The sequence below is a fragment of the Chromobacterium sp. LK1 genome (genome assembly GCF_001043555.1).
GTDB classification, from domain to species: Bacteria; Pseudomonadota; Gammaproteobacteria; order Burkholderiales; family Chromobacteriaceae; genus Chromobacterium; species Chromobacterium aquaticum.
The window spans coordinates 1-57,671 of record NZ_LDUI01000035.1; the positions used below are offsets into that span (position 1 = coordinate 1).

Sequence of the window (57,671 nt, forward strand, 5' to 3'; positions counted from 1 at the left end):
AAGAGCCTGTTCAAAGTCTGCCGCGCTTGGTGAGCCGTTGCACGGTGAGTACGAACTCAAAATGCTCATTGACCCTATGTAAACTCCGCTTCTTCAGCGGTTTTCGCCGGCTCACACCGGGTCCCAGCTGAACACATCGGCCGAACGATCCAGCGCGACGAAGGAAGCCTGCAAGGCCGGCATCGCGTGCTCGGCTATCGTCTGCGGCGTCCAGCCCTGCCCGCGCTGCACCGAGCGCATCGGCCGCGGCTGGCTCATCAGGAAGATTTCGTTATTGCGCACGCAGAACACCTGGCCGTTGACGCCGCGCGCCGCGTCGCTGAGCAGGAAGACCGCCAGCGGCGCGATCTTGGCCGGCGTCATCTGGCGGATCTTTTCCACCCGCGCCTGCTCCGCCTCGGTCTGCGACGGAATGGAGCCCGTCATCCGGCTCCAGGCGAAGGGCGCGATGCAGTTGGAGCGCACCTGGAAACGCTGCATGTCCAGCGCGATGGACTTGGACAGCGCCACCACGCCCAGCTTGGCGGCGGCGTAATTGGCCTGGCCCAGATTGCCGATCAGCCCGGAGGTGGAAGTCATGTGCAGCAGGCTGCCGCTCATCCGCTCCTTGAAATGCGGCGCGATGGCGCGGCTCATGTAATAAGCGCCGTACAAATGGACTTTGAGCACCGCGTCCCACTCGTCTTCGCTCATCTTGTGGAAGATGCGGTCGCGCAGGATGCCGGCGTTATTGACCACGCCGTCCACCTGGCCGAAAGCCTGGAGCGCGCCGGCGATGATGGCCGCCGCGCCCTCCGCGCTGGCCACGCTGTCGGTATTGACCAGCGCCTGCCCGCCGCGCTGGCGGATTTCCGCCGCCACCCGCTGCGCCGGCCCGGCATCGCGGCCTTCGCCGCCCAGCGCGGCGCCGATGTCGTTGACCACCACCCGCGCGCCCTCGGTCGCCAGCGCCAGCGCGATGTCGCGGCCTATGCCGCCGCCGGCCCCGGTCACCACCATCACTTTGTCCTGCAGCATCGCTTGCTTTTCCATCTTGCCCTCCTTGAGCCGTCATAGGGTTGCGGCCGCGCCCAGCACCGCGGTGGCTTGCGACGACAGCGTGCCGCCATTGCCGTGCACCAGCGCGGTGGCGGCGCCGGCCACCTGGCGCGCGCCGCACTCGCCGCGCAATTGCCGCACCGCCTCTATCACCAGGAACACGCCGTACATGCCCGGATGCACGCAGGACAGGCCTCCGCCATTGGTGTTGACCGCCAGGCGGCCGCCAGGCGCGATCGCGCCGTCGGCGACGAAGGGCCCGCCCTCGCCCTTGGCGCAGAAACCCAGGTCTTCCAGGAACAACAGGGTGTTGATGGTGAAGGCGTCGTAAAGCTGGACCGCGTCGATGTCGGCCGCTCGCAAGCCGGCCATCGCCAGCGCGCGCGCGCCGGACTCCTGCGCCGCGGTCACGGTCAGGTCCGGCATCGACGAGATCTGGCGGTGCCAGGTGGCGGCGGCGACGCCGAGCAGATACACCGGCGGCCGCGGCAGATCGCGCGCGCGCTCGGCGCGCACCAGCACATAGGCGCCGGCGCCGTCGGTGACCAGGCAGCAATCGCGCACCGACAAGGGATCGGCCACCATGCGCGCCGCCAATGCCTGCTCCAGGCTCAGCGCTTCGCGCGCATAGGCTTCCGGGTTCAGCTGCGCCCAGCGCCGGGCCGCCACCGCCACCTCGGCCAGGTGTTCGCGGCGGGTGCCGTACTGGTGCATGTGCCGGGCGGCGGCCAGCGCGTAGGCGGTCACCGGCAGTTCCGGCTGGTAGGGATGTTCATAAGGCATGGGATCGAGCACGCGCCGCGCCAGATTGCTGGCCTTGCGGCCGAATGTCGCCGTGCGCTGGGTGCTGCCGTAGCAGACCAGCACCGCGTCGCACAGGCCAGCCTGCAAGGCCAGCGCCGCCGGCTGCAGATGAGCGACGAAGCTGGAGCCGCCCAGCATGGTGCTGTCCAGGAAGCGCGGGCGCAGGCCCAGGTATTCCGCCACCGGCAGGCCCCACATGGTGGCGTTGACGCTGGCGGTGGCCAGGCCGTCGATATCGGCCAGTTTCAGGCCGGCGTCGGCGATCGCGCCGGCGGCGGCCTCGGCCAGGATTTCCATTTCGCTGCGGCCCTTGGCCTCGCCCAGGCCGGCCACGCCGACGCCGGCGATGGCCACCGCGCCGCGCAGACTCCGCGCCGCGCTCATGCCGCGGCTCCCACCGGCACGAAGACCAGCAAGGGCTGGCCTTGCTCGTCGACGATGCGCGCGCACACCGCCATGCCGATGCGCACCCGCTCCGGCGCCAGCCCGTCCACCCGGCTCATCAGCCGCACCCCCTCGTCCAGGTCGATCAGCGCGATGTTCAGATCGCCGCCCTGCTCCGGCTTGCGGCGCACCACCGAACTGGAATACACGGTGCCGGCGCCGCTGGGCCGCACCCAGCCCAGTTCCTGGCCGCCGCAATGCGGGCAGCTCACGCGCGGATAGAACACATGCCGATCGCAGGCGGCGCAATGCTGAATCTGAAACACCCCGGCGCCCAGCGCCTGTTGATAGGCCTGCTCCGGCCCCATGCTTTGCCATGCTGTTTCCATGTCCATGCTCCTCAAGTTCAAGGTTTGGAAAAACGACAGGTCCGCGCTTGCTCCGCGCCGGCAGCCGCCAGCACCCGCTCGGCGCGGCGCAGCACCGGCAGGTCCACCATGACGCCGTCCAGCGTCGTGGCGCCGCCGCCGGCGCGTTCCGCCGCCGCGCAAACCCGCCGCGCCCAGGCCAGCTGCGCCTCGGACGGCAGGAAGGCGGCATTGACCGCGGCGACCTGGGCGGGGTGGATGCACAGCTTGCCGCCAAAGCCCAGCCGCCGCGCCCGCCGCGCATCACGGCTCAGCGCTTCCGGCCGCAGCGTGGCGGTGACGCCGTCCAGCGGCGGCGGCAGGCCGGCCAGCCGCGAGGCCAGCACCAGCTGCGAGCGGAACAACAGCAGGCCCTCGTCCTCGTCTTCGATGTCCAGGTCCAGTTGCAGGTCCAGCGCGCCGAACAACAGCCGCGCCGTCCGCGGATGCGCGGCGATGGCGGCGACGGCGGCGAGACCGCGCGCGGTTTCGATCAGCGGCAGCAAGGGGGCGCCGGCCGCCAGCGCGTCCAGTTGCTCGACGCTCTCGGCCTTGGCCAGCACCACACCGTCCACCGCCGCCGCCCGGCATAATTCGGCATCGGCGGCGAAGTCGGCGCTATCGGCGGCATTGACGCGCAGCAGCCGCGCGACAGCGCCGCCGCCTTCCCGCAGCCAGCCCGCCGCCGCGTCGCGCGCGCCCGCCTTGTCCGCCGCCGGCACCGAGTCCTCCAGGTCCACGATCACCGCGTGGCAGCCGGAGGCGGCGGCCTTGGCATAGCGCTCCGGCCGGTTACCGGGCACGAACAAGCAGGAATGCCACGCCCCGGCCGGCCTCATTCCCGCTCTCCCGGCAGCAGGCGTCCCACGACCGCCGCGCCGCGCATGTCCCAAAGCCGGACCAGGGCCAGCCGCATTTCCTCCGGGCCGGCCGCGCCGCCGAAAGCCGCCAGCCGCATCGCCTTGGCTTCCAGCTCGGCGCGGCTCAGGGTGTTGCCGGGGTCGCCCTTGGGCTGTTCCACCCGGCACTCCAGCCGGCGGCCGTCGCGGGTCAGCACCTCCACCTTGCCGATCCAGCGCCGCGGATAGGCCGCTTCCACTTCGGCGTCCGCCTCCATCGCCACCCTGGCGGCGAAGTCGGCCACCGCCGTATCGTCCAGCGCACGCTCGAACTCGGCGATGCCGGCGGCGCCGTGACAGGCGATCAGCCCCAGCACCGTGCCCATGGAAAACTTGGCCTGGTGCACCGTCGTCGGCCGCGCCACCGCGCCCAGCACTTCCAAGGCCGCGACATGCACCTTGGCGTTGACGCGGACGATCTCGCGCGCGCTCAGGCCGTGCTGCCCCATCAGCTGCAGCAACGCGTCCGCAGCCGGATGGGTGTGCCGGCAGGAGGCGTGGTATTTGAACGAGGTTTCCAGCAAGGCCCAGCGCTGCCCCAGCCGGTCGGTCAGCCGGCTGAGGTCGGCATCGCGGGACATGCCGGCGGCCATGCCCTGGGTACCTTCCAATATCCGCTCGGCGCCGCGGAAGCCGTCGCGCGCCAGGTAGGCCGCGGCCAGGCCGCTGGCGGAGGCATGGGCGGCGTGCAGCGGTTTGGAATCCGCGGCGGTGCGCAGGAATTCCCACAGGCCGGCGGCCTGGGTTCCGGCGGTGCCGATGGCGTGGTTCATTTGCCGCGCGTCCAGCCGCAGCAGCCGGCCCGTCGCCACCGCCGCCGCGATGCCGCCGACGGTGCCGGTGGTGTGGAACACCCGGTAATGGGAGCGGCCCAGGCATTCCCCGGCGCGGATGCCGGCCTCGTAGCCGGCGATCGCCGCCAGCAGCAGCTCGGCGCCGGAACGGCGCAAGGCTTGCGCCGCGGCCAGCGCGGCCGGAAACACCACGGCACCGGGATGGAACACCGCTCCATTGTGCACATCGTCCTGTTCCGCCACGTGGGAGGCGGCGGCGTTGATCATGGCGGCGAACAAGGGCGAGCTGCGCCGCCGCGAAATCAGCAGTTCCGCCGCGCCGTCGGCCGGCCCCATCGCGGCGGCGAAGTCGGCGACGCTGGCCACCGGCCGCGCGCCCTTGCCCGCCAGCGCGCTGCCGAACCAGTCCAGCAGCAGTTCCTCGGCCCGGCGCCAGACCGGCTCGGGCACCTGTTCCGGCCTCAGTTCGGCGGCGAAGGCCGCCAGGCCGGCGCTACCGCTCTCGTGTATCGCGCTCATCGCCGCTCCTGTTCAAATGACGCCTTGCTCGCGCAGGCCTTGAATGTCGCCGGCGGCATAGCCCAGCTCCAGCAGAATCGCCTCGCTGTGCTGGCCCGGCGCCGGGATCGCGTCCATCCGGTAGTCGAAGCCGTCGCTGACGCCCGGCGGCAGCAGCGCCGGTATCGGCCCGGCCGGCGAATCCACCTGCCGCCAGCGCCGCCGCGCCGCCAATTGCGGGTGACGCCAGACATCGGCCATCGCGTTGACGCGGCCGCAGCCGATGCCGGCCCGCTCCAGCCGGCTCAGCAGTTGCTCGGAATCCAGGCCGGAAAACACCTGGTCGATAATGGCTTGCAGCTGCGCCCGCCGCTGGTGGCGCCGCGGATTGGCGGCGAAGCGCGGGTCGTCCGCCAGCTCCGGCCGTTGCAGCACCTGCTCGCAAAAGCGCCGCCATTCACGCGGGTTCTGCAGGCCGAACAGCAGCCACTGGCCGTCACCGGCCTGGAACGGCCCATAGGGATAGATGCTGGGATGGCTGGCGCCGCTGCGTTCCGGCTGCGGCTGGCCGCGGTAGGCGAAGTACAGCGGGTTGCCCATCCACTCGGTCAGCGCTTCCAGCATCGACACCTCGATATGACTGCCGGCGCCGCCGCGCTCGCGCAGGAGCAGCGCCGCCAGGATATGGCTGTAGCCGTACATGCCGGCGGCGATGTCGGCCACCGAGATGCCGGCTCGGGCCGGCCCGTCGGCGCCGCCGGTCACCGACAGCAGGCCGGCCTCGGCCTGGATCAGCAGGTCGTACGCCTTCCTGCCGGCATAGGGGCCGTTGTCGCCATAGCCGGAGATGTCGCAGACGATCAGCCGCGGCCAGCGCTCGCGCAAGCCGGCCGCCGCCAGGCCCAGCCGCGCCGCCGCACCCGGCGCCAGGTTTTGCACCAGCACATCGCTCCGCTCCAGCAGCGCGCTGAGCACCGCCGCCGCCTCCGGGCGCTTCAGGTCCAGCGTCAGGCTTTCCTTGGAGCGGTTGAGCCAGGCGAAGTAGGAGGACATGCCGGCCACGCGCTCATCGTAAGCGCGCGCGAAATCGCCGCCGCCGGGACGCTCCACCTTGATCACGCGCGCGCCCAGATCGGCCAACTGCCGGGTGGCGAACGGCGCGGCGACCGCATGTTCCAGCGCCAGCACGGTCATGCCTTGCAAAGGCCTCATCGCGGACTCCTTCAAGCCGTCTGCGCCGCCGCGCTCAGAACGAGCGCGGCAGGCCCAGCACGTGTTCGGCCACATAGGCCAGGATCAGATTGGTGGAAATGGGCGCGACTTGGTAAAGCCGGGTTTCGCGGAATTTGCGCTCGATGTCGTATTCGCAGGCAAAGCCGAAACCGCCGTGGAATTGCAGGCAGACATTGGCCGCTTCCCAGGAGGCTTCCGAGGCCAGCAGCTTGGCCATATTGGCCTCGGCGCCGCAGCTTTGCCGCGCGTCGAAACGGGCGCAGGCCTCGAAGCGCATCAGGCTGGCCGCTTCCAGTTGGACGTGGGCGCGGGCGATGGGGAATTGCACGCCCTGGTTCCGGGCGATGGGCTGGCCGAACACTTGGCGTTCGCAGCCGTAGCCGACGACGCGGTCGATGAACCAGCGGCCGTCGCCCACGCATTCGGCGGCGATCAGCGCCCGCTCGGCGTTGAGTCCGTCCAGCAGGTAGCGGAAACCCAGGCCTTCCTCGCCGATCAGGTTTTCCGCCGGCACCTCCAGCTCATCGAAGAACAGTTCATTGGTCTCGTGATTGACCATATTGGCGATGGGCCGCACATTCAGTCCGTGCCCCACCGCCGCGCGCAGATCGATCAGGAACAGCGACATGCCTTCCGAGCGCCGGCTCACCCGCTCCAGCGGCGTGGTGCGCGCCAGCAAGATCATCAGGTCGGAATGCTGGACCCGGGAGATCCACACTTTCTGGCCGCTGACGCGGTAATGGTCGCCGTGGCGGACGGCCCGGGTCTGGATGCGGGTGGTGTCGCTGCCGGCGCCGGGCTCGGTCACCGCCATCGACTGCAACCGCAGCTCGCCGCTGGCGATGCGCGGCAGGTAGTCGCGCTTTTGCCGCTCGGAGCCGTGACGCAGCAGCGTGCCCATATTGTACATCTGGCCATGGCAGACGCCGGAGTTGCCGCCGCAGCGGTTGATTTCCTCCAGGATCACCGAGGCCTCGGTCAGGCCCAGGCCGGAACCGCCGTATTGTTCCGGGATCAGCGCCGCCAGCCAGCCGGCCTCGGTCAGCGCCGCGACAAAGGCTTCGGGATAGCCGCGCTGCTGGTCGATCATGCGGAAATAGGCATCGGGAAATTGCGCGCACAGCGCGCGCACCGCCGCGCGCAACTCCTGGTAAGTATCCTGGCTGGTTTGCATCGTCTCGTCCTTTCCGCGTCACGCGCCGCTGGCTACGCCATCCGACGCGCTGAGCCTCGTGGCCGCCTGGCTCAGGCCCGCCTCCATCGCCGGCTGCCCGGCCGCGTTCCACGCCCACAGGGAAACGCGACCGTCTGTTTCCGGCCTGCCGCCCAGGCTGATGTCGCTGTCGGCGAACAAGGGCCGCAGCGCGCGGAAATGGAAGCCGCGCGGCCGGTAGGCCGGCGCATGTCGGCGACACAGCTCCAGCAATAGCGTGGCGAGCAGCGGCCCCTGCACCACCAGACCGGGATAGCCTTCGCTTTCCACCGCGTAATCGCGGCTGTAATGGATGCGGTGGGTGTTCAGTGTCAGGGCCGAATAGCAGAACAGCAGCACATCGTCGGCGCGCAGCGCGCGCCGCCATGGCGCGGCCGGCATCGCCTCCGCCACCGCTGGCGCGGCGCCCTCCGGCGCGCGGCAATACACCAGATCCTGTTCCTCCACCAGCGCCAGGCCGTTCTCGCCGCTGATTTCATGGCGCAGCGTCAGGAATTGCAGCGGACCGCTGCGGCCCAGCTTGTCCTGGATGGCGACGATGCAGGAGTAGCGACTGGCCGCTTCCCCCAGCCGCAGCGGCTGCAGCCATTCCACGCGGCCGCCGGCCCACATCCGCCGCGGCAGCGCCGACGGCGGCAGGAAGCCGCCGCGCCGCGCATGGCCGTCCGCGCCCAGTGCCTCCAGCCGCGGCGGGGTCTGGAAATACAGCCAGTGCCATAAGGGCGGCAATGCGTCGCCCGCCGCTGGCGGCGTCCCTTCTCGTCCCAGCAGCGCCGCCAGCGCGATGGCCGGAGCCGGCGCCAGCGTGTCATGACGCCGCTCGCTCTTTCCCAACCATTGATTCACATGTTTAATGTCAGGCATGGATCGTCCCTTGCCGGCAACGGGCCGCCGGCCACGATGGATGAAAAGGAATGCGGTCCAGCATGAACAGACCCGCGCCGGCTGACAATTCGCATTTGCCGAAGCCGGATTTAGGCACGGCTTAAGCGCGGCGACTGAAAACCTGTTCTACGCCGGCCGCGCCGGACACGGCAACAGGAGGATGAATCGAGCCATGGGCATGCATTTTGATTTGGTCGATCTGAGATTATTCGTCTTCATCGCGGAAGAAAGCAGCCTGACCCGCGCCGCCGCGCGCGCGCACCTGTCGCTGCCGGCCGCCAGCATGCGCGTCAAGCATCTGGAACAGGCCCTAGGCGTGCAGTTGCTGAACCGGGAAAGCCAGGGCGTGTCGCTGCGGCCGCCGGGACGCACGCTGCTGCACCATGCGCGCAAGGTGCTGAATCAACTGGAAAGCCTGCGTGGGGATTTGCAGGAATACGCGACCGGCATCAAGGGCCATGTGCGGGTGCTGGCCAACACCACGGCGATCACCGAGTTCATTCCGCCGGTGTTGAGCGCCTTCTTGCTGAGCCACCCCGATGTGAACACCGATCTGCGCGAACGGCTGAGCCGCGACATCGTGCGCGCGGTGCGCGACGGCACCGCCGACATCGGCATCGTCGCCGACAGCGCGGACACCTCCGGCCTGCAGGTGATGCCCTACCGCCAGGACCGGCTGGTGCTGGCCGCCGCCGCGCGTCACCCGCTGGCGCGGCGGCGCTCGCTGGATTTCGCCGCCACGCTGGATTATGACTACATCGCGCTGCACGAGGGCAGCGCCATCCATTCCTTCCTGACCCAGGCCGCCACCCAGCTGCGGCGGCCGCTGAAGATACGCACTCAGGTCAGCAGCTTCGAGGCGGTGTGCCGGATGATAGCCGCCGATGTCGGCATCGGCATCCTGCCGGAGTCGGCGGCGCGCCGCCACGCCTGCAGCCTGGACTTACAACTGGTGCGCTTGAGCAATGTCTGGGCCGTGCGCAATCTGCTGATCTGCGTGCGCGAACTGGACAAGCTGCCGCTATTCGCCCGTCAGCTGATCGCGATGCTGGAGGCCGACGGCCGCGGCGAAGCGCTGCCGCCGCGCCCCCGCTAGTAACGGAACCACTCGCGCTTGGCCAGCGCCGCTTCCACCTGCTCGCGCTTGAGCAAGGCGTCGCGCATTTCGTTCCGCGCCGCCAGCGCCATCTGGTCGCCATAGTAAGGCGATTGCGGCTGACTGCTGTTGCCGTAGGTGTTGATCACCTTGGCGCGCAGCGGCCGGCCGAATTCCACCAGCGCGGTGAAGGTATCGCCGAAGATGGCGCGCTGGCGGCCGTCGCTGTCGCCGATATAGCTGAAGGTGCGGAAGGCGCCCAGGCCCTCGGCGCCGCCGCTGGCCGGCTGGTCCAGCCGCGCCGCGCCGCCGGCGGGGCCGCGCCGCAGCCGGTAGACTTCGCCGAAGGCGATGTCCAGCGGCACGCCTGCCTGTTGCAGCCCCTGGGCCGCCGCGCCCAGCTTGCTGAGCGCGAAGCCGGCGTCGCGCAGGCCGGCCGGCGTGCTGTAGGGCTGCGCCGGGTCCGCTTCCTGGCGGTAGCGCAAGCCGTCTTCGCCGCCGGAGGCCGCCACCCAGGCGGCGAACAGCACCGCGCCCTTGCTGGTGGCGTCGCTGCGCCGATCCCATTGGGCCAGCACTTGCGCCGCGGCGATCAGGCCGGCGTCGCCGGAGGCGCGCGCATAGCCGATCAAATCATCCAGCACCCGGTCCGCCAGCAGCAGCCTGGTGTCGTGCTTGGCGCTGAGCAGCGTGTCCAGGGTGAAGGCCAGTGTTTGCTCGATCAACTCGATGCCGCGCTGTTCGCGCAGCAGCGGCGACGCCCGCGGCGACAGATAGGCGGCGTAGGCGGCCGGATCCAGCGCCGGCTTGCTCATATACCAGGGCACGCTATTGGAGTTCTGCACCCAGCCGCTGGCCGGGTTGAGCACCTGCGGCAATTCGTCCAGGCGCAGCGCCTGGCGCCAGATCAGATCGCCGCGGCTGCCGTCCACCGGCTGCGCCCAGAAGGCGGCGTCGCCGCCGGCGCGGCGCGGGCTCAGGCCGCCAAAGGCCGCCCAGATATTGCGCTGAGCGTCGGCGTAGATGATGTTGTGGTAGGGGTTGCGCAGCCGCGCCACAACCTTGCGGAAGGCCTTGAAATCAGGCGCCTGCGCCATGTCCCACCATTGCTCCAGCACGCCGGGAGTCTGCAGCTGATCGACGCCGACGATGCGCAGTGCGTAGCTCTGGCCGTCCTTGTCGAACACCGGGCCCTGCTCGGCGCGGCGCAGCGTCAGCTGCTCGGCTTGCAGGCTGCCGTCCGGCTGGCGGATATACATGGTTTCGCGCTTGGTGTCGAAGTCGCGCGCCACGCCGTCCAGCAGGTATTGCTGGCCGCTGAGCTTGAGCTGGTATAGGTCGCAGCCGTCCTGGGTATTGACGGTGTGCACCCAGCCCAGCCGCTGGTTGAAGCCGATGCGCATCACCGGCAGACCCACCAGGGTGGCGCCGTAGATATCGTATTCCGGGCTCTTGAATTGGGCTTCGAACCAGGTATGGCTGCCGCCCCATAGCAAATGCGGATTGGCCAGCAGCATGGCGTTGCCGGAACGGCTCTTGGCCGGACCCAGCGCCCAGCCGTTGGAGCCGCCGATCAGATTGATGGGGGTGGCCACCGCGTCCGGGTAGATCAGTGAGCAATTGGCCGCGCCGGTGGCGGTGGAGCCGCTCAGATAGCCGAAGAAGATGCGCAGGGTGTGGCCCAGCACATCCTCGCTGCGCACCGGCAGCACCGCGCGCGCCGCCGGGCTCAGACCGCCGCTGGCGGCGGCCTGGTCGTTGATGCCGGCGACGAAGGCATCCAGGTAGGCGCGCATGCGCGGGCTTTGCTGTTGCAGCCATTGTTTGGAACGCTCGGGGAAACCCATCGCGCGCACCAGGCGGTCCACTTCCGCCATATTGCTGGGAAAGGGCTCGCCGGCCTCGAACACCGCGCCGTAGTATTCGGCGCCGCGGCCGCGCCCCTGGGCGTACAAGCGCAGCAGCAGTTCCGGGTGCGCCTGCATCTGGGCGCGGCCGAAGGCGTAGGCCAGGCTGTCGGCGCGCGCGGCGTAGATGTGCGGCACGCCGCTGCGGTCCCACAGCACCTGGCTACCGCGCGGCTTGCCGTCTTCGTCCAGTTCGCAGGCCGTCAGCAAGGACAGCATGGCGATGCCCAATAGGGCGAGGATCAAGCGTTTCACTACCTTTCCTCCTTTTTGACAACTTAACAATGAGCTGTCGGCCAGCATGCTCAACAGCGATGCTCGGTTCTTCACACTCTTGAAACAACGGAACTGGCCAGCAAGAAAGGAAGCACGTATCCAACGCGCCCAAAGTCCCTTCAAGTCTGCCGCCGGGTGGCAGGCCCGAGGTTTTAGCTACGCAGAAACTTCGCTTCGCTCGTTTTAAGCGGCTGCCTGTTCGAGCAGCGCGAGGTTAGCGCGCCATCACTGAGCGAATCCTTGATTCGCTCAGTGATGGGGGAATTTGGCCGAGTTGTTCCCCTTCCTGCCTTATTCCCTCGCGACGCTACGCTTGCCTCGCTCGGTCAGGACCGCCCCGGCAATCAAAACCATCATCCGCGCAGCGGATGCCTCATGCCCCTAATACCAGCGGAACACCCGCGCGCCGCTGACAAAGCCGGCAATGCCGATCAGCGTGAGCACCACCGCCGAACGCGCGATCTCCAGCACCCCGGCGCCCTCGACGAAGATCATGCGCATGCCGTCGGCCAGCATGGTCAGCGGCAGCACCTCGATCACCGCCACCATCCAGTCCGGGAAGTGCTTGTAGCTGAAAAAGATGCCGGAGAAGATCACCAGGAACAGGATGGTCATTTCCAGCAGACCGTTGGCGGTCTGCGCCTTGGTGGCGCGCGAGGCGGCCAGGATGGCGATGCCGGCGAAGCAGACATTGCCGGCCAGCAGCAGCACGATGAAGGGCAAGGCCCCGCCCTGGGCATGCACGTCGAAATAACTGCTGGCGAACAAATACAGCACCAGGGTTTCCAGCAGGCTGAACACCAGGCAGGCCAGCACGTGGGCCAGCAGGAAATCGGTCTTGCGCATCGGGGTGATGCGCATCTGCCGGGTGACGCGGGTGGCGCGTTTTTCGATCAGCGACCAGCCGACGGCGATCAGGCAGGTTTCCATCACCGCCATCGCCACCAGGCCGGGCACCAGGAAGTCGATGTAGCGCAGGCCGGGGCTGTCCAGCACCGACATATTCTTGTCCACCGCCTGGCTCAGCGCGTCCGGGTCGTCGCCGAGGAAGAAGTAAGTCAGCAGCGCCTCGTTGTTCTGCGGATCCAGGTAGTAGATGCGCTTGCCGCTGTCGGCGCTGGGCTCCATGAACACCTGCACATCGCCGCGCTTGAGGCCGCGCAACACCGATTCGCGGTCCGGGTAGTACTGGAAGCGGTATTTCATCCGTATCAGGTGGTCGCGCTTGATTTCGTCCGCGTTGATGACGCTGGACAGCGGCTGGTTGCGGGCTTCCACCTTGCTGATCCACGCGCGCACCGCGGCCTGCTCCTGCACATTGGCCGGCAGCACCACGCCTATGGTGCGCTCCTTGATTTCGCCGCCGGAGAAGGACACGCCCAGCAGCCACACCAGCAGCAGCGGGAAGCCGAAGGACCAGAACAGGATTTGCGGCTCGCGCAGGTATTGGCGGAATTGGGTGATGATCAGATTGAGCAAGGCGTTATTCATGGAAACCTCGGCCGGCCAGTGACAGGAATAAATCGTCCAATGTTTTTTTGCGCACGATGATTTCGTCGATGTCGATTTGTTGTTCGCGGATGAACTCGGACAGGCGGAACAGGAAGGCCGAGCCGTTGCGCACCAGCAGCCGCGCCTTGGCGGACGCCTGGTCGTAGCTGTAGCTGATGATATTGTCCTTGTGCTTGGGCTCGGCGCCGCCGGCGCCGCTCTTGACCCGGTATTCGACCACTTCGCCCGGCTCGTGAGCGGCCAGCAGTTCGTCCAGCGTGCCCTGGGTCAGGATGCGGCCCTGGTGCATGATGCAGATGCGGTCGCACAGGTATTCCGCTTCTTCCATGTAGTGGGTGGTCAGCAACATGGTGGAGCCCAGCTCCTTGTTGAGCTTGCGCAGGATGTCCCAGGTGCCGCGCCGCACTTGCGGGTCCAGGCCGGTGGTGGGTTCGTCCAGGATCAGTATCTCCGGTTGATTGAGGATGGAGATGGCCAGCGCCAGCCGCTGACGCTGGCCGCCGGACAGTCCTTCCACCATCACCTTGCGCTTGGGAATCAGCTCCACCAGTTCCAGCACCTCGTCGGCGCGGCTGCGCGGCCGGCGGTAGAAGCTGGCGAACAGGTTGACGGTTTCGTCCACCCGCAGCTTGTTGATGAACAGCGATTCCTGCAGCACCCCGGCCAGGCGGTGGCGCAGATAGCTTTCGTCCTTCTGCCAACTGCGTCCGAGGATGCGGATGGAACCGGCCTCCGGCTGTTTCAGCCCCTCCAGCATTTCCACCAGCGTGGTCTTGCCGGCGCCGTTGGGCCCCAGCAGGGCGACGAATTCGCCGCGATAGATGTCCAGCGACACGTCGTTGACCGCGGTGTAGTCGTTGAAGCGCTTGGTCACCGACTGGAATTCGATGACTTTTTCTCTTGTTGTGGCTTGGTGCATTTCACTTTCCGTAGGAGCCGAAGGAGAACCGAAACAGCGGAAAACTCCGCGCAGCCGCGGGAGTCATCCGCCTCTTTTCATTGCCGCCGCGCGGTCAAACGAGTTGATAACGGTCCGCATCCTTCAGGAAAGGGAACTGGGCGCGCACATCGTCCAGCTGCGCGCGCGACAGCCTGGCCTGATGCACGCTTTCCAGCTGGCGGCCGTGGTACAGGGTGTCGCCCAGCGGGTCTATCAGCATGGAATCGCCGCTGTAGCGGATGTCGTTGCCGTCCACGCCCACCCGGTTGACGCCGATGACGAAGGCCTGGTTTTCTATCGCCCGCGCCGGCAGCAACGTCTGCCAGTGCTTGGAACGACGCTCCGGCCAGCTGGCGATGTAGAGCGCCAGGTCGTACTGGCTCTTGTTGTTGCGCGACCAGACCGGAAAGCGCAGGTCGTAGCAGACAAAGGCCGCCACCGACCAGCCATCCACCTTGACGATCAGCGGCGCGTCGCCGGCGGTGTAGTGCTCGTGCTCGCCGGCGAAGCTGAACAGATGCTTCTTGTCGTAGCTGAACAGGCTGCCGTCGGCCTTGGCCCACAGCAGGCGGTTGTAGTAGCGACCCTGATCTTCTATCGCCACGCTGCCCACCAGGTCGGCGCGCTTGGCGCGCGCGGTGTCGCGCAGCCATTGCACCGCCTTGCCGTCCATGGTTTCGGCGATCTTCTCCGGCCGCATGCTGAAGCCGGTGGTGAACATTTCCGGCAGCACGATCAGCTGGCTGTCGTTCACCGCGCTCAGGTGGCGCTCCATCCGCTGCAGGTTCTGATCCACCGATTCCCAGGCGATGTCGCTCTGCACCAGGGTGACGGCTAAGTCTTGATTTGGCATGGTTTGCTTTCCCAATCGGTCAATATCACTTCGTTGTGGTCGCCGCGTTCGCGGCTGCTCTGGCGCACCAGCACTTCGCCGCCGTCGTCGGACAGATACCAGCCGGTGCCGCTGATCTTGCGCCGCTTTGATTGATAGGCCACCACCCTCGCCTGCCGCGGCTGGCCCAGCAGGTCCAGCGTTTCGTCCGGCAGCCGCTGGTAGCGGACTTCGTCGATGTCGAAGTGCTCCAGATCCAGCACCCGCAGCGTGGCCTCGGCCTGGCCGCCGGCGAGGAAGCGCTCGGCGGCGTCTTCGCTGCTGGCGTCGAAATCGCCCTGCTTGAAGCGGCGCACCTCCAGCTGGCCGTCGTGCAAACGCAGGGTCAGCACGCCCTGGCGTAGCCGGCCCTTGATCACGGTCTTGTCGCCGTCCTCGTCGGAGACGCCGGCGTAACGGCACAGGCCGTCGGCGCCGAAGTCCATGCTCTCGTCCGATTGCAGCGAGTAATCGAACCACAGGCCGCTGCAGCGCAGGTCCATGCGGTTGCTGACTTGCAGCACCGGCAGATCATCCAGCCAGCCGCGGCGGCGCTCGGTGCGCAGCCGGCCTATCGGCTCGCCGTTGCTCAGCACCCGGTAGTCCAGCAGCAGTTCCGCGACAGGTGGGGAGCTCGAAAAACCTGCTGCGCGGTCCGATAGCTGCGTTGCTCCGTGCTCGCTCCCTCGCTGTACTCCTTGTACTATCTCGGTCGCTGCGCGCGGTGCGTCTTGCTCTCGAACCGCTCGCGACGGTTTTTCGAGCTCCCCCGGCGCTTCGATCAGCGCTTCCTCGTCGGCCAGCATCTCAGCGCACCGCCGCCGCGTCGCTCAGGTCGGCGTCGTACAGGCTCTCCATATAGCCGCCGGCCATGCTGGTGTGACGCTTGATTTCCGCCAGCGGCGCCTGCTCCGCCGGGGCGTTCAGGAAGCCGACCTTGCACGCATAGTCCAGATAGCGGCCGAACAGCGCCTGATCGGAGTCCGGGCAGCGGATCTCGGTGTTGGCCAGCAGTTCCTGGATTTCGCTGGTGTCGTACTTGGCGTGCTCCTTGCAATCGCTGCCGTCGTAGAAGATGGCCATCAGATCGGTGAAGGTGGAGCGGTAGCCGGTGCCGCCGCGGTGCATGCGGCCCTCTTGAAGCGCTTCGAAGTAGTCCTTGGACGACACGTCGCGCAGGGTGTAGCCGTAGCCGCGCAGGCGGGCGACGATGCCGTCGTAGTTGATCGGACGCGGATTGGTCAGGTTGTAGGTGCGGCGATTGCTGGATTGCAGATTCATCGCCGCGAACAGCGTGGCCTGGGCCACGTAGTCCACGGGGGAGATGTCGAAGGCTTCGTCCGAGGCGAAGGTCAGCCCCGTTTCCACCAGCGATTTGAGCATTTCATAGTAGATGCCCTTGACCTTGGTCTGCTTCAGCGGGTAGCAGCCGGTCCGGCTGTCGCCCCAGATATTGCCCGGACGCACGATGACCCAGTCCAGGCCGCGCTCGCCGGCCTCGTGCACCATGCGCTCGGCGGTGAACTTGGAGCGCTCGTAATCCATGTTGACGAAGCCCTGGCCCACGTCCAGATCGCTTTCATGCAGCACGAAGTCCGGTTGGTACAGTTTGTCGCCCACCATGCTGAAGCTGGAGGTGAACACCAGCGGCGCCTTGCCGGCCAGGCACAGTTCGATCAGGTTGGCGGTGCCGCCCACGTTGACCGGGGCGATCTTGTTGTAGGATGCCACCAGGCTGACGTTGGCGGCGCAGTGCAGCACCAAGTCCGCCAGGTGGGCCAGGTCGCGGTAGGCGCTGGCGTCCAGGCCCAGCATAGGCTGGCTGATGTCGCCCAGCACCGGGATGATGCGCCAGGCCTCGGTGGACAGCTTGCGGCCCTCGTCGTAGCAATACAGCACGTCTTCGATGCGGGCGCGCGCGGCGTCCTTGTTCTCGGCCCGCACCACGCAATAGACGTTGGCGTCGGTGGTGGCCAGTATTTCCTGCAGCAAACGGCCGCCCAGCACGCCGGTGGGGCCGGTCAGCACGATGTTCTTGACGCTGGTCTTGGCTCGGTAATCCATGACTTCACCTCTGAATTTGGTTTGGTTCCAGTCGGGGGCCGGCACGGCCGGCCCCCTGTCACGCGATGCGGCAGAACCTGTTTACGATCTCGCGAGCCAAGGCGAGACGAGGCGAAAACGAGCGAAAAAGCGGAATGTACTCGTGGTACATGAGCATTTTGAGCTTGGTTTCAACGCCCATTTCCATCCATCCCGCCGACGCGCGGCAGATCGCAAACACGTTCTTACAAGGTTCCTACCCGCATGCCTCCATCCAGCGGAATGACGGTGGCGTTCAGATAGTTGGTCTTGCAGGTGGCCAGGAAAGTGACCACCTCGGCGATGTCCTCCGGCAGCCCCCAGCGCCCCACCGGCACGATGGACTTGACGATGGCGTCGTCGGACTGCTCCACCATCTGGCGGTCGACGAACTGGTTGAGCATCTTGGTCTTGCAGATGCCCGGCGCGATCGCGGTGACGCTGATGTTCAGCGGCCCCAGCTCTCGCGCCCAGGACTCCGACGCCTTGATCAGCCCGGCCTTGGACGCGGCGTATGCCGATCCGCCGGCCGCGCCCCAGATGCCGGCCACCGAGGCGATGTTGATGATGCGGCCGTACTTCAGCCGCGCCATGTGGCGGGAGAACACCGCGGTGGCGTTGAAGGCGCCGTTGAGGTTGACGTCGAACACCCGCCGCGCCAGTTCGCCGCTCTTCTCCGCCGTGCAGTAGCCGCGGCCGATGACGCCGGCGTTGTTGACCAACACAGTGATGTTGACCCCCATGCGCTCGACGATGGCGGCGCTGGCGGCGTCCACGCTGGCGGAATCGGTCACATCCATCACGAAGCTGCGCAGGCTGTCCGGGCAGCCGAGCTCCCGACCCAGCTGCTCCAGCGCGGCCGCGTCCACATCGGTGGCCGCCACTGCGTAGCCCACGTCCAGCAGCGACTTGACGATGGCGCTGCCGAAGCCGCCCGCGGCGCCGGTGACGACCGCGACTTGCCGGGTCACGCCACCTCTCCTTCCTTGAAGGCGATGTCGATCACTTTGCGGGCGTTGGCCATGGCGTCGAAGATGCGTTCTTCGAAGAAGCGCACATCGTCCTGGTTCATCAGCAGGTTGGAGTAGATCCGCGACAGCGGCGAGAACTGGATGCCGTAGCGCTTGGAGATCTCGCGGATGATGATGTCGCAGAACTTGACCTTGTCGCTGTAGCCCTCGGAGCGGTCCACCATGGTGTCCTGCGAGTGGTAGACCAGCGCGGTGGGCATGCCCTGCACCACCAGCGGCAGATCGTTGGCGTGAGCGGCCTTGACGAAGATGTCGGAGATCTGCTCGGTGAAGCGGCCCATGCGCTCGTAGCAACCCGGATCCTGTTCGATCAGCTCGAAGGTGCTCTTGATCGCGGCCAGGCCCAGCGGATAGCCGTTGAAGGTGCCGGCGTGGATCACCTTGCCGCGGGTGTAGAGGTCCATGATGTCGCGACGGCCGGCGATGGCGGAGATCGGCATCGAGCCGCCACCCAGTGCCTTGCCGAAGGTGGACAGGTGCGGGGTCACGCCGAGGATGCCCTGGGCGCCGGACAGACCCAGGCGCACGCCGGTGATGATCTCGTCGAAGATCAGCACGATGTTGTACTTCTCGCAGATTTCCTTGGCGCGCTCCAGATAGCCTTCGCGCGGGAAGATGCCGCCGCCGTTGACGCAGATCGGCTCCATCAGCACCGCGGCGATTTCATTGTGGTAGCGCTCGATGGTGGCTTCCAGCACCTGGATGTCGTTCCACGGCAGCATGAAGGACTGGTCTTCCAGCGCGCCGTCGGCGCGGCCCAGGGTGTCCAGCAGGTCGCCCTTGAAGGTTTCCGGCACCGGGAAGCTGAGGTCCTGGCGCTTGCGGCCGCCCATGATGTTGTCGGCGTTGCCGTGGTAGTGGCCGTGGAAGCGGATGAAGCGCTGCTTGCCGGTGAAGCCGCGCGCCAGGCGCAGCGCGTTCTGCACCGCCTCGGTGCCACTCAGGCAGAAGCGGATCATCTCGGCGCAAGGAATGTGCTTGACCATCAGTTCGCAGACTTCGACTTCCAGGTCGCAAGTGTCCACCGAGGTCACTTTCTGCATGTAGCGGATCAGCGCTTCGTTATAGGCCTCGTTGTGGTGGCCGACGAAGAGCGCGCCGAATTTGCAGAACAGGTCCAGGTGTTCATTGCCGTCCAGGTCCCAGACCCTGGAGTTGCGGCCGCGATTGAACGGCACCACCAGCGGCCGTTCCGGGTCGCCGAAGTTGTAATGAGTGCCGCCCGGCAGCAGCTCCCAGCATTGCTTGTAAAAGTCCTTGGATTTGATCAGCGACAGCTTGGTATTGCCTTCCATATTCCTGCTCTCCTCTTGCTTGCCCTGTGATGCTACGGTTGGTGCTACGGTTGATGACGGGATGTCATTCAATTCGGGTTCGGGACCGCTGTCGTCCTCGTCCAGCGCCGCCATGCGGGCGCTGAGCGGGCGGTAGCGGTCCAGCCGCTGCGGCGTCAACACGCCCAGCTGGCGCAAGGCGGCGACGCGGCTCAGATAGGCGGCGCCGGCCATCAGCTCCACCGCGATGTCGGCCACCTTGCGCTTGGCCACCGGCGCCAGCTCGCTGCCTTGCAGCCACTCGTTGGCCGCGCCCATCGCCGCGCCGCACCAGATCTGGTAATCGACCGCGCGCTCGGCCACGCCGGAAATCGCCCAGCGCGAGGACTGGCCCAGATACCACTGGAACAGCAGCGCCATCTTTTTCTTGGGATTGGCGTTGGCGGCGTCTATCAGCGCCTGGTTGCCGCGGCCGGCGAAGAAGGCCTCGGTGTCGGCCCACACCTGGGCCAGCGGCTGGCGGAACACCTGCTGTTCCAGGCTGGCTACCTCGGCGGCCGGGATTTGCTCCAGGCCGGGGTACTGCTTGTACAGGCCGTGCAGCTTCTGCGCGCGCACCGCGTACATGCTGCCGCCCTTGAGCACCTGCACCTTGGCGCCCAGTTCGAACATATCGGCCGACGGCGCCATCGCCATGTCGGCGATCTTGGCCTTGCCCAGCAATTGCTTGACCGGGTCCGAGGTGCCGGCTTCGACGCAGGCCTGGTTGATGGAGCCGGTGACCACGTAGGCGGCGCCCAGCGAGAACGCCGCCAGCGTGGCGTGCGGGCTGCCGATGCCGCCGGCGGCGCCGACGCGCACGGTGAAGGGGTAGCCCTGGCCGGCGCAGATTTCGTCGCGCAGCTCCGCGATGGAGCGGAAGATGCAGCTGAGCAGGCCGTTGTCGGTGTGGCCGCCGGAATCCGCTTCCACGGTGATGTCGTCGGCCATCGGCACTTTCTTGGCCAATTCCGCCTGGCGCTCGCTGATCAGGCCGTCGGCCAGCAGCTTGCGCACGATCTTCTCCGGCGCCGGGCTGAGGAAGTGCTGCGCCACTTCGCGGCGCGACACCTTGGCGATCACGCGGTTGCGGCGGATCACCGCGCCCTTGTCGCCGGCTTCCAGGCCCTTGACCCGGTAGTAAACGATGGCGGCGGACAGATTGACGTAGGCCGAGGCCTCCACCACCTTGACGTCCTGCTCGATGAACAGCTTGACGCAGTTCATCTCCCAGTCCGGCTGGCTGGGGTTGTGCAGCAGGTTGATCGCGTACGGGCCATTGGGCAGCGCCTGCTTGATGCGGCGGATGGCGCTGCCGATGCGCTCCAGCGTCAGGCCGCCGGCGCCGAAGGCGCTGAGGATGCGGCGCGAACCCAGCGCGATCACCATGTCCTCGGAGTTGATGCCGCCGGCCATCGCGCCGGCGTAATAGGCGAAACGCACTCCATAGTCACGCAGGAAGGACGGATCGCCGAAGTACTCCGGCAGCATCGCCGGCACGATGCCCAGGCAATCCACCTGACCGTTGCCGGCCAGCCCCCCGGCCGGCTCCAGCAGCACCGCCTCCTGCTGGCGCAGCACGTGCAGCGGCCGCGCCAGCTCCAGCAACTGGGCCTGGGCCTGTTCCGGCGTCTGCTGGAATTTGCCGGCATGGCCCTGCCATTTGTACACCGTGGCCGCGAAGCGCGGCGCCACGCAAAGCTTGTCTTGGTTCATTCATGCCTCTATCGCTGTCAGCGCCGGCGCCGAAGCGTCCGCCGCTGCCGGCGCGCGGCTGAAGCCGGCGCCTAGGTTGTCGCACATACCGATGACGTTGCCGCGGTAGATGATTTCCGCGAGGAAGACCAGCGCCATCCGCTCCAATTGGCCGTCGGCCTGGTAATCGCAGTGGATGGACTTGCAGGTGAGCCGGTAGCGCAGGGTGTCGGCCTCGCACTTCACTTCACCGCGGAACTTGGCGCTGTAGCTGTGCGGGCTGAGCGCGTGCGGCACCATGCCCGGCAGCGAGTACAGCCCCAGGTAGCACAGGTAGAACTTGACCAGCTGCTCGCAGCCTTCCACCAGGAAGGTGCCGGGCATCACCGGGTCGTTCTTGAAGTGGGCGCGGAACACCCAGTGGCTGGGGTCGATGTCGCGCTCGGCCACCACCTCGCCCAGGCCGAAGGCGCCGCCGGAGGCGGAGATGGACACCACCCGGTCCAGCATCTTGGCCGCCGGCGCGTACAAGCGCGGAGCGCGCGGCGTGGCGTAGGCGGCGTCGCCGAAGCAAGCGACGAAGTCGCCGCGCTGCAGGGCCTCGATATGGCTGTTGTCGAAGGACTCGCGCAGGCAGCGCAGCGGCGGCTGGAACGGCTCGGCCGGCTGCTTGGCCTTCAGATAGGGCGCGGTATTGACCCCCTTGGATTTCTCGATTTCCTTGGGCAGGAAGAAGCCGGAATTGGCCTCCAGCTTGAAGCTCAGCCTATCGCCGACGTAGCACAGATACTCGTAGGCGATCAGCACGCTCTTGCCCACCTTGAGGAAGGACTTGATGTTGACCCGTCCGCGCAGCACTTCGCCGGCCTTGGGCAGCGGGCCGTAGACCGTGGTCTGGCTGTCCACCGCCCGGTAGCGCAGCTCGCCCTTGAACAACTGGTCGCAGCCGATATAGGTGAAGGCGACGATCATCGCGTGCGAGGCTTCCAGCGACACGAAGGCCGGCACCAGGCCGTCGGACACGTACCAGGCGTCGGGGTGCAGATCGTATTCCCACTCGATGAAGCACGGCTCCAGCTTGCCCGGCTGCGCCGACAGCGCGGTGATGCGCGAGGCGAACATATACGGCGGCGACGGCATGCGGGTGCGGATCGGATAGTTGTCGGCCTCGGCGTAATCCGGGCCCAGCACCTTGGCGATGGAGCCGTCGGTCAGCTCCACCAACTGCGCCTCGTCGAACAAGGGGCGCGGACGCGGCGGCGCGGCCTTGGGCTTGACCGCGCGGCGCTGGCCGGCCGGCGCGCCAGCGCCCAGCAGCTGCGCGATGCGCTGGTAGAAGCGCTGCTCCGCCTGCAGATAGCTGAGCTGGGTCTGCGCCTGGCGGCTGTGCTGCCTTTGCAAGACCGGCGCCTCGCCGTCGGCCGGCTGCGGCGGCGCGGCTTCCGCCGCCGGCTGCGCGCGCAGCCAGGGCCGGGTCGTGCCGAACAGCGCGCGGTTGGCGTCGTTGACTATCATCTCGGCGATGGTGTGCTCGCGGCCGGTGTGCACGGTGGCGACCAGGCCCGGCCCCGCCGCCGCCGGCAGCGCCGGCGTCTTCGCTTCCTGGCGATTGGCCTCGCTGGGTTCTTGCAGAATCATGTGGGCATAGCCGCGGTCCAGGCCCAGGCTGTTGACCGCCGCCAGCCGCAGGCCGTCGGCCGGCGCCGGCCAAGCGGCGTCGGTCTTGGCCGCGCCGAAGGCGGCGCGCAAGGCGTCTGCCGGATAGGCGGCCAGCGCCGCCGCCGCCGGCAGTTGCCGGCGATGCAGGCACAACGCGGCCTTGATCACGCTGACGATGCCCTGGGCCGAGGCCAGCTGGCCGTAGTTGGCGGCCACCGAGCCGGCGGCGACGCGGCTGTCGCGGTAAACCCGGGTCAGGCCATCCAGCTCCACCAGATTGTCGCTGGCCAGCGCGCCGCCGCTCAGTTCCAGATAGCCCACCGCAGCCGGATCGGCGCCCGCCTGGCGCAAGGCCGCCGCCGCCGAGCGCGCCACCGCGTCGGCCAGCGGCTGGAACTCGGTGCTGTCGCCGCAGGCATGGCCGATGGCCAGGCCGCGCATCACCGCGTAGATACGGTCCTTGGCTTCCAGCGCCGCCTGCTCGCGCTTGAGCACCACCACGCCGCCGCCCTCGCCCACCGGCACTTCGGCATGACCGGCGCCGCGACGCGGCGCCCACAACACGTTTTCCAGACCGCCGGCGAAACTGCCGCCGGCGACGATCACCGCGTCCACCAATTGCTCGGACAACATGAATTGCGCCAGCTCTATCGCCTTGAAGGCGGCGTTTTCATGCGCGCACAGCGAGAAGGCCGGGCCGTCCAGCTTCAGGTGGGCGGCGATGCGGCTGGCCACCACATTGCCGATGCCGCCGGTGATGCCTTCCGGATACGGTTCCGGGAACAGGCTGTCCTTGACGATGGTTTCCAGCGCCGCGGTCTGCGCCTCGCTCAGCGAGATGCCGCTGTGCGCCAGGCTGTCGCGCACCTGCCAGGCCATCTCGTTGCGCGCCTGATAGCGCGAGCAGCTGTAGTCGACATCGCCGGCGACGATGACGGCGATATTGCGCTTGTGGCCATCCAGCTGGTAGCCGGCGTCGTGGAAGGCGCGTTCGGCGATGGGCATCAGGAACAGATGCGACAGCAGATGGCTGCCCACCACCTTGGGCGGCAGCTTGAAGCGCTTGCAGTCGAAGTCGAACTGCTCGATATAGGCGCCGGCCGGCGCCTGGCGGTAGCCGCGCGCGCCCAGTACATCGACGCGCTGCTCCAGGCCCAGCCAGCGGGTGCGCGGCAGCGGGCGGAAGTGGCTGCGGCCCTCGGCCACCGTCCGCAACAGGGCGTCCGGGGTTTCGGTGTCGGCCAGCGCCACGCCCACGCCGATGATGGCCAGGCTCTGCTGCTCGGCCGGCAGTTGCGGCCAGGCGGTCACCGGCGTGTCGGCGCGGTGTTCGCGCAGCACCATGTGGCCGTTGACGCCGCCGAAGCCGAAGGCGTTGATGCCGGCGCGCTTGGCCTGGCCGCGCTGCGGCCACGGCGTGGTGTCGCGCACCACGTGGCTGATGTCCAACTGGCCATTGGGGGTGCTGACCATGTCTTCCACGTTCAGCGTCGGCGGAATCACGCCGCTGCGCATCGCCAGCAGCACCTTGAGGATGCTGGCCATGCCGGAGGCGGTCAGCATGTGGCCGATATTGCCCTTGTTGGCGCCGATCAGCGGCCGCTGCGCCTGGTCGGCGAAGAAGGTCTCCACCGAGCCCAGCTCCACCTGGTCGCCCACCGGAGTGCCGGTGGCGTGGCATTCCAAGTAATCGATGTTCTTGTCCACGCCATCGTAGGCGCGCTTCAGCGACAGCAGCTGGCCGTTGAGGTCGGGCACCAGGATGTGCTTGGCGCCGCCGTCGTTGGACAGGCCTATGGATTCGATCACGCCGTAGATGCGGTCCTTGTCGCGCACCGCGTCGGCGTAGCGCTTGAGCGCGATCACGCTGGCGCCCTCGCCGGCCTTCAGGCCCTGGGAATTGCGGTCGAACGGCACCGACTGGCCGTCGGCCGGGAAGGCCTGCAGCACGTTGAAGCCGTGATCGATGTAGATATGGTCGGCGTGGCAGACCGCGCCGGCCAGCATCAGGTCGGCCTTGCCGCTTTGCAAGTAGTAGCTGGCCACGCGGATGGCGTACAGCGCGGAAGCGCAGGCCGCGTCCAGCGCGAAGCTGGGACCGGACAGGCCCAGCGCCTGGGCCGCCAGCGTGGCGTTGTGGCTGCCGGTCATCAGATTGAGATCGGACAAGCCTTCCGCCTGCCAGGGCTGACGGAAATGGAAATCCTCGCGTTGCAGCAGTTCCTGGACATAGGGCTCCAGAATGCCTTGGTAGAAGCCGTTGAGCAGCTTCTTGCCGGCATGGGTGGGCATGCCGATATTGCCGATGATCAGGCCGCAGCGCGCCAGCGCCTCGGCGCTGTGGTCCACGCCCTGACCGGCGTCGATCAGCGCCTGTTCCGCCGCGTACAGCGTCCACTGAAACAAGGGATCCAGCGCCTCCAGCTGAGCGGCCGGCAGGCGGTAGCGGCCAGCGTCCAGCTTGAAGCCGCGCACATGGCCGTTCTTGTTGTAGGCGATCTTGTCGGCGGTGCCCGGCACCGGATGGCGATACAGCGCCGGGTCCACGCCCAGCTCTTCCCGGCTCAATTCCGAGGTGCAATCCTGCCGCTCCAGCAGCTTGCGCCAGTACTGTTCTGGCGTTTCGGCGCCTGGAAACAGGCAGCCTAATCCGATAATGGCGATTTCTTCCATAGTGCATCCATGTCTTGGATCTGTTGACGTTTGCCTTCCCCCGCGAAAAACAAACGTCAACAGATCCTGAAAGTAGAGCCAACATTCCCAAACCTTGGGCGCAACCGTCCCCCTCCGCCGCCGGCCGCTATTGAGGCGGCGGGCGGCGGCGCGGGATCAGGATTGAACCGGCGCGGGCCGATTTCGAGCGCGGCGGCGGCAAGGCGAACCCTCCGCCACCACGACTCGGCTGTATTGCCGGAACGCGTCGCCGCGCTCCGGACCGGCGGCGCCCACGGGCGCCGCCGTGCTCGCGTCACACCGCCACGCTGGCTTCCGGGTCGCACATCAACTGCCGCAGCTTCTTCGACACGGTGAACTGCAAGCCGGACAGCTTGCTGTACACCTTGCCGTCGGCGCCGTGGACGGTGACGTCGGCCAGCAGAGTGGTCGCGGTTTGCGCCGTGACCGCCATGCTCAGATAGAAGGCCTGGTCGAAAGCCAGCGGCGCGTACTGCCGCCACTCGGCGATCTGCAGCGGCAGCCCGGCCTTGTCCGACTGCGACATCAGCCAGATCAGCGGCGTTTGCAAGGCCACGTCCGCCAGGTAGGGGTTGAAGGAGTTCACCGGGAACTGCCCCTGCCCGGCCATGGCGCTCAGCCGCCCGCCGGCTTGCAGACCCTGACCGTCGAGACGGAACAAGGACTGCACGCCACGGAAGGCCGGGCCATGGAACAGCCAGGCGCCGTCGCGCATGTCGCCGTACAGCGGCGCATGCTCCAGCGGCGCGCCCGCCGGCGCCTGCGGACCGTCCAGCGGCGCTTCCGCCGCCAGCCGGCTCATGGTCACCCGCGCCTGGTAACGGTTCAGCGCGGCCCCGTCCACCTGGTTGAAGATGCTCACTTCCAGCGTGTGGCGGTCGCCGTTGCCGCCGGCTTCGGCCACCGGCCGCAGTTCGGCGATGAAGCGCCGCTGCTCGCCGGCGTCGAACACCACGCCCTTGAGCACGCGGAAGTCCGCCAGCGTCTCCAGCCAGTAGCCGGGTAGCAGGTCTTCGCACAGCTGCACCATCCAGCCGGCCGCGGCGGTGGCCGGCAGCACCGGCTGCCCGCCCACCACGTGGTCGGCCAGGAAGCCGTTGACGGCCGGGTCCAGCTCGCGCTCCACCCGGGTCAGCGCCGGCAGGGTCTTCTGCTTGCGCCCCACCTTGTAGCTGCCGCCGCCGACGATCACCTGCGGCACCAGGCCGGCGGCGAACTCATCGACGAAGAACTGCGCGCCGATGGCGGTGGGGATGATGGCCAGGCCGCGGTCGGCATAGGCCTTCTTCAGCACATCGTTGACCATGCCGCTGTCCCACGGACCCCAGTTGATGCTGCGTACCTGCTGTTTCGGGTACAGGGTCTGGTACAGATAGGCGAACTTGTTCAGCGCGTCGTTGGCCATCGCGTAATCGGTCTGGCCGGCGTTGCCGAAGAAGCCCGACACCGAGGAGAACAGCACCAGGTGACGCAAACCGTCCGGCTTGACCGCCGCCAGCAGGTTCTCCAGCCCTTTCACCTTGGTGTGGAACACCGAGCGGAAATCGGCCGGGGTCTTTTTCTCGATGCGCTTGTCCGCCAGGTTGCCGGCGCCGTGGATGATGCCGCGGATGGTCCCCAGCTGACGCTGCGCCTCCGCCGCCGCCCGCGCCACGTCCTTGGCGTCGCCGATGTCGCAAGCCAGATAGATGGCCTGGCCGCCGGCCTGCTCGATGCTGGCGATGGTGGCGCGCACCTCGGCCAGTTGCAGCAGCTCCTTGAGCAAGGCATCCACCTTGACCGGGGTCACCGTCTCGCCCAGCTGTTGCAGGTGGCGGATGGCGCGCGCCTTGAGCTCGGCCACTTCGCCGCCGCCCTCCGCCCATTCCGGCAGCGGCGCGTCGATGCGGGTGCGGCCCAGCAGCGCGAAGCGGGCCGGATAACGCTTGGCCAGCGCGATCACGCACTCGGCGGTGATGCCGCGCGCGCCGCCGGTGACCAGGAACACGGTCTTGGCGTCGATGCCGGCCACGGCCTGCGGGTCGGTCGGCGCCGCCTCGAAGCCCAGCGTCATCCGCTCGCCCTTGGCGCCGCGGCCCACTTCGGCCACGTCGGACTGCACGTCGCGCAGCTCTTCCAGCAGCATCGCGGCGATGGCGTTCCTGCCGCACTTGGGATCGAAATCCACGCTGCGGCAGAACACGTCTTCCCACTCGATGTTCAAGGCCTTGCACAGGCCGCTGACGCTGGCAGCGGCCACCGGGAAGGCGGCGCGCCGGGCGGTGCCCAGCTCGCCGTCCAACTGGCTGGCCACGAAGAAGCACGCGCGGCCGGGGCCGGGCTGCGCCAGCGAGGGCTGCAGCAGCTTGGCCAGCAGGAACAAGGCCTGCGCGGTGTCGTACTCGGCCGCGGCGAAGGCGTTGGCCAGCGATTTGACGTTGCCGGCCGGCGCTTGCAGGTGGATGAAACCGCCCACCTGGCCTTCGGCCACCGCGATGCGCGACAGCACGTCTTCCAGCGCCAGCTCGTCGGCGCGTTCCAGCACGTAGTCGTTGACGTGCTTGATCGCCTTGCGCTGGCCCTTGGCCTGCTGCCACTTGAACACCAGCCGCGCCACCTGCTGGCCGTGGGCCAGCAGCTGTTTGGCCACTTCTTCGCTTAAACCCTTGCCGTCGTCGGTCAGCAGCCAGAGCCGGCCGGCGGCCAGCTCCAGCAGGTCCGGCTTGGGCAAAGCTTGTTTCCGCGCCTGAAAACGATGGATGGACGCGGTTACCGTATGGGCATCACTTACAGGGGATTGCTGAGCGAGGGCAGATGCCGTCTCCCGGGGCTCAGCTAGGGATTTTTTTGCTGCGGAGTCCTCCACGGCAACGTCGGACACCAGCTTCTTGGTGGACGACACCACGCCCAACTGACGCAAGGGCTTGGCCTCCGCCGCCGGGGTTTCGTGCAAGGCGGGTTCGCTGGAGACCGGGGCCGGCGCGGCCTCCGGAGCCGGAGCGGCTTCCGCGGCCGGAGCGGCGCCACCACCCTGCTTCAGCTCGGTCAGCAGTTCGGAGATGGTCTGCTTGAAGAAGCCGCCCATCTTGCGGATGTTGCTGAAGGCGTCGATGTCGAAGGTTTCCATGTCCTTCTGTTTTTCCATGTCCTGGAAGTGCGGCACTTCGGCGGACAGTTGGTCGAACATGGCGCCGAAGATTTCCAGACGCTTGATCGAGTCGATGCCCAGATCGGCTTCCAGATCCATTTCTTCATTGATCATGTCGGCCGGGTAGCCAGTGCGGTCGCTGACGATGGCGATCAGTTGCTTGATCAGGTCGGCCTCGGTCAGGGCTTCGAATCGCTGGATCAGCGCTTGGTCTGCTGCGCTGATCGCGGTGGCGGCCGGCGCGGCGACAACCGGAGCGGGCGCGGCCACCGGGGCCGGCGCGGCGGCTTGCGGAATCTCCTGCAACGTCGGCTTGGGCGCCTGCACCGCGCTCACTTGAGCCACCGGGGCCACGGGCGCGGCTGCCGGCTGAGCCAGGGGCGCGGCGGCCGGCAATTCCACCGCGGCGCGCGGCGTCGGCAAGCTCACTTCCAGCGGAGCGCGCTGTTGCAGGCGAGCCGTCACCTGGCCACCGCGAGCGCCGGTGTCGGCGCCCAGCAAGGCCTGCTGGTTGTCGAAATAGTGCTCGTGGTTGACGTGGTAAAGCTCCTGGTTCTTGTCCAGCAGCTGCAGGCTCTGGCCCAGGCTGGCCACGACCTCGCTCAATTGCTGGCTACCCTGGAATTTCTCCAGCAAGGTGTATTGCTTGGTCATCAGCGAATCCAGCAGCTGAATGTAGTCCTTCTGGTTCAGCTGGAATTGCTGGTGAACTTGGCTGAGCATGTTCTGCGCCTGAATCTGCGCGTCCAATACGCTCAATACTTCGTTGTCCGAGCTGCTGCGTTGCATGATTCCCTCTCCGCTAATGACATGGATGGGCTCCAGCCACATCATGTCGTCCCTGTTGTCGACCAAAGTTTCCACCACTACCGGGGACCTCGAAAAACCTGCTACGCGGTCCGATAACTGCGTTGCTCCGTGCTCGCTCCCTTGTACGATCTCGGTCGCTGCGCGCGGCGCGTCTTGCTCTCGAACCGCTCGCGACGGTTTTTCGAGCGCCCCTCCCGTACTATCCCGCTCCGTCGGCGGCGCCAGCGGCGGCGAGCTGGCGGCAAGCCGCTCGCCGATGAAGGCGTCGACGACGCGCGTATCCTTGCGCATCGCGTGCGCGCGGCGATGCTTGGCTTTCTCCGAGTAAAAGAAGCCGCCGCTCATCGCATAGCTCAGCGCCCTTTTCTTGGGCTCGGCCACCACCGGCAGCGCCGCCTGCGGATCGGTGGAGCTCAGTTCCACGCCTTCCACCGCCAGCCGCGCCAGCGCGCGCTTGAATTGCAGGGCTTCCTCGCCGTTGGCGCTGGGGTTCAGCGACACCACCGCGTGCGGCTTGTCCTTGAGGATGTCCGCCACCAGCTTGCCGAGAATGCCCTTGGGGCCGATCTCGACGAACAAATAGCCGCCCTGCTGATGAATGCGTTCTATGGTTTGCTGGAAGCGCACCGGGCTGACCAGTTGGCCGATCAGCGATTGCTTGATCTTGGCCGGATCGTCGGCGTGGCGTTCGCCGCTGGCGGTGGAGTACACCGCGGCTTGCGGCGCCTGGAACGGAATGTCCGCCAGGCTGGCCTCGAACGGCGCGCAAGCGTGGCGCACGAAGTCGGTGTGGAAGGCCGCCGACACCGCCAGCACCTGGCTGCGCACCTTGCGCTCGGCCAGGAATTCATTGGCCTGGCGGATGATGTCGCCGGCGCCGCCGAACACCAGTTGCTGCTGCGAGTTGTAATTGGCCACCACCAGCTCTGGGAAGCGCTCCAGCACCGCGCTGGCCTCGCTCTCCGGCAGCGAGGCCGCCAGCATCGCGCCCGGCTCGCCGCCCGGCACCGGGCTGGCCACCGCCGCGCCGCGCGCCAGCGACACCCGGTAGAAATCCTGGTCGCTCAACACGCCGGCCGCCCACAGAGCGGTCACTTCGCCGTAGCTGTGGCCGGCCAGGAAGTCCGGTCGCAGGCCCAGTTCGCGCAGCAGCTTGAAGTAGCCGGCGCTGATCGCGCCTATCGCCGGCTGCGCGGTGCGGGTCTGAGTCAGTTCCGCCATCTGGCGATCCGCGGTGTCGGCGTCGAAGGCCGGCGGCGGGAAGATGGACGCGGACGGCAGCGGCAGTCCTCCGGCGGCGGCGACGGCGTCCAGTCCTTCCAGCGTTTCGCGCACCGCCGGATAGTCGTTGGCGATGTCGCGGCCCATGTTCACGTATTGCGCGCCCTGGCCGGGGAACAAGGCCACCACGCGTCCGGCCAACGGCGCCGCCGCGTGTTTGTAGTAAATGCCTTGCGGATGCTCCCAATCCTGGTCCGGACGCGCCCGCAGCAGCTTGATCGCCTCGTCCAGCAGGCCGGCTGCTTGTTCGGCGGAGCCCGCGACGAAGGCCAGGCGCGCGGAATCGGCCGGCGCGCGCGCCGCCGCGCCCTGATGCAGGCGGAACTGGTAGCCGGCGTCTTCGGCGCGGAAGGACTCCAGCTTGCGCTCGGCCAGCGCCAGCAGTTGCGCCGGGCTTTCCGCGTGCAGCAGCACCACTTCCGGGCGCAGGTTCAGGCGGAAATCGCCCTGCGGCCGCGCCTGATGCTCTTCCATGATGGAGTGGTAGTTGGTGCCGCCGAAACCGTAGGCGCTCAAGGCGGCGCGGCGCGGCGCGCCGTTCACCGGGCGCAGCCACGGGCGGCTGTCCACGTTGACATAGAAGGGGCTGGCGCTGTCCGCCAGCGCGCGGCTGGGCTGAACGACGTTGATGGTGGGCGGCAACACCTTGTGATAGAGGCTGAGCGCGGCCTTCATCATCGCGGCCGCGCCGGCGGCGCAGCGGGTATGGCCGATCTGCGACTTGATGCTGCCGATGGCCACCGAGCCAGGCTGGGCGCCGCCGGCCTCGAACACCGCGCGCAGGCTCTTGATCTCGGTTTCGTCGCCGGACTGGGTGCCGGTGCCGTGCGCTTCCACCAACTGGATCTCGGCCGGGGAAACGCCGGCGCGTTCGTAGGCGCGCTGCATCGCCTTGACCTGGCCTTCGTGGCGCGGCGCGAAAATGCTCTTGGCGCGGCCGTCGCTGGATGCTTGCAAGGATTTGATCACCGCGTAAATGCGGTCGCCGTCGCGCTCGGCGTCTTCCAGGCGCTTGAGCACCAGCAGGCCGACGCCATCGCCCAGCATCATGCCGTCCGAGGATTCGTCGAAGGGGCGCGACAGATTGCTCTTGGACAAGGCCGGGGTCTTGCTGAAGCACAGGAAGGAGAAGATCGAGTTTTCCAGATTGACGCCGCCGGTCAGCACCACGTCGCAGCTGCCGTCCACCAGTTCACCCACCGCCGCCTTGATCGCGGCCAGGCTGCTGGCGCAGGCGGCGTCCACCATGTAAGAGGTGCCGCCCAGGTCGAAGTAGCTGGCGATGCGGCCGCAGGCGACGTTGCCGAGGAAGCCGGGGAAGCTGTCCTCGTTCCATTCCAGATAGAGATGATTGACGCGGTCGATCACCTCGTCGGCCACCGCGGTCGGCAGGCCGGCGTGGTTCAGCACCTTGCGCAGATACGGCTCCTGCTGGCGGAAGGCCAGCGAGAAGGAGGTGTTGCCGTTGCCGGCGCCGCCCAGGATCACGCCCACGCGGTCTTTATCCACCGGCAGCGCGTTGTCGCCCACCAGCCGCGCGTCCAGCATCGCCTGCTTGGCCACGTGCAAGGCGAAGATCTGCGCGGTGCTGATGGACTCCAGCATCAGCGGCGGCAGCTTGAATTCCACCGGGTCGAAATCAATCGGCGGCACGAAGCCGGCGCGATGGCCATAGGTTTTGTCGGCGGCGCTTGGGTCCGGATTGTAGTAATCCGCCTTGCGCCAGTATTCGTCGCCGTCCTTCTGATCGATATCGCTCAGCGCGTCTTTCTTGTCGACGACATTGGTCCAGAAATCGTACAAGGTGGCCGCATCGGGAAAGTGGCTGGCCATGCCCACTATCGCGATATCCACCGTGCCCGGTCCTATCCTGCTAGCTAAGGTCTTGCTCATTGCTCCTCCCGCGGTGAACCTGCTATTTCGCATCATTCGCTTGCCGCCGCGCACCAACCGGGAATCGCAATCGCAAACCGAGAACGGTCTGAATCGACTGCCCTTCTTTAAATCCGGTCCCGCACGCAAAGCCTGGATCGAATTCGCGTTCGCCAACCGCCGAACGCGCTCTATTACACTCGCAATCAAAACCACCAAAGCCCATACCAAACTGAGCCAAACCCTCTTGGACAAAACTGTTCAAACCAGGGTTACGGGAAATTATGACGTTGAAATCTTAGCATTTCCTTAGCCCATCCTTGAAGTTAATAATCTTACCTCCATGCCTGTGGAGAAAATCACAAAAACAAATCATAAGTAATTGATTTTTATAATGTACCATTATTGGCACACCGAATGCCAAAAGCATTATTTATTGCATTTTTTTCACAGCAAAAAAATAAAATTATTAAAACAAAATGCCTTTCTGAGTGAATTCTGAGCCAATATTAAGAACAGGGAGATACTAAGCCTCGCGTTAAATACATATGCAGACTAATACCACTGGTATTATTCATTTAAGGTCGTTAATTTAACAACGCCCGCCAGCGCTGGTTCTCGGCGCTCAGATAACCCTAAGCCGCGATAGGCATACTGGCGCCATTTCATCCAGGAGACAGTCATGCCCCAAGTTATTCATCCCCTTCGCATTTCCGGCCACGGCGCGGGAGCCTGACCATGGTTTCCCTGGCCCGCGCCTCGCTGATTTACGAATGGCGCCGTTTCCTGCCCGCGGTGTTGGCGGTGGCTTTTGCCGGCCTGCTGGTGCAAGTGCAGCTCAGCCTGCTCTTGGGCATGTTCAGTTCCGTCGGCGTCTACATCGACCGCTCCAGCGCCGATCTCTGGGTGGGCTATCCCGCCACCCAAAGCGTGGACCTGGCCCGACCGATTCCCGGCAAGACCGAGAACAGCCTGTGGGCGCACCCGGAGGTGACGTCGGTGGAACGCTTCACCTGGACCATGGCGGACTGGCAGCGCCCCAAGGGCGGCAAGCTCAGCGCGGTGCTGATCGGCATCGATCCGCGACCGCAGGCGATGACCTTCGCCACCCTGCTGACCCCGGAATTGCGCCAGCAACTGACCGTGCCCAGCACGGTGCTGGTGGATGAAAGCGATCTGGAGAAGCTGGGCGTCAAGATCGGCGATTACGCCGAGCTAAGCGGCAAGCGGGTGCGCATCGGCGGCACCGTCAACGGCATGCGCGCGATGGGCGGCGCCAACATCCTGACCTCGCTGACCACCGCGCGCCGCATCGACCCCAATCTGCGCAACGACGCCACCGACTACTTCCTGGCGCGGCTGCGCGACCCGCTGCGCGCCGAACTGGTGCGCGACCAACTGCAACCCAGCGGCAGCTTCAAGCCGTACCAGGTCTGGACCGCCGACGAGTTCTCCGCCCAATCGCAGACTTATTGGCTGTTCGAATCCGGCGCCGGTTCAGGCTTCCTGTTTTCCTCCGCTCTCGGCCTGCTGGTCGGCATCGTCATCACCAGCCAGACGCTGATGGCCGCCATCGTCGCCGCGCTGCGCGAATACGCGACGCTGCGCGCGCTGGGCGTGTCCTCGTCCTCGCTGCGCGCCGTGATCCTGGAACAGTCTCTCTGGGTCGGCCTGGCCGGCCTGGTGATTACCGCCGCGGTCGGCGCCTTGCTGGTGGTCGCCGCCCGTCACGCCCACATCGCGCTGGAAGTGCCACTGTGGGGCTGCGTGGCCACCGGCACCCTGGTGCTGGGCATCGCCCTACTGTCCGGACTGTCCGCGCTGCGCGCGCTGAACCAGGCCGAACCCTCCACCCTATTGCGCTAAGGAGACACCCATGTCCGCTTCTCCCGCCATCGTCGGCGAAAACCTGAGCCGCTCATTCAGCAACGGCAAGACCGAGCAGACCGTGCTGAACGATATCTCGCTATCCATCCTGCCCGGCGAGCTGACCCTGATCATCGGCCCGTCCGGCTCCGGCAAGAGCACCTTGCTGTCGGTGCTGTCCGGCCTGCTGCCGCCCAGCTCCGGCCGCGTCACCGCGCTGGGCATGGAACTGACCCGGCGTTCCATCGAGGAACTCAGCCGCTTCCGCCTGGAGAACTGCGGCTTCGTGTTCCAGGGCTTCAATCTGTTCGCCTCGCTGACCGCGCTGGAAAACGTGCTGCTACCGCTGAACTACGGACCCAAGATCAGCAAGCCGGAAGCCGAGAAGCGCGCACAGGAAGTGCTGGAGCTGGTGGGTCTGGGCCCGCGCGCCAAGCTGCGGCCAATGGAGTTGTCCGGCGGCGAAAAGCAGCGCGTCGCCATCGCGCGCGCGCTGGTCAAGCGCCCCAAGCTGATGTTCGCCGACGAACCCACCAGCGCGCTGGACAGCCACAACGGCCAGGTGGTGATCGACCTCTTGCACCAGATCGCCCAGGAACAAGGCACCACGGTGCTGGGCGTGTCGCACGACAACCGCCTGATCAAACACGCCGACCGCGTCATCACCCTTGAGGACGGCCAGGTGGTCAAAGACCTGCGCGTCCATAACACCCCGATGGAGGTAGCATGAGCAGCCCTGTGCCCAAGACCCCGCGCCGACTCGCCCTGCTGCTGGCGCTGAGCCTGCTGTTGAACGGCTGCTCCGAACCGCCCCCGCCCGCCCCGGTCCAGCAATCGCCCTGGGCGGCCATCGCCAAGGGCCGGGTCAGCATCGAGGGCGGCGTGATCAATATCGCCGCGCCGCGCGCCGGCATCATTCGCGAAGTGCTGGTGGAAGAAGGCGCCGAGGTCAAACCCGGCGCGGTATTGGCCCGCATCGACGACCGCGAGGCCAATCTGGCGATGAAGGTGCGCGAGCAGGAGCGCGACGAGGCGCGCCAGGCGCTGACGCTGCTGCAAGTGAAGCACGCCATCGCCCAGCGCGAACTGCAGCGCGTGTCCGCGCTCAGCGGCGACGAAGTGGTGTCCAGGCAGGAAAAGGACAATGCTCGCGACCAGGTCAAGCTCAGCGCCTCCGAACTGGCGCGCCAGCAGGCGGTGGTGGCCACCTCCGACGCGCAAGTGGCGGCCAGCAAGCTGGAAGTGGATCAACACGTGGTGCGCGCGCCGCTGGCCGGCCGCATCATCCGCCGCCAGGCTCGCCCCGGCGACGGCACCTCCACCTTGAACGTGACGCCGCTGTTCATGTTCGCCCCCAACTCGCCGCGCATCGTGCGCGCGGACCTGGAAGAACGCTATGTCGGCGCGGTGGAAGCGGGCCAGGCGGCCGAGGTGACGCTGGAGGCCGACGAAACCAAGGTCTACAAGGCCAAGGTGCTGCGCTTGGGCCAGGTGTTCGGCAACCGGCCGGACAACGACGACCCGAATGAGAAACAGGATGTGCGGGTGATCGAATGCGTGCTGGCGCTGGTGGACGCGCCGGAAATCCGCATCGGCCAGCGGGTGCTGGTGCGCATCGCCCGTCCGGGCAAGGCGGGCAAGCCATGAAAAAAACGATAGTTCTGCTGCTCAGCCTGGCGCTCGCCGGCTGCGCCGGACTGGAAGCCGCGCGCCCCGCGCCGGCGCTGCCGCAGCATTACCGCCAGGCGCTGCCCGGCAACAGCCCGGACGCCCAGGCCTGGGACGGCTTCGGCGACCCAGGCCTCGGCCAGTGGATCGCCACGGTGCGCGCCGGCAACACCGATCTGGCCGCCAGCCTGGCGCGGCTGGACGCCGCCCGCGCCGAACTGGGCGTGGTCAACGCCGACCGCTATCCCAAGCTGGACTTCGAACAATCGGTGGAGCGGCGCAAATTGTCCAAGTTCGACCTGGGTGAAGTGGGCGAAGACACCGCCAACCCCAGCACCCGCTACAGCACGCGGCTGGCGCTGGCTTACGAGGTGGATTTGCGCGGCCGAATCAGCGCCGCGGTGCGCGCCGGACGCGCCGATCTCAAGGCCAGCGGCGGTGACCGCGACGCGCTGCAGCTCAGCCTGGCGCGGCAAACCGCCGAGCTGTGGCTGACGCGGGCGGAGCTGATCGCCGATGTCGACCTGGCCAGGGAAAACACGCAGCTGCGCCAGCGGCTGCTGGGCGGCGTCGCCGCCAAGCGCCGCGTCGGCCTGGCCAGCGGCCGGCAATTGCTGGAACCGGACAGCGAGGCCAGCGAGGCCGCGCGCCAGCTGACCCAGCAGCGCGACGCGCTGGCGCGGGTGGAGCGCAGCCTGTGCCAATTGGCCGCCAAGATGCCGGACGCCTGCGCGCTGCCGCCGGCGCGGCCGCTGCGCGAGCTCAGGCTGCCGGAAGTGGGCGGCGAGGTGCCGGCCCGGCTGCTGCAGCGCCGGCCTGACCTGGTGGCGGCTCAAGCCCGTTACGATGCTGCCCGCGCGCGCACCGACGAGGCCGAGGCGTCCCGCTGGCCATCGCTGACCTTGAGCGGCGGCCTGGGCATCAGCGCCGGCAGTTGGTCCGGCTTGCGCGGCAGCAAGGTGCAAAACTGGTCATTGCTGCCGCAGCTGGATATTCCCTTGTTCGACGCCGGCAAGCGCAAGGCCGAGGCTCAGCGCGCGCGCTCCGCCGCCGCCGAGCAATACGCGGCCTGGCACGGCGCCATCTCCCGCGCGGTGTATGAAGTCGAGGACGCGGCGGCGGCCAGCCATTTCGCCAAGGCGGAACAGGACGCCAGGCAACGGCAATACCTGGATGCCAGCTTGCGGCTGCGCGCCGAGCGCGACGCGCGCGGCGTCGGCCTCAGCGACGGCCAGGCGGAATGGCGCGCGCGGCTGGGCCAGGTGCAGGCGGAACAAGGGGTGTTGGCCGCGCGCCGCCAGCAACTGCTGGCCGCGGTCAATCTGATCGCCGCGCTGGGCGGCGGCTGGGAGGGTGCGGACAAGACCGCGCCATGAAAAGCGGCAAACCAGGCCCGTTCTGGAAGCTGTTCATGATCTCGCCAGCCAGAGCGAGCCCTTGGACAGGCTCTTACCGGGCCTGGTTTGCCGCCTGCGATTCACCATGCGCCGTCCACTCCCGCCACAGCCCGCCGCGCCTCATGAAGCCCGACGCGGCGAGCGCGGCTTCGAAAAGACTCATGCCTCTTCCGCCATCATGCTGCGCGGCAGTCGAATTTCCACTCCCAGGCCATTGCCGTTCAGGCCATCGGTCAACAGCAGGCTGCCGCCGTGCAGTTCCACCACCCGCTTGACGATGGCCAGGCCCAGGCCGCTGCCGGTAACGGTATTGTCCGGCAGCCGCACAAAACGCTTGAGCACTTGCTCGCGCCATTGCGGCGCGATGCCCGGCCCATCGTCCAGCACCGCCAGCCGCGCGCTGGCGAAGCCGGCATTGACTTCCACATTGATGGAAGCGCCGTCCGGGCAATAACGAATCGCATTGTCCAGCAGATTGTCCAGCAAGCCGTCCATCGCGCTGGCGTCGCCGCGGCAAGGCAGCGCCTGCTCGCCGTCGTAAGCCAGGTTGATATTGCGCGCCAGCGCGTGCGGCACGTGCCGCGACAAGGCCACGCGCGCCAGCGCCGCCAGGTCGAAGGGCTCGGAGCGCACCTGCGCCGACTCGGCGTCCAGCCGCGACAAGGTCAGCAGTTTGCCCACCAGTTCGCCGCTGCGGGCGATGCTGGCGTCCAGCAAGGCCGCCAGCGCCGCCCGCTCCTGCTCCGATTCGGCCCTGGCCAGCAAATGCACTTGCGCGCCTATCGCCGCCAGCGGCGTGCGCAACTCGTGCGCGGCGTCGGCGAAGAAGCGCTGCTCTCCTTCACGGAAGGTGGCCAGCCGCGACAGCAACTCGTTGACGGAATTGAACACCGGCCGCAGTTCCTGATATTCGGGATCGGGGCAGGCCAGCGGCGCTGTTGACTGCACATCGCGCGAGGTGATGGTGGACGCCAGCAGCGCCAAGGGCTGCAAGGCGCGGCCATAGCCGACGCGCAGCAGCAGCATGATGATGGGCACCGCCGCGATCAGCGGCATCAGGAAGAAGACCAGGATCTCGGCTTGCACCCGCTGCACGAAGCTGCGCGCCACCGCCAGCTGCACCTGAACCGGCGCGTCGACGGCGTCGACCATCAAGATGCGCCAGCGCCCCTGGTTGGCCGGTGCATCGGCGCGTATCGGCAGTTCCAGTTCCGGCCAGGTATTGGACACCGCCAGCAAGTGCTGGCGCTTGTCGACGATGCGGTAGGCCAGCTCGCTGCGCAGCGGCGGTTTTTCGCTGTAGCCGTGGCCGAACTGGCCTATCAGTTGATCGACGATGCGCACGCGTTCGCCGGTCTTGATGTCGGCGCTGTAGACGGTGCCCAGCGAGCGCGCCAGCCCGCGCAGATCGCCGTCCAGATAACCGGAGCCCACCCGGGTCACTTCCCAGTAAAACCAGGCGAACAAGACCAGCCACACCGCCAGTATGGTGCTCAGGCTGGTCCACAGCAGCCGCCGATAGAGCGAGCGCCTGGCCAGGGAGGGCATGATCATGCGGGCTTGGGCAGCAGATAGCCGACGCCGCGTATGGTGCGAATCCAATCCGAACCCAGCTTGCGCCGCAGATTGTGGACATGTACTTCCAAGGCGTTGTCGGATTCGCAGCACAGGTGCTCGACCAGATGCTCGCGGCTGACCACCTTGCCGGCCTTGCGCACCAGTTCGAACACCAGCGCGAACTCGGACGGCGACAACGCCACCGCCGCGCCGCTCATCGACAGTTCGCGGGTGTCGGCATTGATGCACAAATCGCCGATCTGCCAGTTGGCCGACACGAAGCCGCTGCTGCGGCGGGTCACCGCCTGCAGCCTGGCCAGCAGCTCGGGAATGGCGAAGGGCTTGATCAGATAATCGTCCGCGCCGTTGTGCAGGCCGGCCAGCCGGCTTTCCAGCGCGTCGCGCGCGGTCAGGATGATCACCGGCAGGGCGGAGCCTTGGCTGCGCAACTCTTGCAATAGATGCAGGCCCTCGCCGTCGGGCAGACCAAGATCCAGCAGCAACGCGTCCTGCGGCTCCTCGGCCAGGAAGGTGCGCGCCTCCTTCAGCCGCCGCACCCAGACAGTGCGGAATCCGCCCTGACGCAGCGCCTGTCCCAGCGCCTCGCCCAGCGCCAGGTCATCCTCCACCAACAGTATGTTCACGACATTTCTCCACGGCCGGGGCAATGGCGAAATCATGCCAGAGCGCCATGGCAAAATCCACCGCGCCGGCGTCAATCTCCGGGCTGCAACAACTGGTCCAGCGACAGCACATCGCCCAGCCGACGCAAGGCCTGCAACTCCTCGCGATGCTCGCGCGCCAGCCGCTCCGCCAGCGCCTCGCCCTTGGGCAACAGCCGCACTTCCACGCAGCGGCGGTCGTCCCGCCCCGGGCTGCGCGCCACCAATTGCTGCTGCTCGCAGCGGCTGATCAGGCCCACCACGCTGTGGTGATGCGATTGCAGCCTTTCGGCCAGTTCCGCCACCGTGGCCCAGTCGCGGCCGGGAAAGCCCTTGATCTGCAGCAATAGCAGATATTGCAGCATGGTGATGCCGTGGCGCTGCGCCGCCTCCTCGCTGAAACGCTGAAAGCGGCGCAGCCGGTAGCGGAAGTCCGCCAGCCGCTCGAAATCCTGTTTGGAAAAGCTGGATGGCTCGGGCATGCGCTAATGGTCCAGCAAGGCGCGGTAGCACACCGGCGACGCCAACTCCCCCGCCTCGATGCGCTCGATCTCGTCCAGCTTGTCGCCCAGGAACTGCGCCAAGGCCTGCGCCGGCAGCTTGTCGCCGCCGCCGGCGTGCAGCAGCACCAGGCCGCCGCGGCGGCTGGCCTTCCACAACGGCCACCAGCGCTGCGGGTTCGCCGCCAGGTCGGCCCAGTACACTTCGCAGAAGGTGGGCCAATGCCGCTCGTCCTGGCGCAGCCAATCGAGCAGGCCTGGCGCCGGCGCCACGCTCTTGAGCCAGTGGGCGGCGTCCAAGGCCTGCCGAGGCAGATCTTTTGGCCAGTTTTCCTCGATCAGAAAAACATTCTCAAGGCCCGGCCGGTATTCGCTCACCGGCAACAGGCGAATCTTTGCGTCCATTGCGTCACTCCTTGATTTCATCTGGCGGCGGAGGCGGTGCGGCGTCGTCAGAAATATCGCATTACGATATTTAATGGTCAAAAAATGGCGGCTGAGCCGCCAGTTTGACCGCGCTGGTTTCAGCGCGGTCCTTTACTGCTACAGCGCGGCCTTGAAGATCGTGCAGATTTCTTCGTGGTTCGCCTGGATCGGATTGGTCAGGCCACAAGCGTCCTTCAAGGCGTTGGCTGCCAGTTCCGGAATATCCTCTTCCTTGACCCCCAGCTGCGTCAATCCCGCCGGAATGCCTACATCGGCCGCCAATTGGCGGATGGCGGCGATCGCCGCCTCGGCGCTGGCGTCCACGCCCAGCGCCGCGCCGACATCGGCCAGACGCTGGCCGGCCGCCTTGGCGTTGAAGGCCTGCACATGCGGCAGCAGCACCGCGTTGCACACCCCGTGCGGCAGGTCGTAGAAGCCGCCCAACTGGTGCGCCATCGCGTGCACATAGCCCAGCGACGCGTTGTTGAAGGCCATGCCGGCCAGGAACTGCGCGTAAGCCATCTGCTCGCGCGCCTCCATGTCCATGCCATTGCGCACCGCGCGGCGCAGGTGGCCGGCGATCAGCGTCACTGCCTTCAAGGCACAGGCGTCGGTAATGGGAGTGGCGATGGTGGAGACATAGGCTTCCACCGCGTGGGTCAGCGCGTCCATGCCGGTGGCGGCGGTCAGCCCGGCGGGCATGCCGGCCATGGTTTCCGGATCGTTGACCGACAACACCGGCGTGGTGTGCTTGTCGACGATGGCCATTTTGATATGGCGCGACTCATCGGTGATGATGCAGAAGCGGGTCATTTCCGACGCGGTGCCGGCGGTGGTGTTGATCGCCACCAAGGGCAGTTGCGGCTTGGCGGACTTGTCCACGCCCTCGTAATCCTGAATCTTGCCGCCATTGGCTGCCACCAGGGCGATGCCCTTGGCGCAGTCGTGCGGCGAACCGCCACCCAGCGACACCACCGCGTCGCAGCCATGCTCGCGCAGCAACGCGAGGCCGGCGCCGACGTTGGCGGTGGTGGGATTGGGATGCACGCCATCGAACAGCACGGTGGCGATGCCGACGCCGCCCAGCAATTCGGTGACACGACCGGCCAGGCCGGTTTTCACCAGGCCGGTGTCGGTCACCATCAATACCTTGCGGTAACCGTAGGCACGCATCGTTTCAACGGCTTGTTGCAGACAGCCCGCGCCCATCAGGTTGACGCAGGGAATGAAGAAAGCGCTGGTGGCCATGGCAAACTCCTGTTCTTAAGACATTTGTCATAAGCCTAGTATCAACGCTTTGTTCAGTGCCTCATTTGCCTCATGTCAAAAGATGTCCACTCTCGCCGCTCACTTGTGCGGCAACACATCCTGCACCAATTGGGTGACCAGGGCGCCGAAACCGTCCCACATGATCTGCACCCCCAGGCACAACAGGATGAAGGCGGACAAGCGCAGGAATACCACCGAGCCAGTCTGGCCCAGGTAGCGCAGCAGCTTGTCGGCGTGGCGGTAACACAGATAGACCAGCAGGCTGCACACCAGCACCGCGCAGCTGCCGGCCAGCGGCGAGATCGCGTATTTGACGATGCCCTTGCCGGTATCGGTCAGCGAAGCGCCCATGGTGATGGCCACCGAGATCGAACCCGGCCCCACCGTCAGCGGAAAGGTCAGCGGATAGAAGGCGCGCTGCTTCAGCACGTCCTGGTTCTCCGCCTGGATAGGCTGGTCGGTGGAAGTGGGGCTGCTTTCCGGCGGCGCGTCGTTGAGCATGCGCCAGGCGGCGAAAGTGATCAGCAGGCCGCCGGACAATTGCACCACCGGCAGCGACACCCCGAAGAAGGACAGCACATAACCGCCGGTGAACATGCTGCCCAGCAGCAGCAGGGCGCAATACATCGCGATGCGCCGCGCCAGATAGCGGCGCTGCTGCGGCGTGTTGCGCGCCGTCATCGAGATGAAAATGGGCACCAAACCCGGAGGATTCATGATGGGCAGCAAGGCGGCCATCACAAACAGAAACTTTGTTATGAATATTGTCAGCAACTGCATGAATGACTCCGAAACCATCGAATTCAGATCGGGAACGACGGCGGCTTCCCCGCGCCAGCCGCCATATTACACATTTCCATCGAGAAAGCAGCCGCCTGCGGTCAAGCCACCGTCGCAGCTTCGACGGCCATCCAGGCTTCAGCGCGCCGCGCGCGCGTCCGGCGTCGGCGGCGCTCAAGGCCTAAGCCAGAATAATCAATCCCTTACGCAAAACAGCCCGGCTATGCCGGGCTGTCAGCGCACTGCCGCCCCAGGGCTGGCAGAATTCACAGCGGATCAGCTCGTGGCGCTGGCCAGCTTGCCGTCGGTTTCGCCCTGGCGCAAGGCGCGCGCCTTGACCAGCGCCTCGCTGAAGTCGATGTCTTCCAGCGCCACCATCCGGGTCTTGTGCTTGTACTTGTAACCCAGCCACAGCGCCAGGAACAGCGGGATGCCCAGATAGGTGGCGATCACCGCGCTCCAGTCGATATGGCCGCCGATGAAGGCCTCGTAGTTCTGGCCCAGCATGATCAGCAGGCACAGCGCGAAGGCGAACAGCGGCCCCAGCGGGAACCACTTGGCCTGGTACGGCAGGTCCGCCAGATCGTGGCCCTGCTTCACATAGGCGCGGCGGAAGCGGTAGTGGCTGATGGCCACGCCCAGCCAGGCGATGAAACCGGTCATGCCGGAGGAGTTCAGCAGCCACAGATAGACCGCGTTGGTTTCAAACAGCGAGGTCAGGAAACACAGCGCGGCGATCACGCTGGTGGCGTACAAGGCATTGCGCGGCACGCCGTTGCTGGACAGCTCGGCAAAGCGCCTGGGCGCCATCTTGTTGCGCGCCATGGTGTACAGCATGCGGGTGGACGCGTACATGCCAGAGTTGCCGGCGGACAGGATGGCGGACAGGATCACCGCGTTCATCAGGCTGGCGGCCATGGCGAAGCCGGCACGGTTGAACACCAGGGTGAACGGGCTGGCGCCGACGTCCTTCATATCGTTCTTCAGCAGCAGCGGATCGTTGTACGGCAGGATCAGGCCGATGATCAGGATGGACAGCATGTAGAACATCAGGATGCGCCAGAAGATCTGCCGCACCGCGCGCGGGATGGTCTTGCCCGGATTGGCGGATTCGCCTGCGGCGACGCCAATCAGCTCGGTGCCCTGGAAGGAGAAGCCCACGATCATGGCCACGCCCACGAAGGCGGCCAGGCCACCAACAAACGGCCCCTGCCCCTGCTGCATCACCGACAAGCCCGGCGCGATGCGTTGCGGGTTGGGATCGGTCATGATGCCGAAGATCATCAGGAAACCGATGATGATGAAGGCGACGATGGTGGCCACCTTGAGCATGGAGCACCAGAACTCGGCCTCGCCGAAGCCCTTCACCGAGAAATAATTGAGCACGAAGATGATCAGCAGAAAGCCGGCGCTCCACACGATGCCGGGCACCGCTGGGTACCAGTAATGCATGATGATGGCGGCCGCGGCCAGTTCCACCGCCACGGTGATCGCCCAGTTGTACCAGTAGTTCCAGCCTTGGGCGAAGCCGAAGGCTGGATCGACGAAGCGCGAACCGTAGACCTGGAAGGAGCCGGATTCCGGCATGAAGGCGGCCATTTCACCCAGGCTGGTCATCAGGAAGTAAACCATCAGGCCGATCAGGGCGTAGGCAATCAAGGCCCCGCCGGCGCCGGCGGACGCCACGGTGGCGCCGGAGGCCAGGAACAGGCCGGTGCCGATGGAGCCGCCGATGGCGATCATCGACAGGTGGCGCGCCTGCAAGGTGCGCCTAAGCTCTTGGCTTTCTTGCTTTTTTTCCATCTCTTTGTCTCAAGTGCGCCTGCTCGGCGACATTGCTTTCGGCTCGCGGCGGCAGCCGGCGGCCTGTTGTCGCTACGACAGGCAGTCGTAATTGAAACGCAAAAGAATGACAGCAACCACGACTGTTGACTAGTCAAACATGCTCCCGAAGCTTAAAAAACGAAAATGTCATGTTCGCAAAGGAACAATTCCCCGCATCGGGTGCGCTCAAGCCTCCGGCTCCTGCCGTGATTCGCCCCACTTCCATCCATCCCACCGCGACGCGCCAAGCCGAGGAGTCATCAGTCAGCGCACGAAACCATCCCTATTGTTGCAATAAACCAACATATTTTGCCGCAGCCTGCGCGCTCCCGCCGGCGTATCCGGCACCGCGACCCAAGCCCAAAGCGATGGTTGCATGGGAAAACTCACAGTCATCAAACCGCACCTCATGTTTACAAACAATAATGAATATCATTCTTAAACGTACAAAATTAAGCCCATGTCATTCAAAGAAAAAACCAAACAAATACTAGTCAAAACAAAATGACAATCACACTTGGTAACACAGCCATTTACAATTTCCACATCGCCTTATTTGGCAAATATTCACAGCGAATCAGTAAATTTCGTGATTCGCCTTATTCAAGCCGTACTGTCCGCTATCGATATAACAATTCCGCATATTTCTATAACGGCTAATTTTTTAGCCGCGCCCTCCCTTCTGACCTAGAATGGCCCCGCGCTTCACCAAGAGCGTAAACACGTTCTCAGCCGGGCCTCAGCCAAATATCGATGCCAACCATTCAAATTGGCCACGTATTCATTGAGCACGCCACGGTCAATGCTCTTTTTGGTTTTCACCCTAAAAGCGGGCCTCGTTTCCACAGGAAAACGTAAACAGATCCGCGCATTCACACTTCTCGAGACGCCAACAATTTAGAGATTCCGCCATGAACGCGATTGTCGATCCGATTTTCCATTCCGCCAGCCAAGGCCATGCGCAGCTGGCGCGCCAGATTCTGGAAATCATTTTCAAACTGCGCCGTATTCACCTGGAGGACGCCGCCTCCCACGATTCGTCCGCGGAAATGGCGCCCCACCTGCCCAAGATCCAGGCAGCCATCGAGCGCCAGGCGCCCATTCACATGCTGCTGCCGGCCTTCCCCGGAAAATCGCCCAATCGCAACAAGACGCTGGGCGCGATGCCGGACCTGGCCGAACGCCACGCGCTGGACAATCTGTACCGGCTCTGCGAAGACATCCGCGCGCTCTACCCGCCCGGCGCTCAAGTGGCCATCTGCTCGGACGGCTATTGCTTCTCCGACGTGGTCTACATCCCGGACGCGGAAGTGGCCGCCTATATGGACGAGTTGAGCGCCTATGCGCGCGGCCGCTACGGCGAGGCCTTCGCCTTCTACGACCTCAAGGATCACTTCGGCTATATCAGCGACCTGGATTCCCAGCGCGAAGAACTGCTAATCCTCTTCAGCGACTCCATCGAACAGATCAAGCGCCAATGCCAGGACGAGGCGGCGATGCGCGCGATGTACCAGGGCATCACCCGCTTCCTGTTCGAAGACGCCCAGGGCATGGAGCGCTTCGCCGGCCAGAGCAAGACCGCGCTGCAAAAACTGGCCCGCGCCAACGCCTACCGCGTGATCCAGCGCAGCAACGCCTGGAGCCGGCTGCTGGAGCGCACCTTCCCCGATAGCGTGCGCCTGTCCATTCATCCGCAATTCCGCGTGTCCGCCAAGATAGGCGTGCGGCTGGTGGACAGCGCCGATGCCTGGCTCACCCCCTGGCACGCGGCCGCGGTCAAGCACGAACACGGCATCGTGCTGAAGAAACGCAGCGACATCGACGAGAGCCGTTCCGCCCTGGTCTTCGTCGACGGCCGGCCCAGCCACTTCATCGCCACCGCCGCCTGAAGCCCCGCCTTTCATCGTTCATTTCGAGTACCGCCATGCAAAACGAACCTATTGTCGCTTCCATCGTCTCCATTCTGCTCGACGCCTTCCAGGGAGAGGCCGACCACCCGCAGCGCGAGCCCCACCGCCGGGCGCTGAGCGCCCAAGTGGAACGCTTCGTGAGCCGGCAACGGCCCTTGCAACTGCTGCTGCCGGGTTTTCCGCTGAAATCGCCTAACACCCGCGACAAAACCGCGTCCGAGCGCCCCGATTACGCCGAATACGCGGCGCTGCAACAACTGGACCGGCTGTGCCGCGCCATCAGCCGCGTCTATCCGGCCGGCTGCGCGCTGGAACTGTTCAGCGACGGTCTCAGCTTCCACGATCTGCTGGACATCCCGCGCGACACCGCCAACGACTACCACCAGCGCCTGCGCCAGTTGCTGGCCAGCCCGGTGCTGCGCTGGCATGACTACGCCACCATCAGCCCCGGCTTCGACCGCCAGCGCGACCGCGCCGAAAGCGTGCTGCGCCGCTACTTGCCGCCCGCGGCCGCCGACTTCGCCCAGCCGCTGCCGGAAAATCAGTCCGCGCGCCAGATGCAATGGCTGGGCCTGCTGCGCGAGGACAACGCGGCGCGCGGCATCGTCGAGAACACGGACTGGCCGCAGCGCGCCTTGCGCCTGGCCTGGCGCGGCATCGCGCTGGACGCGATGCTGGCCGAGCACTTCCCGGACGCGATCCGGCTGACCATCCACGCCTCCGGCGCGCCCGGCGGCAAATACCCCATCCGCCTGTCGCCGGCCCAGGCCGAGGCGGCGCTGCCCTGGCATCGCGTCTATCTGCTGAACCTGGCCGGCCACGGCGAGTTGCTGTCCAAGCGCCAAGCACTGGACGCGCGCCGCGCCAAGGCGGTGAGCTTCGACGGCCAGCCCTGGCTCTATCTGGAACAAGCCGGCGCGGAATGGGAAGGGTGCGAGCTATCGGTGATGCTGGCCGGCCGTTTCGGCCTACTGATAGAAAACCGCCGTCCCGGCGCCGACTGCCTGTCGCTGCCGCGCCCGGCCCTGACCCGGCTGGCCCAGCTGTTCGGCTTCGTCGCGCTGCGCGGCTTCGCCGTGGCCGACGAGGACAAGCTGGTTGAATTCAGCGCCCAGTTCGGCACGCCGTATATCTGGCAATTCGGCGCGGTGCACAAGGTGAAGCCGGAAGAGGACGCCGATGGCTTCGTTCATTCCTTCGAGGAATTGCCGCTGCACTGGGATCTGAGCATGTTGCCGGCCGACAATGAGTTCGTGCGCAAGAATCCGCGCTTCAGCGCCAGCCTGTTCGCGCTGTATTGCAAGACCGCTCCGCAACACGGTGAAGGCCAGACCACGCTGGTGGACGCGCGCAACATCCTGCGCCAGGTGCCGCTGGCCACGCTGGCCGAATGGGAAAAACTGGATATCCGCTATCACACCAAATTCACCTACTTCGGCGGCGACGCCCGCGTCTATCCGCTGGTGGAAGCCCACCCAGAGACCGGCGAAGCGGTGCTGCGCTTCCAGGAAAACAGCAATTCCGAACTGCAGAAGTTCTTCGTCGATGTTGAAGAGCGCGCCGACGACTACCCCAACCTGGTCCAGGAGTTGCTGGAACGGGCTTATGCGCCGGAAAACCTGATCGAGCACGACTGGCACGACGGCGACCTGGTGCTGATAGACAACTACAGCAGCCTGCACGGCCGCCGCGCGATGACGCGCGCCTCGCGCGGACGCGAGCTGTGGCGCGTGCAGGTCCACAAAGGCTAGGAAGCTGTTTACGATCTGCCGCGCCGAGAAACATGACACGGTGAGTACCGCTTCGAAGTGCTCATGTCACTTGTACATTCCGCTTTCTCAGCCGCAACGCCTTGTCTCGCCTTAGTTGGCGAGATCGTAAACACCTTCTGAGCGCCTGATTGCCAGCCGCCCGGCCCCGCCGGGCGGCCTTGCCTCCCACCTCCCACTCCCCTGAGCCGCCATGCACCCACGCAAGCAGAAAATCCTCTTCGTCGGCGAGGCCGTCACCCTGGCCCACGTCGCCCGCCCCTACACCCTGGCCGCCGCGCTGCCGGCCGCGGACTACGATATCCACCTGGCCGCGGCGCCGCGCTTCGAGCATCTGTATCAAAGCCGGGACATCCACTACCACCCGCTGCTCACCAAGAGCAGCGCCGACTTTCTTCACGCGGTGGACAACGGCAAGCCACTGTACCGGAGCGAGGAATACCTCGCCTATGTCGAAGACGAGCTGCGGCTGATCCAAGACCTGGACCCCGACCTCATCGTCGGCGATTTCCGCCACTCGCTGGGCATCAGCGCCACGCTGGCCGGCAAGCCGCTGATCAACCTGATCAACGCCTACTGGAGCCCTTGCCGCCAGCCGGCGCCGCTGCCGGTGCCGGAGCTGGCCAAGCTCAATCTGCACCGCCTGCCCTTGATGCCGCGGCTGATGCGCTGGATCACCCCGCTGGCGATCCGCCTGCTGGTGGCGCCGCTGAACCGCGCCCGCGCCCATTACGGCCTGGCGCCGTTCGCCAACTGCTTCGACGCCTGGAGCCACGGCGACCAAGTGCTGTATTACGACGCGCCGGAACTGGTGCCACTGAGCCCGCTGCCCGCGCATCACCACTATCTGGGCCCGGTCACCTGGTCGCCGGGCGGCGCCTTGCCGGACTGGTGGCCGCAGCTGCAAGACCGCCCCACCGTTTACCTGTCCCTGGGCTCCTCCGGCAACCTCACGCTGCTGCCCATGCTGATCGATCAACTGCTGGGCGAAGGCCTGCAAGTGATCGCCAGCAGCGGCGGCCGCCAACGGCTGCCGCAGCGGCCCGGCCTGTTCTGCGCCGATTTCCTGCCCGGCGAGGCCGCCGCCGCGCGCGCCGATCTGGTGATAGGCAACGGCGGCAGCCCCACCAGTTACCAGGCGCTGCAGCAAGGCACGCCGGTGATCGGCATCCCATCGAATATGGACCAGCTGCTGGCGATGCGGCATATCGAAGCCTACGGCGCCGGCGCCATGCTGCGGCGCAGCCAGGTCGAAGCCGGCCAGTTGCCGTCGCTGCTGCGGCGCATGCTGGCCACGCCGTCCTACCGTCAGCGCGCCGAGCAGCTGGCGCGGCATTTCGCCGCCTGCCAGCCGCACGCTACTTTTCGACAAGTGTTGCAACAATTCGACACACAATCGGCCAGGCCAGCAAAGCCCGCTACAAAACGGGAGCGCATAATGCCGTAAGCATCGACCCCGTCCCCCATGCGGCTATCCAGCAGGCTGCGGCGCCCCGGCGGTCGAAACCATCCTAAAGTTCAAGCAAGCGGCCGCCGCGCCGCCGCCATGGAGTCTGAGCCGTGACCCAAACCGCCGAGCCCCGCCGCCCGTTCTACCGTTCCCCGCTATGCTGGGGCCTTGTCGTGCTGTTGGCGCTGGGCGCGGGCTGGTGGTGGCGGCAACACGCGGCCGCGGACGCCGCGGCGCAAAAACGCGGCGCGCCGCCCACCGCGGTGGGCGTGGCCGCCGCGCGCCTGCAGAACGTGCCGCTGCAGCTCAGCGCGCTGGGCACCGTCAGCTCCACTTACACCGTCACCGTGCGCAGCCGCGTGGACGGCCAGTTGGACAAACTGCACTTCGAGGAAGGCCAGCAGGTCAAACAGGGCCAATTGCTGGCGGAACTGGACCCGCGTCCGTTCCAGGCCGCGCTAACCCAGGCCGAAGGCCAGTTGCTGCGCGACCAGGCGCTGTTGCAAAACGCCCAGCTGGACCTGACCCGCTACCAGCAATTGCTGCAGCAGAATTCCATCGCCAAACAGCAAGTGGACACCCAGCAAGCGCTGGTGCGCCAATACCAGGGCACGGTCAAACTGGACCAAGGCGCGGTGGACAACGCCAAGCTGCAGCTCAGCTATAGCCGCGTCAGCGCGCCGGTGTCCGGCCGCGTCGGCCTGCGCCAGGTTGACCCCGGCAACATCGTCCACGCCAGCGACACCAACGGCGTGGTGGTGATCACCCAGACCCAACCCATCAATGTGCTGTTCTCGGTGCCGGAAGTCAGCCTGGGCTCGGTGCTGCAGGCCAGCCGCGCCAATCCCGGCCTGACGGTCGAAGCCTGGGACCGCGACAACCGCAACAAGCTGGCCGACGGCAAGCTGCTGGCGATAGACAACCAGCTCAACACCAGCACCGGCACCGTCAACCTCAAGGCCCGCTTCGGCAACGCTGGCGAAACCTTGTTTCCCAACCAATTCGTCAATGTGCGCCTGAGCCTGGGCGAGCGTGAAAACGCCGTCACCGTGCCGGCCAGCGCGGTGCAGCTGGGCAAGGTGGGCAGCTATGTCTACACCGTCAACGCCGACAGCAGCGTCAGCCTGGCCAAGGTGAGCGCCGGCGCGCGCGTCGGTGACATCATCGTCATCGAACAAGGCCTGAAGCCCGGCCAGCGCGTGGTGGTGGACGGCCTGGACAAGCTGCGCGACGGCGCCAAGGTCGCGGTGGTGGATCGCGCCGCGCAAAACAGCCAGGCCGCGGCCGGCGCCGGCAACAGCGGACGCCATAAACGCGACGGCAGCGGCGCGGCCGGCAAACGCCACGCCTCGGCGGCGCAGTAAGCGCGGGGAGACGGCATGAATCCCTCGCGCCTGTTCATCCTGCGCCCGGTGGCCACCACCTTGCTGATGGTGGCTATCCTGCTGACCGGTCTCACCGCCTGGCGCATGCTGGCGGTGTCCGCGCTGCCGGAAGTGGACTACCCCACCATCCAGGTGGTGACCCAATATCCGGGCGCCAGCCCGGAAGTGATCACCTCCTCCATCACCGCGCCGCTGGAACGCCAGTTCGGTCAGATGCCCGGCCTGTCGCAGATGTCGTCCACCAGCTCCGGCGGCGCCTCGGTGATTACCCTGCAATTCAGCCTGGAATTGAGCCTGGACGTGGCCGAGCAGGAAGTGCAGGCGGCGATCAACGCCGCCGGCAACCTGCTGCCGTCCGACCTGCCCAACCCGCCGGTGTACAACAAGGTCAACCCGGCCGACACCCCTATCATGACCATCGCCGTCAGCTCGCCCACGCTGCAACTGACCAAGCTGGAGGATCTGGTGGACACCCGGCTGGCGCAGAAACTGTCGCAAGTGCCCGGCGTCGGCCTGGTCAGCATCAGCGGCGGCCAGCGCCCGGCGGTGCGCATCCAGACCAATCCGCGCCAGCTGGCCGCCCTGGGCCTGACGCTGGAAGACGTGCGCACCGCCATCGCCAGCGCCAATGTCAACCAGGCCAAGGGCAGCTTCGACGGCCCGCATCAGGCCTCCACCATAGACGGCAACGACCAGCTCAAGTCCGCCGACGAATACCGCGGCGTCATCATCGCCTACCGCAACGGCGCGCCGGTGCGGCTGTCCGACGTGGCCCAAGTGGTGGACTCGGCGGAAAACATCCGCCTGGCCGCCTGGGCCGGCGCCACTCCGGCCATCATCCTCAATGTGCAGCGCCAGCCCGGCGCCAACGTGATCCAGGTGGCGGACCGCATCAAGGCGCTGCTGCCGCAGCTGCGCGACACCCTGCCCGGCGCGGTGGACGTCAAGGTGCTGAACGACCGCACCGTGACCATACGCGCCTCGGTGGCCGACGTGGAATTCGAACTGATGCTGGCCATCGCCCTGGTGGTGATGGTGATCTTCGTGTTCCTGCGCAATGTGCCGGCCACCATCATCCCCGCGGTGGCGGTGCCGCTGTCGCTGGTGGGCACTTTCGGCGTGATGTATCTGACCGGCTTCTCCATCAACAACCTCACCCTGATGGCGCTGACCATCGCCACCGGCTTCGTCGTCGACGACGCCATCGTGATGATTGAAAACATCGCGCGCTACATCGAAGACGGCGAAGCGCCGATGGCGGCGGCGCTCAAGGGCTCCAAGCAGATAGGCTTCACCATCATCTCGCTGACCATCTCGCTGATCGCGGTGCTGATTCCGCTATTGTTCATGGGCGATGTGGTGGGCCGGTTGTTCCGCGAATTCGCCGTCACCCTGGCGGTGTCCATCCTGATCTCCGCCTTCATCTCGCTGACGCTGACCCCGATGATGTGCGCGCGCCTGCTCAAACACGTGCCGGAAGACAAGCAAGGCCGCTTCTACCACGCCAGCGGCCAGTTCTTCGACCGGGTGATCGCCCGCTACGGCCGCATGCTCAGCTGGGTGCTGGAACGGCAACGCCTGACCCTGCTGGTGGCGCTGGCCACGCTGGCGCTGACCGCCGCGCTCTATGTGCTGGTGCCCAAGGGCTTCTTCCCGCTGCAAGACACCGGCGCGATCCAGGGCGTCAGCGAGGCCGCGCAATCCACCTCCTTCGGCGCGATGGCGCGCCAGCAGGAAGCACTGGCTCGGCAGTTGCTCAAGGACCCGGCGGTGGAAAGCCTGTCCTCCTTCATCGGCGTGGACGGCAACAACGCCGCGCTCAACAACGGCCGGCTGCTGATCAACCTCAAGCCCAAGGAACAGCGCGACGACATCCATACCGTGCTGGCCCGGCTGCAAGACCAGGCCGACGCGGTGCCGGGCATGGCGCTCTATCTGCAGCCAGTGCAGGACCTGACCATAGATTCCCGCGTCAGCCGCACCCAGTACCAATTCACGCTGCAAGCCACCAGCGCCGAGGACCTGTCCGCCTGGACGCCCAAACTGGTGTCCAAGCTGCGCCAGCTGCCGCAGTTGGCCGATGTGGCCAGCGACTTGCAGGACAAGGGCCTGCAGGCCTATGTCAACATCAACCGCGACACCGCCGCGCGGCTGGGCGTCACCACCGCCGCCATCGACAACGCGCTCTACGACGCCTTCGGCCAGCGGCTGATCTCCACCATCTTCACCCAGACCAACCAATACCGCGTGGTGCTGGAAGTGGACCCGCAGCACCAGCAAGACCCGCTATCGCTGAAAAGCCTGTACGTGCCCACCGCCAACGGCGGCCCGGTGCCGCTGGACGCAGTGGCCAGCATAGAAGAGCGCCCCACCGCGCTCACCATCAACCACCTGGGGCAATTCCCCACCGCCACCGTGTCCTTCAACCTGGCCGCCGGCGCCTCGCTGGGCGCGGCGGTGGACGCCATCCGCCAGGCTGAAACCGACCTGGGCCTGCCGGCCAGCATAGACACCAAGTTCCAGGGCGCGGCGCTGGCCTTCCAGGCCTCGCTGTCCAACACCCTGTGGCTGATCCTGGCCGCCATCGTCACCATGTACATCGTGCTGGGGGTGCTGTACGAGAGCTATATCCATCCCATCACGATTCTCTCCACCCTACCCTCCGCCGGCATCGGCGCGCTGCTGGCCTTGCTGGTCTCCGGCAACGACCTGTCGGTGATCGCCATCATCGGCATCATCCTGCTGATCGGCATCGTCAAGAAAAACGCCATCATGATGATAGATTTTGCGCTGGAGGCCGAGCGCGAACACGGCATGAGCCCGCGCGACGCCATCTATCAAGCCTGCCTGCTGCGCTTCCGCCCCATCCTGATGACCACCATGGCCGCGCTGCTGGGCGCGCTGCCGCTGATGCTGGGCGGCGGCATGGGTTCCGAACTGCGCCAACCGCTGGGCGTCACCATGGTGGGCGGCCTGCTGGTCAGCCAGGTGCTGACCCTGTTCACCACCCCGGTGATCTACCTGGCCTTTGACCGGCTGGCGCGCCGCCTCGGCCACAAGACCAAGCCGGAACTGAGCGCCGAGGGCGAAGCATGATCCCGTCCGAACCCTTCATCCGACGCCCGGTGGCCACCACCCTGCTGACCCTGGCCATCCTGCTGGCCGGCCTGCTGGCCTTCAAGCTGCTGCCGGTGTCGCCGCTGCCCCAGGTGGACTTCCCCACCATATCCGTCACCGCGCGCCTGCCCGGCGCCAGCCCGGAAACCATGGCCGCCACCGTGGCCACCCCGCTGGAGCGGGCGCTGGGCCGCATCGCCGGCGTCACCGAGATGACCTCGTCCAGCTCACTGGGCTCCACCCGCATCACCCTGCAGTTCGAGCTGGACCGCAATATCGACGGCGCCGCGCGCGATGTGCAGGCGGCGATCAACGCCGCGCGCTCGCTACTGCCCACCGGCATGCCGTCCAACCCCACCTACCGCAAGGTCAACCCCGCCGACGCGCCCATCATGATCATCGCGCTGACCTCGGACAGCCTGACCCGTGGCCAGATGTACGATGCCGCCGACACCATACTCGGCCAGAAACTGGCCCAGGTGGAAGGCATAGGCGACGTCAACGTGGGCGGCGGCGCGCAGCCGGCGGTGCGGGTGGAGCTGAACCCGCGCCAGCTCAACCACTACGGCATCAGCATGGAAACCGTGCGCGGCGCCATCGCCAGCACCAACGCCAACCGGCCCAAGGGCTTCCTGGAAAACGACGAGCGCCACTGGCAGGTGCAGGCCAACGACCAGGCCAACAAGGCCAGCGACTACCTGCCGCTGATCGTCAGCTACAAAGACGGCGCCGCGGTGCGCATCGCCGACGTGGCCGAGGTCAAGGACTCGGTGGTGGACCTGCGCAACGCCGGCCTCTTGGGCCAGCAGCCGGCGGTGATGCTGATCCTGTTCCGCCAGCCCGGCGCCAACATCATCGAGACCATAGACCGGGTTAAATCGCTGCTGCCGCAGCTGCAAGCCTCCATCCCCGCCGCCATCAAGATGCAAGTGGTGATGGACCGCAGCCCCACCATCCGCGCCTCGCTGCAGGAAGTGGAGCGCTCGCTGCTGATCTCGGTGGCCCTGGTCATCCTGGCGGTGTTCCTGTTCCTGCGCAACGGCCGCGCCACCGCCATTCCCGCCATCACCGTGCCGGTGTCGCTGGTGGGCGCCTTCGCCGTGATGTACCTGGCCGGCTTCTCGCTCAACAACCTCAGCCTGATGGCGCTGACCATCGCCACCGGCTTCGTCGTCGACGACACCATCGTGGTGCTGGAAAACATCTCCCGCCACATCGAAGACGGCATGAAACCGATGCAGGCCGCCTTGCGCGGCGCGCGCGAAGTAGGCTTCACCGTGCTGTCGATGAGCATCTCGCTGATCGCCGTCTTCATCCCCATCCTGCTGATGGGCGGCGTGATCGGCCGGCTGTTCCGCGAATTCGCCGTCACCCTCTCCGTGGCCATCCTGGTGTCGCTGCTGGTCTCGCTGACCACCACGCCGATGCTGTGCGCGCGCTGGCTCAAGGCGCATGACGCGCACAAAGAACCAGGCAAGCTGTTCCGCTGGAGCGAGCGCGCCTTCGACGCCATGCTGGACGGCTACCGCCGCAGCCTGGGCTGGGCGCTGCGCCACGGCCCGCTGATGATGCTGATCCTGGCCGCCACCATAGGCCTCAACGTCTACCTCTACCTGGCGGTGCCCAAGGGCTTCTTCCCGCAGCAGGACACCGGCCGCCTCACCGGCATGATACGCGCCGACCAGAACATCTCCTTCCAGGCCATGCAGCAAAAGCTGCAACGCTTCATCACCGTGGTAGGCCAGGACCCGGCGGTGGACAAAGTCATAGGCTTCACCGGCGGCGGCCAGCGCAACACCGCCAATATGTTCGTCAGCCTCAAACCGCTGGACCAGCGCCGGGACAGCGCCGATCAAGTCATCGCCAGGCTGCGCAAAACCCTGGCGCGCGAGCCCGGCGCCCAGCTGTTCCTGCAAGCGGTGCAGGACATCCGCATCGGCGGCCGCGCCAGCAACGCCCAATACCAATACACCTTGCAGGGCGACGACCTGGCCGAACTGCGCGAATGGACGCCCAAGGTGCAGCAAGCGCTGCTGAAGCTGCCGATGCTGGCCGACGTCAACACCGACCAGGAAGTCAAAGGCCTGCAAACCTCGCTGGTTTTCGACCGCGACGCCATGGCGCGGCTGGGCCTGACCCAGGCGCAAGTGGACTCCGCGCTCAACGACGCCTTCGGCCAGCGCCAGGTGTCCACCATCTACAACGCGCTCAACCAATACCACGTGGTGATGGAAGTGGCGCCACAATACTGGCAAGGCCCGGACGGCCTGGACAGCATCTATCTGCAAACCCCGGGTGGCCAGCCCACCCCGCTGTCCGCCGTCGCGCGCTGGGAACCCAGCAATACCGCGCTATCGGTCAACCACCAGAGCCAGTTCGCCGCCGCCACCGTTTCCTTCAACCTGCCGCCGGGCAAATCGCTGTCCGACGCCACCGACGCCATCGACCAGGCGCTGGCCGGCGTCGGCCTGCCCAGCAGCATCCACGGCAGCTTCCAGGGCAGCGCCAAAACCTTCCAGGCCTCGCTGGACAGCCAGCCGCTGCTGATCCTGGCCGCCTTGGTCGCCGTCTACATCGTGCTGGGCATGCTCTATGAAAGCGTGGTGCACCCGGTCACCATCCTCTCCACCCTGCCCTCGGCCGGCGTCGGCGCGCTGCTCGCCATCATCGCCACCGGCGGCGAATTCAACGTCATCGCGCTGATCGGCGTGCTGCTGCTGATCGGCATCGTCAAGAAAAACGCCATCATGATGATAGACTTCGCGCTCAGCGCCGAACGCGAACAAGGCCTGAAACCCGAGCAAGCCATCCTCCAAGCCTGCCTGCTGCGCTTCCGCCCCATCATGATGACCACGCTGGCCGCGCTGTTCGGCGCGCTGCCGCTGGCGCTGGGCCACGGCGACGGCGCCGAGATGCGCACCCCGCTGGGCATCTCCATCGTCGGCGGCCTGCTGCTCAGCCAGTTGCTGACCCTGTACACCACCCCCATCGTCTACCTGTATCTGGACCGCTTCCGGCTGTGGTGCCGCCACTGGCGGCCCACGCGCGCCGCGCTGAACCGCGGAGCCGAGGAATGAAACCAATGAAAACACAAAGCCTTACGCTGGCCTGCGCGCTGCTGCTGGCCGGCTGTGCGCTGGGCCCGGACTATGTCAAACCCAAGCTGGAGGTACCGGCCGCCTATAAGGAAGACGGCCGCTGGAAAAGCGCCCAGCCTCAAGACGCTGTTCCCCGCGGCGACTGGTGGCGCATTTATCAAGACCCGCGGCTGGACCAACTGATGGACACCCTGAACCGGCAAAGCCCCGGCATCGCCCAGGCCGAAGCGCAATACCGCCAGGCCCAGGCGCTGCTGAAACAGGCCGAGGCCGGGCTGTTCCCCAGCCTGGGGCTCAACGCCGGCCAAAGCCGCGGCGTCAGTTCCCCGGGCCAGGCCACCGCCACCAGCTACAACCTGAGCGCCAACGCCAGCTGGGAACTGGACCTGTGGGGCGGCCTGCGCCGCTCGGTGGAAGCCGGCTCCGCCAAAGCCCAAGCCAGCGCCGCGCAACTGGCGGCGATACGCCTCAGCACCCAGGCGCAACTGGCCACCGCCTACCTGCAACTCAGCGTGGCGGACCGGCAACTGCGGCAGCTCAGCGCCAATGAACAAGCGCTGGCGGACACGCTGAAACTGACCCGCAATCAATACCAGGCCGGCATCGTCTCCGACGCCAACGTCGCCCAGGCTGAAAGCCAATGGCAAAGCGCCCAGGCACAGCGCGCGGACA

At 66.5% G+C, this 57,671-nt stretch carries 37 protein-coding genes (1 of these 37 running past the window's edge); 12 read left to right on the forward strand and 25 right to left on the reverse strand.

Going from position 1 to position 57,671, the window contains the following annotated elements; all coding sequences use genetic code 11:
• Positions 1–111: 111 nt before the first annotated feature.
• From VI26_RS15640 to VI26_RS15675, 8 genes are read right to left on the reverse strand one after another with little or no spacing between them, the layout of a single operon-like run.
• Positions 112–1,032, reverse strand: coding sequence for an SDR family oxidoreductase (locus VI26_RS15640; protein ID WP_197081495.1), 921 nt, complete (start codon positions 1,030–1,032; stop codon positions 112–114).
• Positions 1,033–1,050: 18 nt separating this feature from the next.
• Positions 1,051–2,226: a thiolase gene (locus VI26_RS15645; RefSeq protein ID WP_048410685.1), complete on the reverse strand. Its 1,176-nt coding sequence runs from the start codon at positions 2,224–2,226 to the stop codon at positions 1,051–1,053.
• Positions 2,223–2,615: a Zn-ribbon domain-containing OB-fold protein gene (locus VI26_RS15650; RefSeq protein ID WP_048410826.1), complete on the reverse strand. Its 393-nt coding sequence runs from the start codon at positions 2,613–2,615 to the stop codon at positions 2,223–2,225. The genes VI26_RS15645 and VI26_RS15650 overlap by 4 nt, the downstream gene beginning before the upstream one ends.
• Positions 2,616–2,632: 17 nt before the next feature.
• Positions 2,633–3,472 (reverse strand): CoA ester lyase, encoded by an 840-nt coding sequence (locus VI26_RS15655; protein ID WP_048410686.1) that lies wholly within the window; start codon positions 3,470–3,472, stop codon positions 2,633–2,635.
• On the reverse strand, positions 3,469–4,845 hold the full coding sequence (locus VI26_RS15660) for an MmgE/PrpD family protein (RefSeq protein WP_048410687.1): 1,377 nt from the start codon (positions 4,843–4,845) through the stop codon (positions 3,469–3,471). Before VI26_RS15660 ends, VI26_RS15655 begins: the two co-directional genes overlap by 4 nt.
• Before the next feature lie 12 nt (positions 4,846–4,857).
• On the reverse strand, positions 4,858–6,036 hold the full coding sequence (locus VI26_RS15665) for a CaiB/BaiF CoA-transferase family protein (protein WP_048410688.1): 1,179 nt from the start codon (positions 6,034–6,036) through the stop codon (positions 4,858–4,860).
• A gap of 34 nt (positions 6,037–6,070) precedes the next feature.
• On the reverse strand, positions 6,071–7,231 hold the full coding sequence (locus tag VI26_RS15670; protein WP_048410689.1) for an acyl-CoA dehydrogenase family protein: 1,161 nt from the start codon (positions 7,229–7,231) through the stop codon (positions 6,071–6,073).
• 18 nt (positions 7,232–7,249) lie between these two features.
• On the reverse strand, positions 7,250–8,134 hold the full coding sequence (locus tag VI26_RS15675; protein WP_048410690.1) for a MaoC family dehydratase N-terminal domain-containing protein: 885 nt from the start codon (positions 8,132–8,134) through the stop codon (positions 7,250–7,252).
• A 199-nt stretch (positions 8,135–8,333) separates the two neighbouring features.
• Here VI26_RS15675 and VI26_RS15680 point away from each other — a divergent pair, with 199 nt between their 5' ends.
• Positions 8,334–9,251: a LysR substrate-binding domain-containing protein gene (locus VI26_RS15680; protein WP_048410827.1), complete on the forward strand. Its 918-nt coding sequence runs from the start codon at positions 8,334–8,336 to the stop codon at positions 9,249–9,251.
• Here the strand turns inward: VI26_RS15680 and VI26_RS15685 are convergent.
• From VI26_RS15685 to VI26_RS15730, 10 genes are all read right to left on the reverse strand, one after another.
• Entirely contained in the window at positions 9,248–11,413 is a 2,166-nt protein-coding gene (locus VI26_RS15685) for a penicillin acylase family protein (RefSeq protein WP_053074454.1), read from the reverse strand. The genes VI26_RS15680 and VI26_RS15685 overlap by 4 nt on opposite strands.
• Before the next feature lie 402 nt (positions 11,414–11,815).
• Positions 11,816–12,925, reverse strand: coding sequence for an ABC transporter permease (locus VI26_RS15690; protein ID WP_048410691.1), 1,110 nt, complete (start codon positions 12,923–12,925; stop codon positions 11,816–11,818).
• Positions 12,918–13,865 (reverse strand): ABC transporter ATP-binding protein, encoded by a 948-nt coding sequence (locus VI26_RS15695; RefSeq protein ID WP_048410692.1) that lies wholly within the window; start codon positions 13,863–13,865, stop codon positions 12,918–12,920. Before VI26_RS15695 ends, VI26_RS15690 begins: the two co-directional genes overlap by 8 nt.
• Before the next feature lie 94 nt (positions 13,866–13,959).
• A complete protein-coding gene (locus VI26_RS15700; RefSeq protein WP_048410693.1) occupies positions 13,960–14,739 on the reverse strand; it encodes an amidohydrolase in 780 nt (259 codons plus the stop codon).
• Complete coding sequence (locus VI26_RS15705; protein ID WP_048410694.1) at positions 14,721–15,353, reverse strand: hypothetical protein; 633 nt, start codon at positions 15,351–15,353, stop codon at positions 14,721–14,723. Before VI26_RS15705 ends, VI26_RS15700 begins: the two co-directional genes overlap by 19 nt.
• 211 nt (positions 15,354–15,564) lie before the next feature.
• Positions 15,565–16,821: a thioester reductase domain-containing protein gene (locus tag VI26_RS15710; RefSeq protein WP_048410695.1), complete on the reverse strand. Its 1,257-nt coding sequence runs from the start codon at positions 16,819–16,821 to the stop codon at positions 15,565–15,567.
• A 224-nt stretch (positions 16,822–17,045) separates the two neighbouring features.
• Positions 17,046–17,810 carry an SDR family NAD(P)-dependent oxidoreductase gene (locus tag VI26_RS15715; protein WP_048410696.1) on the reverse strand — a complete coding sequence of 255 codons (765 nt, stop codon included), beginning with the start codon at positions 17,808–17,810 and terminating at the stop codon, positions 17,046–17,048.
• On the reverse strand, positions 17,807–20,899 hold the full coding sequence (locus tag VI26_RS15720) for a PfaD family polyunsaturated fatty acid/polyketide biosynthesis protein (RefSeq protein ID WP_082151102.1): 3,093 nt from the start codon (positions 20,897–20,899) through the stop codon (positions 17,807–17,809). Before VI26_RS15720 ends, VI26_RS15715 begins: the two co-directional genes overlap by 4 nt.
• Positions 20,900–25,210 (reverse strand): beta-ketoacyl synthase N-terminal-like domain-containing protein, encoded by a 4,311-nt coding sequence (locus VI26_RS15725; protein ID WP_048410697.1) that lies wholly within the window; start codon positions 25,208–25,210, stop codon positions 20,900–20,902.
• Positions 25,211–25,505: 295 nt separating this feature from the next.
• Positions 25,506–32,342 (reverse strand): type I polyketide synthase, encoded by a 6,837-nt coding sequence (locus VI26_RS15730; protein WP_048410698.1) that lies wholly within the window; start codon positions 32,340–32,342, stop codon positions 25,506–25,508.
• A 717-nt stretch (positions 32,343–33,059) separates the two neighbouring features.
• Between VI26_RS15730 and VI26_RS15735 the strand changes: the two genes are divergently transcribed.
• The 4 genes from VI26_RS15735 to VI26_RS15750 are packed head-to-tail and all read left to right on the forward strand — an operon-like array spanning position 33,060 to position 37,231.
• Positions 33,060–34,187, forward strand: a complete 1,128-nt coding sequence (locus VI26_RS15735) for an ABC transporter permease (protein WP_048410699.1) — start codon at positions 33,060–33,062, stop codon at positions 34,185–34,187.
• Between the two features lie 10 nt (positions 34,188–34,197).
• Positions 34,198–34,917 carry an ABC transporter ATP-binding protein gene (locus tag VI26_RS15740; protein WP_048410700.1) on the forward strand — a complete coding sequence of 240 codons (720 nt, stop codon included), beginning with the start codon at positions 34,198–34,200 and terminating at the stop codon, positions 34,915–34,917.
• Positions 34,914–35,834 (forward strand): HlyD family secretion protein, encoded by a 921-nt coding sequence (locus VI26_RS15745; RefSeq protein ID WP_053074455.1) that lies wholly within the window; start codon positions 34,914–34,916, stop codon positions 35,832–35,834. The genes VI26_RS15740 and VI26_RS15745 overlap by 4 nt, the downstream gene beginning before the upstream one ends.
• A complete protein-coding gene (locus tag VI26_RS15750) occupies positions 35,831–37,231 on the forward strand; it encodes an efflux transporter outer membrane subunit (RefSeq protein ID WP_048410701.1) in 1,401 nt (466 codons plus the stop codon). Before VI26_RS15745 ends, VI26_RS15750 begins: the two co-directional genes overlap by 4 nt.
• 180 nt (positions 37,232–37,411) lie before the next feature.
• Here the strand turns inward: VI26_RS15750 and VI26_RS15755 are convergent, their stop codons facing one another.
• The 7 genes from VI26_RS15755 to VI26_RS15785 form a co-directional block, all read right to left on the reverse strand.
• A complete protein-coding gene (locus VI26_RS15755) occupies positions 37,412–38,806 on the reverse strand; it encodes an ATP-binding protein (protein WP_082151104.1) in 1,395 nt (464 codons plus the stop codon).
• A complete protein-coding gene (locus tag VI26_RS15760; RefSeq protein ID WP_048410703.1) occupies positions 38,803–39,453 on the reverse strand; it encodes a response regulator in 651 nt (216 codons plus the stop codon). The genes VI26_RS15755 and VI26_RS15760 overlap by 4 nt, the downstream gene beginning before the upstream one ends.
• Before the next feature lie 71 nt (positions 39,454–39,524).
• Positions 39,525–39,953: a MarR family transcriptional regulator gene (locus VI26_RS15765; protein WP_048410704.1), complete on the reverse strand. Its 429-nt coding sequence runs from the start codon at positions 39,951–39,953 to the stop codon at positions 39,525–39,527.
• Between the two features lie 3 nt (positions 39,954–39,956).
• The gene (locus tag VI26_RS15770) at positions 39,957–40,376 is read right to left on the reverse strand and encodes a DUF488 domain-containing protein (protein WP_053074457.1); all 420 of its coding nucleotides are present in this window, start codon (positions 40,374–40,376) and stop codon (positions 39,957–39,959) included.
• A 138-nt stretch (positions 40,377–40,514) separates the two neighbouring features.
• Complete coding sequence (gene yiaY, locus VI26_RS15775) at positions 40,515–41,645, reverse strand: L-threonine dehydrogenase (RefSeq protein ID WP_048410705.1); 1,131 nt, start codon at positions 41,643–41,645, stop codon at positions 40,515–40,517.
• 99 nt (positions 41,646–41,744) lie between these two features.
• The gene (locus VI26_RS15780) at positions 41,745–42,464 is read right to left on the reverse strand and encodes a MarC family protein (protein WP_369799210.1); all 720 of its coding nucleotides are present in this window, start codon (positions 42,462–42,464) and stop codon (positions 41,745–41,747) included.
• Positions 42,465–42,722: 258 nt separating this feature from the next.
• Positions 42,723–44,249, reverse strand: a complete 1,527-nt coding sequence (locus VI26_RS15785; protein ID WP_048410707.1) for an amino acid permease — start codon at positions 44,247–44,249, stop codon at positions 42,723–42,725.
• 932 nt (positions 44,250–45,181) lie between these two features.
• Between VI26_RS15785 and VI26_RS15790 the strand changes: the two genes are divergently transcribed.
• The 7 genes from VI26_RS15790 to VI26_RS15820 form a co-directional block, all read left to right on the forward strand.
• On the forward strand, positions 45,182–46,159 hold the full coding sequence (locus VI26_RS15790) for an isocyanide synthase family protein (RefSeq protein WP_048410708.1): 978 nt from the start codon (positions 45,182–45,184) through the stop codon (positions 46,157–46,159).
• A 35-nt stretch (positions 46,160–46,194) separates the two neighbouring features.
• A complete protein-coding gene (locus tag VI26_RS15795; protein ID WP_048410709.1) occupies positions 46,195–47,931 on the forward strand; it encodes an L-tyrosine/L-tryptophan isonitrile synthase family protein in 1,737 nt (578 codons plus the stop codon).
• Between the two features lie 211 nt (positions 47,932–48,142).
• Positions 48,143–49,396, forward strand: a complete 1,254-nt coding sequence (locus tag VI26_RS15800; RefSeq protein ID WP_053074458.1) for a glycosyltransferase — start codon at positions 48,143–48,145, stop codon at positions 49,394–49,396.
• Positions 49,397–49,509: 113 nt separating this feature from the next.
• Positions 49,510–50,763 carry an MdtA/MuxA family multidrug efflux RND transporter periplasmic adaptor subunit gene (locus VI26_RS15805; RefSeq protein WP_048410710.1) on the forward strand — a complete coding sequence of 418 codons (1,254 nt, stop codon included), beginning with the start codon at positions 49,510–49,512 and terminating at the stop codon, positions 50,761–50,763.
• A gap of 15 nt (positions 50,764–50,778) precedes the next feature.
• Entirely contained in the window at positions 50,779–53,880 is a 3,102-nt protein-coding gene (locus VI26_RS15810) for an MdtB/MuxB family multidrug efflux RND transporter permease subunit (RefSeq protein WP_048410711.1), read from the forward strand.
• A complete protein-coding gene (locus tag VI26_RS15815; RefSeq protein ID WP_048410712.1) occupies positions 53,877–56,978 on the forward strand; it encodes a multidrug efflux RND transporter permease subunit in 3,102 nt (1,033 codons plus the stop codon). The genes VI26_RS15810 and VI26_RS15815 overlap by 4 nt, the downstream gene beginning before the upstream one ends.
• Positions 56,979–56,983: 5 nt before the next feature.
• On the forward strand, positions 56,984–57,671 hold the start of the coding sequence (locus VI26_RS15820) for an efflux transporter outer membrane subunit (RefSeq protein WP_231581033.1). The gene runs 761 nt beyond the window's last position; the window shows 688 of its 1,449 coding nt (coding positions 1–688); its start codon is at positions 56,984–56,986; its stop codon lies off the right edge, out of view.

Coding starts and splice junctions, on each gene's coding strand:
- VI26_RS15735 (WP_048410699.1), top strand. CDS start 33,060: ATGGTTTCCCTGGCCCGCGCCTCGCTGATTTACGAATGGCGCCGTTTC.
- VI26_RS15750 (WP_048410701.1), top strand. CDS start 35,831: ATGAAAAAAACGATAGTTCTGCTGCTCAGCCTGGCGCTCGCCGGCTGC.
- VI26_RS15815 (WP_048410712.1), top strand. CDS start 53,877: ATGATCCCGTCCGAACCCTTCATCCGACGCCCGGTGGCCACCACCCTG.
- VI26_RS15670 (WP_048410689.1), bottom strand. CDS start 7,231: ATGCAAACCAGCCAGGATACTTACCAGGAGTTGCGCGCGGCGGTGCGC.
- VI26_RS15795 (WP_048410709.1), top strand. CDS start 46,195: ATGCAAAACGAACCTATTGTCGCTTCCATCGTCTCCATTCTGCTCGAC.
- VI26_RS15645 (WP_048410685.1), bottom strand. CDS start 2,226: ATGAGCGCGGCGCGGAGTCTGCGCGGCGCGGTGGCCATCGCCGGCGTC.
- VI26_RS15765 (WP_048410704.1), bottom strand. CDS start 39,953: ATGCCCGAGCCATCCAGCTTTTCCAAACAGGATTTCGAGCGGCTGGCG.
- VI26_RS15745 (WP_053074455.1), top strand. CDS start 34,914: ATGAGCAGCCCTGTGCCCAAGACCCCGCGCCGACTCGCCCTGCTGCTG.
- yiaY (WP_048410705.1), bottom strand. CDS start 41,645: ATGGCCACCAGCGCTTTCTTCATTCCCTGCGTCAACCTGATGGGCGCG.
- VI26_RS15785 (WP_048410707.1), bottom strand. CDS start 44,249: ATGGAAAAAAAGCAAGAAAGCCAAGAGCTTAGGCGCACCTTGCAGGCG.
- VI26_RS15695 (WP_048410692.1), bottom strand. CDS start 13,865: ATGCACCAAGCCACAACAAGAGAAAAAGTCATCGAATTCCAGTCGGTG.
- VI26_RS15655 (WP_048410686.1), bottom strand. CDS start 3,472: ATGAGGCCGGCCGGGGCGTGGCATTCCTGCTTGTTCGTGCCCGGTAAC.
- VI26_RS15790 (WP_048410708.1), top strand. CDS start 45,182: ATGAACGCGATTGTCGATCCGATTTTCCATTCCGCCAGCCAAGGCCAT.
- VI26_RS15720 (WP_082151102.1), bottom strand. CDS start 20,899: ATGAACCAAGACAAGCTTTGCGTGGCGCCGCGCTTCGCGGCCACGGTG.
- VI26_RS15740 (WP_048410700.1), top strand. CDS start 34,198: ATGTCCGCTTCTCCCGCCATCGTCGGCGAAAACCTGAGCCGCTCATTC.
- VI26_RS15675 (WP_048410690.1), bottom strand. CDS start 8,134: ATGCCTGACATTAAACATGTGAATCAATGGTTGGGAAAGAGCGAGCGG.
- VI26_RS15800 (WP_053074458.1), top strand. CDS start 48,143: ATGCACCCACGCAAGCAGAAAATCCTCTTCGTCGGCGAGGCCGTCACC.
- VI26_RS15770 (WP_053074457.1), bottom strand. CDS start 40,376: ATGGACGCAAAGATTCGCCTGTTGCCGGTGAGCGAATACCGGCCGGGC.
- VI26_RS15710 (WP_048410695.1), bottom strand. CDS start 16,821: ATGGATTACCGAGCCAAGACCAGCGTCAAGAACATCGTGCTGACCGGC.
- VI26_RS15660 (WP_048410687.1), bottom strand. CDS start 4,845: ATGAGCGCGATACACGAGAGCGGTAGCGCCGGCCTGGCGGCCTTCGCC.
- VI26_RS15650 (WP_048410826.1), bottom strand. CDS start 2,615: ATGGAAACAGCATGGCAAAGCATGGGGCCGGAGCAGGCCTATCAACAG.
- VI26_RS15725 (WP_048410697.1), bottom strand. CDS start 25,210: ATGGAAGAAATCGCCATTATCGGATTAGGCTGCCTGTTTCCAGGCGCC.
- VI26_RS15700 (WP_048410693.1), bottom strand. CDS start 14,739: ATGCCAAATCAAGACTTAGCCGTCACCCTGGTGCAGAGCGACATCGCC.
- VI26_RS15665 (WP_048410688.1), bottom strand. CDS start 6,036: ATGAGGCCTTTGCAAGGCATGACCGTGCTGGCGCTGGAACATGCGGTC.
- VI26_RS15780 (WP_369799210.1), bottom strand. CDS start 42,464: ATGGTTTCGGAGTCATTCATGCAGTTGCTGACAATATTCATAACAAAG.
- VI26_RS15690 (WP_048410691.1), bottom strand. CDS start 12,925: ATGAATAACGCCTTGCTCAATCTGATCATCACCCAATTCCGCCAATAC.
- VI26_RS15640 (WP_197081495.1), bottom strand. CDS start 1,032: ATGGAAAAGCAAGCGATGCTGCAGGACAAAGTGATGGTGGTGACCGGG.
- VI26_RS15680 (WP_048410827.1), top strand. CDS start 8,334: ATGCATTTTGATTTGGTCGATCTGAGATTATTCGTCTTCATCGCGGAA.
- VI26_RS15730 (WP_048410698.1), bottom strand. CDS start 32,342: ATGAGCAAGACCTTAGCTAGCAGGATAGGACCGGGCACGGTGGATATC.
- VI26_RS15810 (WP_048410711.1), top strand. CDS start 50,779: ATGAATCCCTCGCGCCTGTTCATCCTGCGCCCGGTGGCCACCACCTTG.
- VI26_RS15755 (WP_082151104.1), bottom strand. CDS start 38,806: ATGATCATGCCCTCCCTGGCCAGGCGCTCGCTCTATCGGCGGCTGCTG.